The following is a 57,671-nucleotide window of genomic DNA, read 5'->3' on the forward strand; positions in this document are numbered from 1 at the left end:
CTGCTGGCTCTGCTGGCTCTGCTGGCTCTGCTGGCTCTGCTGGCTCTGCTGGCTCTGCTGGCTCTGCTGGCTCTGCTGGCTCTGCTGGCTCTGCTATCAATGATGATGTTATTGGTGAAGGTTTTTCAATAACAATTGGTTTTATTTCACTTTTACGAGCATTTATAACGTCATTAAAGAGCTGTGTAATTGAGCTCTCTAAATCTTTCACACTAAAAGGTTTACATAAGGTAACACTGTTATTCCATTGCAGTTCTTTAATAGAGATAACAATTGCTGGCAAACCTATTTTATTTTCAAGGTGGTCTTGTAATAAATCTTTGGGTTGGGGCTGATCAGCGTTATAGATTACCCAATCTGCGCGCAGAATGGAGTCCACAAGTTTGAATTTTTTGCCGCCACGCTGTGATTGAAAAAAATACTCTAAGGTATGCAGCGTGCTACCTTCAAAGCCCGCTAGTAATACATTTAAGTAACTTCCGTTGTTAGCAGCCATTTATGACTTATCCCTCTTTTGGTATGTTGCCGGCAAGCTACACCCATTGATCAAGACAGACCCTGAAACATCCAGTTTAAGTATTCCATTTGCAGTCTTATCTTCTGCAATTGTCTTTAAGGTTCCACAAAGCGAAGCGCCAAGAATAGTCTCAGCTTCTTTAATAAGCCGAAGCAGTAGAGGGTTACCTCGGTAGCGTAAGATAATAAGCAGATCTATTAATGCACCTAATACCTTCTTTTCTGACTTACACAGCATCGCCAAATAAAAGCGCTTCACGTGCGTCATTAATTCCATGGGCTGCGATGCAACTGCACGAGTTGCATACTCTAAATTCAATTTTGCTAAAGAACCTTTATAAATCAAGCTTTTTTGATCCATAGACTCAAAAGCGGCCTGAATATTTTCAGCCAAGTCGCTATCAAGCTCTGCGTTAATATCCCAATCAGATAGTGCCATCCAAATGGGAGAACTAACCTTTTTATTTTCCTGAACTAGCATAATTGAATAATTCTTAATATTAACCGTCAGATTGTTAACCGTATAAGCTACATAACAGCATAGTATAATAATGCATGTTTCAATTGAGAAATGCCTATTTTTCATAAAATTCAAAATAGTAGAGCGGATCATGCAGCAACTTAGGCACAAAGTCTAACGCTCTGAATTGTCTACAAACTTAACTTTAAGGCGTCTATAAGTTAGAATCCTCACGCAGATTAATAACGAGACTAAACTTTACGTAACATCGATCTCCGGTGTGATGAGTAAAGAACGGTGGGAATAATTGATGAGGGCTAAATCGTGCTAGAAGCTTATCGTAAACACGTAGAAGAACGCGCCGCTGAAGGCGTACCAGCAAAACCATTAGACGCTGACCAAACAGCTGCGCTGGTTGAACTACTGAAAAACCCACCTGCAGGTGAAGAAGAATTTTTGTTAAACCTGTTAACAGACCGTGTTCCAGCCGGTGTTGACCAAGCCGCTTATGTAAAAGCAGGTTTTCTTGCTGCTGTTACTAAAGGTGAAGCAAGTTCCCCTCTAGTTGATAAAGTTCAAGCAACTCAATTACTAGGTACTATGTTAGGTGGTTACAACATTCAACCACTAATTGACTGCCTAGATGACGACGCACTAGCACCTACTGCTGCTACTGCACTATCGCGGACATTACTTGTATTTGATGCATTTCATGATGTGCAAGAAAAAGCAGAAGCTGGTAATGCTCACGCTCAACAAGTTCTTGAGTCATGGGCTAATGCTGAGTGGTTTACGTCTAAACCAGAATTGGCAGAGAAGATCACAGTTACTGTTTTCAAAGTAACTGGTGAAACTAATACGGATGACCTGTCGCCTGCTCCCGATGCATTTACACGTCCTGATATCCCAGTACATGCTAATGCAATGCTGAAAATGTCACGTGATGGAATTAACCCAGATGTTGACGGTTCTGTAGGTCCACTTAAGCAAATCGAAGAAATCAAAGCTAAAGGCCACCCTGTTGCATATGTTGGTGATGTAGTAGGTACAGGTTCTTCACGTAAGTCTGCTACTAACTCCGTATTGTGGTTCTTCGGTGATGATATCCCGAACGTTCCTAACAAGCGTGCTGGCGGCTACTGCTTCGGTGGTAAAATTGCTCCTATCTTCTTTAACACAATGGAAGATGCCGGTGCTTTACCTATCGAGATGGATGTAGAAAAAATGAATATGGGTGACGTTATTGACGTTTATCCATATGAAGGTGTTGCTAAAAACGCTGAAACTGGCGAAGAACTTTGCACATTCGGCCTAAAAACTCAGGTTCTTCTTGATGAAGTGCGTGCTGGCGGCCGTATTCCTCTGATCATTGGTCGTGGTCTTACTGATAAAGCGCGCACAGCGTTAGGGCTTGCGCCTACGGACCTATTCCGCAAACCAGATCAGCCTGCAGATAGCGGCAAGAGCTATACTCATGCTCAGAAAATGGTAGGTAAAGCATGCGGCGTAGCCGGTGTTCTTCCTGGCACTTACTGTGAACCAAAAATGACGACTGTAGGCTCTCAGGATACGACTGGCCCTATGACTCGTGATGAGCTTAAAGACTTGGCTTGCCTAGGCTTCTCTGCTGATCTGACAATGCAGTCTTTCTGTCATACAGCAGCGTACCCTAAACCTGTTGATGTTCAGACTCACCATACATTGCCAGACTTCATCATGAACCGTGGTGGTGTTTCACTACGCCCTGGTGACGGTGTAATCCATTCTTGGTTAAACCGTATGCTGCTTCCTGATACTGTCGGTACAGGTGGTGACTCTCATACGCGTTTCCCAATCGGTATCTCTTTTCCAGCGGGTTCTGGTCTAGTTGCCTTTGCTGCCGCTACTGGCGTAATGCCACTAGATATGCCTGAGTCAGTATTGGTTCGTTTTAAAGGTGACAAGCTTCAACCTGGTATCACTCTACGTGACCTAGTTAACGCTATTCCTTTGTACGCAATCAAAGCTGGATTGATGACGGTTGCTAAAGCCGGTAAGAAAAACATCTTCTCTGGCCGTATCCTTGAGATTGAAGGTTTACCAGACCTTAAAGTTGAGCAGGCTTTCGAATTGTCTGACTCGGCTGCTGAGCGTTCTGCTGCTGCCTGCTCTATCAAACTAGATGAGGCGCCAATCCGAGAATATCTAAACTCCAACATCACAATGTTGAAGTGGATGATTTCTGAAGGTTACGGTGATGTACGTACAATCGAACGTCGTATCGCTGGCATGCAAGAATGGCTAGCTAACCCAGACTTGATGACAGCTGATGCTGATGCTGAATACGCTGCAGTGATCGAAATTGATCTGGCTGATGTTAAAGAGCCTATCTTGGCTTGCCCTAACGACCCTGATGATGTGAAAGTATTGTCTGAAGTTGCTGGTACAAAAATTGATGAAGTATTCATCGGTTCTTGTATGACAAACATTGGTCACTTCCGTGCTGCTGGTAAGCTTCTAGATGCTGCTGGTACTTCACTACCAACACGCATGTGGATTGCACCGCCAACGAAAATGGATGCCGCACAGCTAACTGAAGAAGGTTACTACAACATCTTCGGTAAAGCCGGTGCTCGCATGGAAATGCCGGGTTGTTCATTGTGCATGGGTAACCAAGCACGCGTAGCAGACAAATCAACCGTTGTTTCTACGTCAACGCGTAACTTCCCTAACCGTTTGGGTACAGGTGCTGATGTTTACCTGTCTTCTGCTGAATTGGCTGCTGTTGCTGCCCTTATCGGTAGGATCCCTACTGTTGCAGAGTATATGGAATATACAGCTAAGCTAGACCCAATGGCTGAAGATGTATACCGTTACTTGAACTTCGATCAAATCGAAAACTACACAGCTAAAGCGGCAACTGTTATTCCTACAGTTCAAGCTTAATTACAGCTGACAATAAAAAGCCCGTCTTATGACGGGCTTTTTTGTTTTGTTATCACACTAGACGCTAAGCGGTTTTAGATAAATATCGATCTCCCATCACCAACATGCACGGTGTAAGAAACAACGTCAGCAAAGTGGCAAAGCTTAAACCACCAGCAATTGTACTGGCCAGCTGCGTCCACATTTGCGATGAAGGCGCACCAATACCTATCTGCCGGTTGATTAAATCTAAATTCAAACCGTATGCCATCGGAATTAGTCCTGTAATGGTCGTAACCGATGTCAGCAATACAGGCCTCAATCTCTCTGACCCGGTTGCGATAGCCGCTTCTATAGCACAAACCCCTTGCTCCCTTTTTCGGTTGTAAGCATCAATAAGAATAATATTGTTATTAACCACAATACCAGCAAGCGCGATAACGCCTATGCCTCCCATAACAATGCCAAAAGGTTGGTGTGTTATAAACAAACCCAACATAACGCCAGCGGTTGAAAAAATGATTGCACTCAGCACTAATAGGCTTTGATAAACGCTATTAAACTGCGTTACCAAAATTAACAGCATTATAAAAAGAGCAACTAAAAAAGCCTTCAATAGAAACGCCATACTTTCCTGCTGATCTGCATCCTCACCTTTAAAAGTGAGCGCGACGCTTGCAGGAAAATCCAGCTCAGAAATACCTTTTTGCAACTTTTTTAACTGCGCATCCACTAATAATCCATCAAGAATATCTGACTTCAAAGTCGCTACCTGCCTACCATCGACGCGCTGAATAATATTAGTTTTGTGTGATGGAATTATTTCAACAAAATTCTTAACAGGTATCATACCCTTAGCCGTTTTTATTCTAAGGTTCTCTAATTGCTGCAGTGTTCGGTCTACCTGCGGGAACCGAGCACGAACATCAATTTCATCATAAGCATTGTTCGGTCGATATTTTGTCAAATTGATACCCGCTGTTACCATTTGAACAGCATTTCCAATTGAGGCTATATCAGCGCCATAGCGCGCAGCCTCTTGTCGGTTCACTGAGATGAGCCACTCAATGCCTGGTAAAGGTCGGTTATCTTCAACGTTGTTAAAACCCTTTATCTCTATCATCAAGTCGCGGATAAGCTCAACCGCCGCTGATAAATCTTGTTGTAGACCACTGACCTCTATCTCTATTGGCTTTCCGCCTGAAGGGCCTCCTTCCTCTTCAACGATATCCAAGTACAACCCAGGTATACCGGTCGTACGTTGTTGAATATCTCTTAATATTGTTTTTGCAGGGCTTCGCTGATGCCAATCTGTAAAACGAAACTGCACAACACCAATCAAATCCTCTTTTCCATCACTATCTGATTGCGCAAAAGAGCGAGCGTAAACAGGTCTAAGGTCATCCATTCCTATCATGCGATTTTCGACTTGTCTTAGTAGCTTATCTTTTTCGATAACTGATAAGTCCCCGCGGGCATGTACCTGAATCATGGCAGTTTCTGGTTCAGTATCTGGAAAAAACTCAATCCCAACACCATATAAACCATACAAAGCATAAACAGAAAATACACAAGTTAATGTCGCTACTAACGTTTTGCCCGGATGCTTAACTAAGGATTTTAGTAATGACATATACGCCTTTGAGCCTATGCTCAAAGATCTGTCTTGCTCCACCTTTTTAGATGTTCGTGAGCGATTAAACATGTAACCGAGCACCGGTAAGAATATTAGCGCCATACAAAGTGAAGCTAATAAACACACAACAACGGTGATGGGTAAGTACTTCATAAACTCACCTACCGTACCAGGCCAGAATGCTAACGGTATGAACACCGCTAAAGTCGTCAGTGTGGATGCAATAATCGGCCAAGCCATCTGCCGAGCAGCATAACTAAATGCTTCATACCCATTATCACCTGCTTTTAGGCGGGTATCTGCCATCTCTACAACAACAATCGCCGCATCGACTAACATACCAACGACAAGAATCAGACTAAACAATACGACGATATTCATGGTTATGTTAAGACTGAATATCAGTAAAATTCCTATTAAAAATGACCCCGGAATTGCCAAGCCTACTAACAGCGCAGAACGTAAGCCTAAAACTGCAATGATGATTATCATCACAATAACCATAGCGCTGAGTATGTTATTAAGTAAATCCCATAATAACGTGCTGACCTGAGCTGACTGATCAAGGATATAGGTAATATCTACCTGTTTAGGCATCACCTGCTTAGCCGCAGCCACTACTGCTTGGACTTGAGTGACTGTTTCAATGATATTAGCACCGGAGCGCTTAGATATTTCTAACGAAATAGCAGGTTTCCCATCCACTCTGGCAAAACCTTCTGGATCTTTAAACGTACTGCGTAACCTTGCTATATCAGCAAAGGTGACCACTGTTGAACCATTTACTTTAATCGGAAGCTGAAGAATATCATTCAGTTCGTCTATCACCCCCGGTACTTTGAAAATCATCCTACCAGCCCCTGTATCCAAAGCTCCCGCGGTGACCAATAAATTATTCCGACTTACGACATCCATCACTGTTTGGAAATCTATTTGATAACCATCTAACAAAACAGGGTCAATTTCGACCTCTAGGACTTCTTCTCTATCTCCTCCAATTTCTACTGAAAGGACATTGGGCAAGGCGACTATTTCACGCTTTAGCTGTCTTGCTATACCAATGAGTTGACGCTCATCGAAAGCAGCTGAGATACTTAACGTCATTACAGGAAAGAGAGCTGTATTAATTTCATTTACCGAAGGGCTCTCTGTTGTCGTAGGCAGCTCTCTTTTTGCTAGTTCGACTTGTGATCGCACATCTAATAGTGCTTGTTTAGCATCAAAGCCTGCCTCAAATTCTAAAATAACGGAGGCATAACCTGCTAAAGCCTTGGACTTCATCTCCTTAAGTCCTGTTATGTTTCTTAGCTCTTTTTCCATGGGCTGAATCAACAAACGCTCTGCATCTTCAGGTGATATTCCTTCATGGATCATCGAAACATAAATAAATGGAATAGGTATATCTGGGTCAGACTCTTTAGGAATCGCTATGAAAGCTGCCGTACCTGCAATCATAAGAAAAGCTAACAGTAATAAGACCGTGCGATTTCGTCCCATCAAAAAATCAATCATAACGACTGTTCCTGACCCTGTTCTGACACAGCGACTGCCTGCACAAGGTTATTGTCTAAGTATTCGCCCTTCTGATAGTACCCCTGCCCTTGAACCAGCAAATTTACATATTCAGGTAAACCAGACACCCAAACGCCTTTCGTTTCATGGCGAATAATAGAAACCGGATACGCATCAACCCTGTAGCCTTCTCCTAAGGTTTTTACATATAACTCGCCCTGGTAATCAAGATTTAATAATGCAGGAGAGATGAGGTGTACACTATGTTGTGTTAGAGGAAACTCCACATGGCTACTTAAACCTAACCAAGACTTTTGTTCTGGATTAGGCACTTGTATCTCGACAGTAAAACTTCGGGTTTCTGCGTTGGCCAAACTAGCAATATATGAGACATAACCTGTCACCTCTACGTCGGTGATCAAGCGTGCAGTAACTTTCTGCCCCTGCTGAATACTGGCTAAATGATGCTGCGGGATTTGTACGTTAATAAGTACATAGCTATCATCAATCAGCACTGCTGCTTTATCTGCACGATCAACAAAGTCACCCACCTCCAAAGGACGCTGATCTAATATTCCGGCAAAAGGCGCCTGTATTTGCGTATATAGAATATCTTCCTGTATTTGCGCTAATTCCGCTTCGGCTGTTGTGACTAAAGCTGCATGATTCAGGACTGTATTTTTTGCACGCAGGCCTTTGTTTTGCAATTTTTTATTAGCAATAAAATCACTTTTTCTTTGCTGTAGTGCTGTTTTAGCTTGCTTAAGCTTCGCTTCTCGATCATTCATCGATAATGTAATCAATAGCTGATCTACTTTAACGCGCTGGCCTCGCTCTACTGAGGTAGAAACTACCTTGCCTGACGTTTCTGCTCGTAATGTGACCATCCGGTAAGGTTCTACATGTCCCGTTAGTGTGAGCACTTTATGAATAAGCTTGGCGCTTGAAAGGCTTTTTTTCACAACAACTTTTGGGTTCGTGGCTGGAGTGCTAGATACTTCTTTATCGAAAACCTCATGACTCGATTGGACACTACCGGTTAATACCCAAACACAAACCAATATAAACAAACTGACAGCAAGTTGTTTTGATCGCTTCATCTAACACCTCAACCCATAACAAAAGACAGAAAAGGGCCTTATTGGCCCTTAGAATAAAAGTGCTATTTAAAAGGTGTAAGCAACGCCCAAAGTCGTAGCCCACGCATTGTCGCGATCAACAATAGAGGATTTTTTTATCTTGCTTCCTAACCAAGAATAACTGGTTGAGTGAAATAGATTCCATTTGTCAGAGACTGGAACTATGACGTCATAACCTACATAAGGTGTGACTGTTGCCTCACCTTTATATGCAGCACGTGCCGCTGTAGCCTCGTTTGCACGTACACCATAGTAATAATCAACATAGTCTTTACTTAGAAAGCTCAAACCTGCAGATGGAGATAAAACAGCAAAGCTACCTAGCTCTATAGCATGGCTATAACTAACTTCTGCAAAGAAGCCTTTATAAGCACCTGCAACATCATGAAGCAAAGAGGCCGATAACTCTCCTGCATCACCTACTCTATAAACAGCCGAGATACCTAGGTCAACACTCATATCGCGGTCTTTCATGCCGGCGAAGAACCTAGAATCTTTGCTTTTAAAATCCGACCCAACTGAAGTCAACGTGGCATAAAGGCTTAAAGGCGTATCATCATTTCCTAAGAAACGATAATGCGCACCTGAAGATCCAACAGAAAAGCCTTCACCTTCATACTCTACAAAGAAAAAAGGACCACTGTTATCTTTAAAGCCTTTATACGGAGTTTTAAAAGAAGCACCACCGGCACCTACTGTAAAATCTCCAGCATTAACCGTAAGCGTGGCACCTAGTAACATGACAGTGGTAGCAATAAGTGTGGTTTTATTCATTGGTATAGCCTCATGTGTATTTAAAATTCATGAGGCCTATTATTAAGGTCCAACTATCCGGACAATAGTGCAAGTATGTATAGGATTGTATTGATAACGTCTGCTAAAACAGGCTTATAGGAAGATAAAGCGCAAAACGCGCACCACCTAATGGAGACGCAGAAACCTTCACCTCTCCCTGGTGTATTTCCATGATCTCCTTGACAATAGACAACCCTAATCCATGCCCGCCGGTATTATTGGCTCGAGCCGTATCAAGTCGCTCAAAAGGCTCAAAAATACGTCCACACTCATTTTTAGGTACGCCCTGCCCGTCATCATCAACACAGATCACTAGGCGGTCATTCTCAATAAAAGAGTGGAGCTCGATTTGAGCATTAGCGTGTATATCCGCATTTCTAATCAGATTGCTAAGTGCTCGAAGAAGTAAGCGGCTATCAAACTGTATATCAACAGGCTTGCCAGGAAAAATCTGAAGGCTTTTCATACAACTGCGCTGTAATATTGGTTGTTGGTTTAGTAACCATCGAGGGAAAGACTGAGTACTAAAATCTCCTAGAATTCCAGACCTTTGCATCTTGGCATAGGTGAGCAACTCTTCAACTAGCTGGTCTAACTCTGTTAGATCCTCTTCCATTCCATGCAAAAAAGGCTGATGTTCAGGCGTTTTTATATCCTCTTCTAGCATGGTTAACTGACAGCGTAAGCGAAAGATGGGGGTTCTTAATTCATGCGCTACAGCATTTGTTAAACGTTTATGGCTGGCAATAAGCAGCTCTATGCGCTCAGCCATTTGATTGAATGAGCCATTTAACCTCCCTACTCTATGTTTAGGTGACATCGGTGCCCTAACAGAAAAATTTCCTTCTGCAATAGCCATAGCTGACATTTCTAGCATTTTAAGCTTGCGTTGTAAGAGGTAAATCCAAACGGCAAGCGTGAAAGCAGTAACAAGGAAAAAACCTAAGGTATATACTCGTTCTAGTGTCTTAACTGCCTTAGAAAAATCAGAAGAGGTATCATTAGTACTGCGGTAAATTTTGTCGTTAACACTAAGACGCATATAAATAACATCGTCATCATCAATACCGGGTTCAAGGCTTTTATTAAGTATGCTTGAGCTCGGCATGTTTTTAATTTCGGGGCGTTCAAGTATGCTAGCATCCGTAACTACAGTCAGTAATTGATTTTCCAACTTTGCGGTTCGATGCATTGATGCTTCCATTTGCTGTTCGCCTGATAGCTCATATACCTCTTCGAAAAGCTGAATGTAGCTACGCAGAGCTTCCTCTTCAAAGTCATAAAATAACTGTGTAGTAAAGACTTCAATTAGCACCAAAAACCCAATCAGCGCTGCAATAATACCCATATAGAGGGTGATGAAGAGGCGAGCCATAAGCAGTAAATCCCATTTGTACTGGTAGTGTTAACTTATTCTTACATAGACAAGGTAATGGCATCACCCACAGGAGTGTATGGAAATGTATGGATCAGCTCCATTGATCTGAAACTAGCATGTAGCCCTTGCCTCTGACCGTAATAATTCGTGAAGGCAGCGTTGAGTCATCGTTCAATTTCTTGCGAAGAATGGCAATCTTATTATCGATGGTTCGATCTACTCCATCGTAGTCAATACCACGGGTCGACTTTACCAACGTATCGCGGGACAACGTTTCATCGGCATGTGAAGCCAGCAGCCATAAAAGATCAAACTCACCGGGTGTTAGGTTTACAAACTCACCCACCAGATAGCAGCGTTGAGTCAGTTGATTGAGTGACAACTGCCCTAAATGCAACTGATGCTCTGCGGTTATCAATGGCGTAGCTTGTCTGCTCGGAGGTACTGCTGGGTTATTAATGGTTCCTGGTTGGCGACGCAACAGCATACGGATACGTGCTAACAGCACCCTAGGTTGTAAAGGCTTACAGACGAAATCATCAGCTCCCATCTCCAACGCTGCTACCTGGTCCATATCATCATCGCTCGCAGTAAGAATCAGTATTTTTCCGTTAAAAATACCTCTAACCTCACGGCATACACTCAAGCCATCCATTCCCGGTAACATAAGATCAAGGATAAGCAAATCAGGCTGTACTTGTTCCAAAAGTGCTATAGCTTCATCACCTCTATGCCCAAATGCCACCTCAAAGCCATTGCGGCTAAGGTATAAGCTAAGAAGCTGAGTCAGCTTTTCATCATCTTCGATTAGTAGAATTTTATCTAACATCTATATTGATACCTGATGACTTTTTCAAACGATACAAGATAATAGCGATATTTTTTTAACATCGCATCCAGCTTTATTAGATATAGAGAACAGTGCGAGTGTTTTAGTCCTCAAGTTCTTCGATTTACTATACAATATCGTTCGTTTAAATTTCGTTGGATTTTGCTATGAAGACACCCACAGTAGACACCCCTATTTCTGAAGACGCTGAAACTAACCAGACAAAAAATGGATTTTTAGCGCTGGTATCTAAGTTGACGTTTGATGAAAACTTACCTATTCGCTTCATGTATAAAACAGTACCAGAGCATCTTAACGATACCGGATGGCGCCTATATACGGGATATGAAACACAAGAGTACGCCGCTAACGAATTGGCTAACATGCTACCGGTTCCTTTGCAGAAACTGTCGTCTATGGACCCTTCGTTAACTGATTTACTTACTTATAATGCTGGAACTGTTTGGGAACGCCCGCCAGAAAGCGAAGGTTGGCAGCGTGTGTACGACTTTAAAATTCCATCTGCTAACGTGGACGTTGATATTACAAACGATCCTGATCGTTTTAATATCTCTGATGAATCAGATAAATAAGGTAATGCTAGTGCTGAATGAATAGTGTTCAGTAAGAATAGAAAATTAGCCAGCGTTGAAGACCTGGCTAATTTTTCAAAGAGCAATCACAGTAAAAGATCATCTCTAATCGGATGAAAAACAGATGCGGCCTCAACTAAAGAGTTAGCCGTTAGCGATGGAACACCATAGACCTCTGCTGTGACGTTATAATCTTTTCGTACTTTATCTAACAGCAGGTCAAAGTCTCCGTCACCAGAAAGCAAAACAACTGTATCAACCTCTTTAGCAACATCCATTACATCAATAGCAATGCCAACATCCCAATCGCCCTTAGCTGAACCATCGCTTCGCTGAATAAAGGGCTTCAGTTTTACCGTAAAACCCATATGTTTAAGTGCGCTCTGAAATTTATGCTGCTTATCATCAGCACGATGAATCGCATAAGCCGTAGCCGACACTATTTCACCTTGCTCACTGATACGCTGCCACAACTTACGGTAATTAAACTGACGATCATACGCTTGCCGTGTTGTGTAATAGATATTTTGAACATCGACAAAAATTGCAATTTTTTTCAAATCAATAGCCTACCTAGTTGATACATCCCATTTCACTAACAATACAGACAGTTTTGACAATGAGCCGAGCTTAGCCGCCGCTAACAATATTAGCAACGACATGAGCGTCCCTTTACGGTAGACGAACATAACAACTGTATCGTTTTATATTTTTACTGAGTGTCATTTTTTTTTACATTAATTTTAAATTCATATTCGGTTTTTAAAAAAAAAATAACCAAAAATTATTATTAGCAACCTAACTACTTGTTATTTAAGAAATTAAACAAATGTATGAAAAAACATGGCATATAAAATGCTTTTGTAACGTTATTAAGACTGAATAACTTAAGACACTGATCTTCTTAAGTTTTTAATAGAAAAAGCTAAACACAGGGAGAAACATGTATGTTTCAAATTATAAACGTCAAGCGTAGCGTACTTGCGATTGCAATAAGCGCTGGTATGGCCTCTTCAGGATCTGCATATGCAGGTGCTGTTATTTTTGATCAAGGGAACAACGCCGCTACAGCTAATGTAGCACTGGGTGTTAATAATTTCGGGCACCTTAATTTCACACCAAGCTCAGATGAATTTGGTTGGGATGATGGTTTTGAAACAGCCAATGCAGGTCCTACAGGTCTTGCTTATAAATTCCCTGGTGGGGCTTTCAATGATGGAACCTCCCCGGGCTGTGAATGCGAGGGTTGGGGAGTTGCAGTAGGAACTGGTGCTGGTCGCATTTCAGCTTATGCCAGTGTAGATAACGGTGGTTCTGGCGGGATAGCTAGCGGTACCTTTGGCGCTACACCTAATAGCGCAACATCTGTAGTTCAAATGGCAGGCGCAGATGTTTCAATCACACATGCTTACGGTGTTTCGCTTGCTCCAGGGGTTTTTCAGGGCAACGTGACCATTACAAATAATGAAGCATTTACACTTACCGATTTAGTGTATCGACGTGCTATGGATTGGGATATCCCACCTACAGAGTTTAATGAATATGTAACTATTCAGGGCGTTGAAGCTAATTCAGAAGCCAACGGTGGTAACGTACGCTTTTCTGGTGACGATGGGTTCTTTGATGTAGATCCACTAAATGTACCCGGCACATTTGGCGGAGGAACAATCACCGCCCCAGCAAATACTGACTTTGTTGATAATGGCGCAGCAGATCATGGTGCTCTATTTGACTTTGCATTTGGTGACCTTGCTGCAGGTGAAAGCTTTAGCTTTAATATTTTTTATGGCGCCCACGGTAGCGAAGCTGAAGCTCTAGCAGCTGTCGATATTTTAGGTTCGCAAGTTTACTCTCTTGGTCAGTCTAACCCAGATGGAGACAGTGAATTAGGCGATGGCGGATTCGGTGACGGTGATGAGAGTGAATTCGTAGGAGGCTCTAGCGGAGCAGGTAACCCAGACGGTACTCCTGCAACATTCCTATTCGCCTTTGGTGGTGTGGGTGGCGTAGAAATTGGAACAAATCAAGACAATCCAATTTTACCATTCGTTCCAGCTCCAGGCGCGTTTACCTTTACTGCCCCCACTCCTCGTCGCTGGTTTGATCCACCGTTTGTTGATGGTTTTGTTTACGAGCTAGTGGGTGGTGGTGAGTTTACAGAGGTTGGCGCTCCTATCGGATTTGTTGACATGTGTATTGTTGTTAATGGAATTGAAGTAGAGTGCGACTTTGACGGTGGCGAGCTTTATAGCTTTGGACCTGGTGTAACCAGCTTCTCCATTACGGGAATATCTCCACTTGATGCTGCAGACCCTGCTTTCTCAACGGCCTTCCCTACTTTCCTAGATTGGGATGGAACAGCTGCCACTCTATTAATGACATCAATTGAGGTGACTTCAACTCCTCCTTCTGGTGTGCCATTACCAGGCACTTTGTGGCTACTTGGGCTTGGTTTAGGTGGATTACTGACTGCTCGTCGAGTTAAAAAAAGCGTGTAATGCCTTTTTGTACCATATAAAAAAGCGGGGCTAACATGCCCCGCTTTTTTTATGAAAAAAAACTAAAATATACGCTAATAATTACTATAATTAGTTTCACTGATTTAAACAGTAAAATCATTATTAATGGAGTAACTAATGACTACATTCCGTATTGCTGCATTGGCATCTATTTATTTAGCTTTAACATCAACAAATATCACAGCAGCGGCCCTAGACAACAATCAGTTTTCAATCAAAGGTGTTGGTAACTTCGTCTGTAGTCGATTTGTAAATGATATGAAAGAAACGGGATCAACTAGCGCGTTTATGTACGGCGGCTGGGCTTACGGGTATTTAACAGGTGAAAACCGCTATTCCAAAGAGACATTTGATCTTGCACCATGGGAAAACTTAGAAACGTTAACAAACTATTTACACACTTATTGTACTAAAAACCCATCACATACTTATGGTGTAGCTGTCTTAACCATGGTTGATGCGCTCAGAGCTGATAGGCTTACAAAACCCTCTCCGCCGATCGACTTAGAAACGGAACACGGTAAAGTACGAGTTTATCTTGCTACAGTAATTCGAGCGCAGAAAAAGCTCTATGATGAGGATTACTTCAAAGGGAAACCTGATGGAGCATATGGCCCACAAACTCGTGCTGCCATTGAGAAGTATCAATCAAGTAAAAATCTAAAGGTTAATGGACTGCTAGATCAAGCGACACTATATTCATTATTTCGTACTAAAAACTGATCACAACAAAGTAGTACTTACAGTTAGCCAGAATCAATGGATCTGGCCAACTGTAATCAATGTGTATTCTCACACGCTAACTACTTTTCATCCTTCTTTTCTTCGCTAGCCTTTTTACGCTTTTCAGCATCAGCTTGCTCTTGCTGCTTAATTTCTTCTGCACTCTGACCACCGCAAGAACCACAACATGTACTCATCACTATTACCTAATTATTTATGTAAGATAACCCACATAATAACCAACTGAAGAACTCGGTTAATTGACATAAATCAGCTTCTGTCACATTTCTTAAAACAACGTCTTTTATACTTCCTACTTCACTATCTCAGAGGCTAGGACTATCTAGATCTAACAACGAGCTATTGACGCCGAATTGAACAATACAATGAATATCTACACGAGAACGTCACTATGATTATTGAATCAGATTTTCACTCTCGCTTGCACACAGATTATGACGCCTTTTTAAATAAGCAAAAACAGCGTTTTCCTAGTAACGAAACACTCAAAGTCGATATTCACTGCCATGATAAAAATAGTGATGTACCTGATGAGCTATGGGGGCGGTTATTACGCTTACCTGAAACTTGGCTTAAAACAAAAGATCTGATTAAAACTCTTGAACGAAACGGCACAGATCTTATTACAGTAACTAACCATAATAATGCACGCTCTTGCTGGCAGCTCCTTGATATGGGGTATGATGTATTAGTAGGTGCAGAGTTTACGTGTCACTTTCCTGATTCGCAGCTCAGTATCCATGTACTGACATATGGGTTTACGCCAAGCCAAGAACGAGAGCTTAATAGTTTACGTCATAATATTTTAGACTTTACCCGATACACTTTAGAAAACGATATTCCTACCGTATTACCTCACCCATTGTTTTTCTATACGCATAAACAGCGCCCTGATATCTCAATACTTGAAAAATTCGCAGTTATGTTCCAACGCTTTGAAGTACTTAATGGGCAACGGGGCTATTGGCAAAACCAGCTGACACGTCATTGGGTTGAGAGCCTTACTCCCGACAAAATCAATGCTTATGCGCATACACACAATTTAAACCCGTATGATTTTTGTTCTGACCCTTACAACAAGTCATTAACTGGCGGTTCTGATGATCACAATGGGATTTTTGCAGGGCGCACTGGAACCTTGGCGCACATTCCTGACTTAGCCAATAGACTAAAAAGCACAAGGCGCTCTGAGTTAGTACTCGAAGCAATACGTGATGGAAGAACAGCACCATATGGCGAAGTGGGCAAAGAAGAAAAGTTAACTGTAACTTTCCTCGACTATTTTTCACAAGTCGCCATTCACATGGAAGACCCTGGATTGTTGCGCCTATTACTTCATAAAGGGTCATTACAAGACAAGGTGCTATGCCTTGGCGTGAGTAACGCCATGCAAGAACTCAAACGACACAAATACACTCTCACCTTTCTTAAAACATTCCATGAAGCGCTTTCTGGAACTAAGCCCTCTCTATTAACCAGTATTGGTGTTACCAAAGAGTTTCGCCCGACCTTAAAAGTTGTTAAAGAAATCGCTCGTACCCAACGCAAAGACCCAGATAACTTCCTGAACACTATTCGCACAGGTATTCCTGAAATTTATAACGTAGTCACGAGTATCTTTTTCTCGCGCTTAAACCAGCACTTAACATTAGCTAAAAAAGACAATCGACCGGGGTTCGGTGATTTTGAGTTAAATACGGATGAGCTTATTCGTAAGTTTGAAATACCCACCCAGTTACGGGCACTGTTTGCAGGAGATAAAGCACAAGAGCTAACAGCTGGTAGCGACCACATGACATCCTTAAATCTTGCAAAAATACTGGATCAACTAACCTTTCCGGCACTTGCATCACTGGTAATTGCAGGAGCGTCCTTTGTGGCAAGTCAGGTCATTTACAGTAATAGGCCCTTTCTAAATGAACTGGCTGATCACTTAGATAAAGGACAGCACCCACAAAAAATACTGTGGTTAACGGACACTTTTAGTGACAACAATGGCGTATCTTCTGCCTTACAAAGTACATTATCAGAAATCCAGAAACACAATTATCCAATAGACATTCTGACATGCCATCCCACTCTTACATCTGAAGAACACCTTATTGTTGTTGAACCGGTACAACAATTCCAAATCTCAAGCTTAGGTGAGCAAGAGTTTAATGTCCCCGATATAATCAAGGTTCAGCGTATTTTTGAGCAAGGAAGTTATGACAGAATTATTTGTTCAACAGAGATGCTAATGGGCGCAATCGCCCTCTATCTTAAAAAAGCATTCTCGGTACCCGCATTCTTTTTTATGCATACCGACTGGATGGAGTTCGTCCAACAAACCATGAATTTAAATGGCCATGAAACAGATAGAATACGCCGTTTACTCCGCGCTTTTTACCTGCAGTTTGAAGGCATCTATACACTAAACAATGATCACCGAGACTGGTTAACCAGCTCTGAAATGGGGATAGATACAGAAAAAGTTTTCCTTACTCAACATTGGGTTGCAGATATTTACCGCAACCAAGAAACGCCATACGACAAAGGGATTCATAATGAAAACCTCTGTAGTAAAAACTCCTTGCATAATAACCAATTGAACCCGATTTTTTTGTACGTAGGGCGCCTCAGTGATGAGAAAGGTGTATTTGACTTACCCAGCATATTTTCGGCTGTAAAGTCGAAGATTCCACATGCAGAATTATGGATTGCAGGTACAGGACCCGCAGCAAAGCAGTTACAGATAGTCCTACCTGAAGCAAGTTTTTTAGACTGGGTTGATAAGACTGATTTGCCTGCATTGTATCAGCGTGCAGATTTGCTGCTACTACCATCACGTTTTGATACTTTTGGTTGTGTTGTATTAGAAGCCCTGAGTTGTGGCTTACCTGTTGCTGCTTACCACTGCAAAGGCCCAAAAGATATTATCGAAGATAAGGTAAGTGGCTACCTTGTAGAGAATTCACATGAAATGGCTGCAACGATGATTGAACATTGCCGTCACCCAGATAAGCAGATAAAAATGCAAGATGCAGCACTGCTGCGCAGCCAACAATTCAAGCCAGAAATAATTATGGCTGAATTACTCAAAAATGCTCAAATATCAGATTTCCAAGATGATGCTTGCCACTGCCAATAAGGTTACTTCCAGCAACTCAATGAGGGCACCAGCGGTATCACCCGTGGTGCCTTTTAAGCGCGTTAGCATCATTCTTCGTACGACCCAAAACACAACGACGATTACCAACAACGACGCAAAACTAAACCATGCTAACAGTACCGTTCCTAAGAACCCCAATACATAAATACCTTGCCGCGGCATTACTGCTACCATGGAAGAGGCTATTCCCTGCGCTCGTACATAAGGCGTGCAGGCAAGTAAGATTATAGCCCCCAGTCGGGCAAACACCGGAGCAAGTAATATGGGAAGCAGCGTGGCTGTTCCGAGTAATGTTATGAGTGCTGACCACTTCAGTAGAAGTAATAGTATTAAGGACAGAACGCCTATCGCCCCAGAACAAGGGTCTTTCATAATGCGTAACGTACACTCAGGGTCACCTAAACCACCCATCCAACCGTCTGCACTGTCAGCTAATCCATCCAGGTGTAAGCCTCCCGTAAGCACCACCCAGCTGATCAACACAAGTGATGCTTGCAAATGAAGTGATTGCTCGTTAAGTAACCAACTTAGCACATACAAAATGCCACCAATTACAGCACCCACGAGTGGATAGTAGAGTAGTGAAAGCGCCTGTACGCGAGAGTCAGGATAGGAACGTAATCTAATAGGAAGCTGCGTCAAAAACTGTATTGCTACGCACAGAGCCTGCCACTGCTCAGAGAAAAAAATCTTCATACACGCTGCCACGCAAGTCGATGTAATTCGCCGTGTTTAGCCTCAACACCAAACATTCTAGATGCAGGTCGTCCCTCATTCAAACACGTCAATGCTTTGATCACACCACCATGTGTAATTAAAAGTACCTTGCTATGTTCACTGGCTATTTTGGTATTTACAAAAACTTGTAAGCGTTTAAAAAATTCAGTTATTAGCTCCCCTTGAGGAGGAGGAAACTGCTCTGGATCACGCCAAAAGTCAGCTAACTCATCAGGCCAATGCGACATGATATCTACTGCCGTCATACCATCCCACAGACCAAAATCGTATTCTTGAATGAATGGATCGGTGGTTAGTAATTCAGTACCTGACTCTTGTGATCCAACCCAACGCTCAGCAAACGCCTGGCAACGAACTAATGGAGAAGTAATGATGGCATCATAATCATCCACATTGATATTCTGCATAGTAGCGTGCATTTGCTGCCACCCATGATCCGTTAGCTCTGCATCGGTGCGTCCAAGATAGCATTGGCCTTGTACTGTCTCTCCGTGTCGTAATGCATCAATAATCAACGGTTGCTTGCTATTACAGTGCTGCTTCATCTTACAGCGCTACTTCGACAGATGTTACTGTCGAAGAAGACACCGCCGCTTCTTCAAATGTAGACATTTCATGATGCAAAGAACAAGCAAGCCTTATAAGTGGAACAGCAATAGCAGCACCGCTACCTTCCCCTAAGCGCAACTCAAGATTCAATAACGGCACCTGAGCTGCAAAACCTTCTAGCAATAAGGCATAGGCGGGTTCAGCTGAATTATGAGATAAGATGAGCCAATCAGACACCTCAGGATTAATACGAGACGCCATCAAGGCTGCCACTGTACAGATGAAACCATCAACAACAGCAGGCACGCCTTCTTGCGCACAAGTAAGATAAGCTCCTGTAAGCGCAGCAATTTCAAAACCACCTAATAACTGCAGTGCAATTAGTGGATCTGTCCAACTATTAGCCAGAGCTTTTTCATGTGTTTGCAGTGCTTTTGCGATAATCACTGCCTTATGAGAGACACCTTTAGCATCTAATCCAGTACCAGGTCCTGCTAGTTTGTCAGGGGCTGTATTAAGCAGCACAGCAGCAATGGCAGTCGCCGATGTTGTATTGGCAATGCCCATCTCTCCCGCAATAAATAGATCAAGTTTATGACCTTGTTTTAGCTGCTTCTCTGACGACGTTAACACGGCTTGTCGTCCAGTATTTATAGCTTGTGCAAGCTGCTCTTCAGTCATAGCGGAATGATGTAGAAAGCTAGCAGTCTGAGGAGCAATCGTGCAATTGACAACATTAGCCAAACCCTCAGTGGGTGACACAGTGCCCAGATTGTACACGGTCATAGGCGCATTTAAAAAACGTGCCGCTACACAGATAGCGGCACCGCCATGAGAAAAGTTTTTAACCATTTCGGCAGTAACTGACTGAGGAAATACCGACACCCCCTCTTCTGCAATACCGTGATCTGCTGCAAAGATGGCAATAGAAACATGGTCAGCCGTCGGAAATAACACGCCTTGCATTGCCGCTAAACGAATAGCAATGCTTTCCAATTTACCTAAAGATCCAGCAGGCTTAGTGAGCTGTTTTTGATGCTCCATAGCTGCATACATCGTCATACTATCTAATGGTTTTATAGGCGAGTGTAGCCATGCAACGGATGAAGAATCACTATTCATATACGGTCTGCCTTTAAATTAAATGCACTATGATTTGTGTTGATGATTACTAGATATAGGTTTAATAATGACAGGGATACCTGCAACCATTAAAACAACTTGGTCCGCCAATGCTGCAATTTCCTGATGCAACCAGCCGGCTTCGTCACAATAACGGCGCGTCAACTTGCCCATAGGTACGACTCCCATACCCGTTTCATTACTCACTAATATGATGTCACCTTTTGCATTACTTAAAGCATCAATTAACTGTTGCTTGCAATCGTCTATGCTTTTGTTCTCACATAGCAAATTTGTAACCCATAACGTCAAACAATCTATTAATAAACAATTAGTTGAAGAGCTTTTATTATTAATAACATCACTTATCTCTATTGGCTCTTCAAAGGTACTCCACTGACTCGGACGCTGGTGTTTATGCTGCTGTATACGCTCTTGCATCTCATCGTCATAGGCTTGTGCCGTTGCTATATAAATGACATCTGAACCGCTATTTTTAGCTAAACTTTCTGCGTAACTACTTTTTCCTGAACGTGCACCGCCAATAATAAAATGAATCACTCAGCACTCTCCTGAACAAAAGAGTCATTTAATAAATGATGAATAGTATCCATATCCAGATGCTCTTCAATTGAGTCAGCTAACCTATCCAGATCAATATCTTTACGTTGGTTATAGTCAAAAGAAGCAACCGTTTTTAGACCTGCCCATTGCAGCACTTGATTCACAACCTCTGAGGATTCAAATAAACCATGAAGGTAAGTTCCAGCAATGTGACCATCACAAGAAACAGCGCCTTCAGGCTTACCATCAGAGAAATGTATCAATGGAGTAGACAGCGCCTCACCGGTTGAAATTCCGCAATGAATCTCATAGCCAGCAACAGCAACAGCCTCTTTAGCATCAAGACAAAAAGTACCGGCTTGATTAGATAAGTGCTTTTCAGGATTAAGGCAAGTATCCATTGCAAGTAAATCTAACCCTTGTGAGCAACCCGCCTCACCTTCGATAGCATGAGGGTCATCGATAGTATGACCCAGCATTTGAAAGCCACCACACACACCTAATACTTTGCCGCCATAGCGAAGATGCTTACTGATTTGTAGATTCCAACCTTGCTTTCGCAACCACTCCAAATCACTGCGCACGGACTTTGAACCGGGTAAAATGATAAGATCAGCCGCTGGCATTGGCTGATCAGGCCCAACGTAAGTTAACTTAACGGATGGGTGCAAGCGCAATGGGTCAAAATCAGTATGATTGCTAATATGAGGTAGCACAGGAACAACCACATGCAATGCTTGTTCTGAATACTCAGGCTGCTGTAATGCAACTGCATCTTCTGCCTCAAGATGGAACCCATGCAAATAAGGAAGGACACCCAGCACAGGCTTACCCGTGTAATCCTCCAACCAATCAAGCCCTGACTGCAGTAATGCGATATCACCTCTAAAGCGGTTAATAATAAAACCTTTTACCCTGGCTTGTTCAGGTGCTGATAACAGCGCTAAGGTGCCGACAAGATGCGCGAATACACCGCCCTTGTCGATATCAGCAATAATAATGACCGGGCAATCCTCACGCTCAGCAAAGCCCATATTGGCAATGTCATTTTCACGTAAATTAATTTCAGCAGGTGAACCTGCACCTTCTACGATAACATAGTCGTATACAGCACGAAGGCGCTGATGAGATAACTCAACTGCATTCCAAGCCACCTGCTTATAATCATGATAAACCGTCGCTTCCATGTTACTCAGAGGTTTGCCATGAATAATCACCTGTGCACCAGTGTCGCTATTAGGCTTTAACAAAACAGGGTTCATATCAATGTGCGGCGTTAAGCCACACGCGTATGCCTGCACAGCCTGAGCACGACCAATCTCTCCACCATCGGCTGTTACCGCACTATTTAACGCCATATTCTGAGGTTTAAAAGGTGCTACCGATAAGCCTTTCCGCCACAACACACGGCATAGACCTGCCACTAAGGTACTTTTACCGGCATCAGAAGTTGTCCCCTGAACCATCAATGTGCCAATGCTTTTCATGTCTTTAACTCACTTAACGCCTTTTCAAGCTGCCGCCATGCCATATCGTTTTTAGGAAGACCTAAACGAAATGCCTGTAAATGTTCAAAATTACGAATAAGAATACCGTGCTCTGCAAAGTACTGATAAGCACAAAAAGCAGCTTGCCTCTGGACAGTCGATAATTGCACAGTACAAAAGAGAGGTGTTGATACAAATTCAAAGTCATACTTAGCTAGCAGAGTACAAAGCTGCTGGCTGTCTTTTGCTAAACGCTGTCGCATCAATGAATGCCAATTATCATCTTGTAGCGCAACAGCTCCCGCCCAGCGAGCCACACTGGATACAGACCACGTTGTTAGTTGTGCCGCTAAAGCAGATAACAAAGTAGATTCTGCCCACACAAACCCTAAACGAATACCCGCTAAACCAAAAAATTTACCAACAGAGCGCAATACAATTAGCCCATGTAGGGGGGCTGGAGTAATCATTGATAACTCAGCACTGTTAGGCATCGCATCAATGAAGGCTTCATCAAGAACCAACCAACCACTTTTTTTCTGAAGTAGGTCTAACCAGCGCTTTAAGTGTGTTTGCGATAAAAGCTCTGTTGTCGGATTATTCGGACGAATAACAACCACTACATCTAAGCGAGCAATCTTAGCGTCTAGTTCGTCAATACTAAGCTCTTGAACATCATGCCCTTGGCGTTTCCATTGGTAAGCATATTCAGCATACGCAGGTGATAAGATCCCCACACGTGAATGAGGCCTCAGCTTTGGCAGAGCCTCAATAGCAGCCTGGCTGCCAACAACGGCAAGCAGATGTGTTGATCCATAATAGCCAGCTGCCAGGCTTAAAAGGTTGTCATCTGCGTCGGGTAACTTTTGCCACACGTCTTGAGGGACTAGTGGTAACGGATAACTGTGCGGGTTAATGCCGGTAGATAGATCAATCCAGCTATCAATAGGAATATCAAACTGCTGTGCTGCATGATGTAAACGCCCACCATGAAACGGTGGATTTGGGTTACTAGTGAGAGTAACTTCACTCATAGTTTACCCCCAATATTAATAAAGAAAAACCATACAAACTCTGCAATGCCGATCAAACAGATCCACAGTATTAAGCTATGTGAAACTAATCGCATAGCACGCTGTAGATCTACTGCTTTGGGAAGTTCTCCAGTACCTAGCACTGGCTTATCATGCCAAACACCGTGATAACGTGTAGGGCCACCCAGCAATACTCCTAAGCCACCGGCCCCAGCTGCAATGACTGGCCCGCCATTAGGACTAGCATGCGCGGATGCTTGGTTTTTCCAGCACATCAGAGCTTTCCTAGTATTAGATAAAATGGCATAGCTCAACGCTGTACAGCGTGCGGGTAAATAATTAAGAAGATCATCTAACTTTGCAGCGACATAGCCAAAATGGCAATAACGTTCAGTGCGATAGCCCCACATAGCATCTAAGGTGTTCACTAAACGATAAAATATAGCACCTGCACCACCGGCAATAACAAACCAAAAAATGGCACCAAAAATCGCATCGCTGCCATTTTCCAGAACTGATTCAATTGCAGAAACTTCAATATTAAGTGCTTCAGGGTCGCGGCTAACTATCATCGCTGTGTGGTGGCGAGCACTGGCATCGTCTTGACGAAATAAAGCGTCTGCAATCGGTTGAATGTGATCCCATAAGCTACGATGCCCTAATGCAAGGTACAAAAGAAGCGCGTTTAGCAGACTATTTAAGACGAATGACTCCCACTCACTAGACAACCAGTAATGCAAAAGAAGCGGAAGAGGCAAACATACAAGAGCAACGGCTAAAGCTCCTAACAATCGAAGCTTTATTAATGATGATTTTATTATCGATGCATCTACTAACAGCTCAGTTGAAAGCCCTTCTAAAAGCTCATTTGAGTTTACCTCAAGCGAGCGAAGCTTTTGTGAGTGAGCTTTTTGTAAGTTGAATATGCATTCCACTTTTTTCGCGATCCAACCAAAACCAACGAGAGGATGCCAACGCTTAGGCTCCCCTACTAACCAATCGATTAACACACCGAGTAAGATGGTTGCGCTGATCATTCAGGCTTAAAAAGAGCAATACAAGCATCCACTGCTGATGGGAAATAATGATGAATATAACTAGCGTATAAATTTCCTTTTCTATACACAGCTTCAGATGTACGAGCGTAATTAGGGCATAAACCCTGATAATCTGCTATTTCATCAGTTTCAAAAGAGGAATGGTGGTAAGTATGTCCCCGCAGTATACCCTCGGGTAATGCAACACTTTGCATAGCCAGAGCGGTTAAGCGAGGCTGCATTGTTACCTTCCCTTTAAGCAGACCCAGCATGGGTTCAGTATTGCCGTTAAGATCAGTGAGGGACTGTGCAAGATAGATCATACCACCACACTCAGCAACCAGAGGCTTATTTGCATCTACATGCGCTTTAATGGCTTTTTTCATTGCATCATTAGCAGCAAGTTTTTGTGTAAATAACTCAGGGTAGCCCCCAGGTAAATAGACACTATCCACATCGGGCAAAACCTGATCCTGCAATGGTGAGAAGAACACCACCTGTGCGCCCAATTGCCTTAACAATGTGATATTCGCTGGGTAGATAAACGAAAATGCTTCATCTCTTGCGATACCAATACGAATACCGGCTAAAGCAGGGCTTAACTCACTTGGTAAAACGTCATTATTTTCGGTGTCTGTAGGCAGTGGGTTTGCTTCAAAGCATACCGCAGGTGGCAACTCACTTGCCCCTGTTGTTGAGATCATTTGTGCTGCTGTATTTAGACGATCATCAAGATCATTAATTTCACTGCTTTGCAGTAGACCTAAGTGTCTGCTTGGAAGCTCAACATCTTTAGATCGTTTGATACCACCATACCAGCGAATAGACTCAGGCAAGCTATCACGCAATATCTCAGCATGACGATCGCTACCAAGACGGTTCGCTAATACACCAGAAAACGGTAAGTCACCTTGAAATGTCGCCAAACCATGAGCAATAGCGGCAAAGGTTTGTGCCATTGCCGAACCATCGATGACAGCTAATACAGGTACACCAAACAAGCGAGCTAAATCAGCACCTGAAGGCTTACCATCAAACAAGCCCATGACACCTTCAATTAATATCAGATCGGCACGTTTTGCTGCATCGTGTAACAAAGCGCGGCTTCGCTTTTCGCCTACCATCCATAAATCGAGTGCATTGACAGGCTCGCCGGAGGCAATTTCTAAAATCATAGGATCAAGAAAATCAGGCCCCGTTTTAAAAACTACGACTTTACGTCCAGCATTACTGTGCAATCGCGCTAATGCCGCCGTGACTGTGGTCTTTCCTTGGCCTGACGCGGGTGCGCTGATAAATAACGCAGGGCATGATATTGCATCACTCACAGTTCAACACCTTTTTGCGCCTTAATACCTGCCTGATAAGCATGCTTTACAACCTGCATCTCAGTTACGGTATCAGCAATATCTATTAACTCTTGCGGTGCACCACGGCCTGTAATAACCACATGCTGATTCACAGGGCGGCTTTCAACTGCCTTAATAACCGCTTGTAAATCAACATATTTGTATTTAAGCGCAATGTTCAGCTCATCAAGTACAACTAAGGCAATGTTCTCATCATTGAGAAGCTCTTCAGACTGCTTCCATGCTTTAGTTGCGGCTGCAATATCACGTTCTTTATCTTGTGTTTCCCAGGTGAAGCCTTCACCCATTACGTAATACTGTACTTCTGGGAAGCGCCTAAAAAACGCTTCTTCGCCTGTACTGAAAGCACCTTTAATAAATTGCACAACACCAACCTGCATATCATGGCCTAACGCGCGTGCAACCATACCAAAGGCAGAGCTACTCTTGCCTTTACCATTACCAGTATGAACAAGACATACCCCGCGGTCTTGATCAGCACGAGCAATAGACTGGTCTATTATCTCTTTTTTGCGTTTCATACGTGCGAGGTAACGCGCTTCTCGCTGCTGCTCATCCGTTAGCTCAGATGATTCTGATAAGTGTTTATCACTCATAGTGTTTCAGCTCCAGAGTGACGAGTTCTATTAAACCAGCCCAGGAACAAGTAAGCAGTAATGGCACAACCTACATAGAAAAATACTGATTCAAAATGCGCAGGTGAGTACTTAATTAAGCGGTTAATCATTTCACCCATATTCGGGTCTGTATATCGACCAGAATAAAAGTAGAAACTACCACTGGATATAATCTGGCAAACAGCAGTCCCCAGTATCAAACTACTAAACAGAGTTAGTAAACTGCTCCACTGTTCTTGGTGGCGTTTGGCATACCAGCGCCCTGCCCACCACATAGAAGCGTAAGCCGGAACCAACATAATGTAAGTGGGGGTTACGCAAAACGAACTAACGCCACCAAAAGTGATCGCCGCAAAATCAAGAAGAAACGCCTCCAAAATCAGCAACGGAAAAGACCATAACGGTTTAAGAAAAATACCTGCCAGAAAAAACACAGCCCAAGAAGCACTCGGCAAATGATCGATGGATGCGAAATGATGACCACGGGTCACCGCCATCAGCAAAATCAAAAATGCACCGATCATCAATTGTGATCGTGGTTGAATATTCATCATGATAGATATCTCTTAAGTAAGTTGAACTAATGATGTTAAGTCTATGTAATTAAATACATTTATCAACACGAATTATTAAGGTTGATAAGCCAGTGTAAACAAGGCAGTTGAACCCGCCTGGTTATAACCACTAATTGTTTGGTACTGCTTATCGAGTAAGTTGCTTAGCTTGGCGCGTACTTGCCATGCCGGTGCTAACTGGTACGCGGCACGCAGATCAACAGTACCAAAGCCTTCTAAAGAGCTTGTATTACTATCGCTGGTATAACGACGACCTTCAGCATGTAATGTTGCACCTAAAGTCAGTGCGCCAAAATCACGATCAAGATTAATATTTATAATCCTGTCAGCACGACGCTGTAGACGATTTCCTTTATTAGCACCTGAACGGACTTCAGGGTCAAGAAATGAAAGATTACCGCTCAGCAACCATTGCTGCCATTGATAATCAGCACTGAGTTCTAATCCGCGGATACGTGCTGAATTGATATTGCTAGGCAACCATCTAAAAGGATATAAAACACTCGGTGTAGGAGCCCACGCAATCATATCTTTAAAGGTTGTTTGATAAAGCGAAGCTTGCCACTTCACGCCCTGATGCTTTCCTCTCAAGCTCAACTCAAAGGTGTCTGATTCTTCTGGTACAAGGTCAGCATTCCCTTGGTTCCCTCTAGCATCCAAAGGATAATATAAATCATTAAACGAAGGCGCTTTGAAAGCAGTACCATAAGAGGCCACAAGTTTAAGGCTATCATTGAACGGAATTCCCCAAGCTACCCCGCCTGTCGTGTGAGAACCAAATTGCTCGTTCTCATCTCTACGAATACTGAACTGCAAATCAGACACACCTAACGCTAATTGATATTGAGCAAAGCCCGCCCAGTTATAACGCTCTTTTTCATCAAAAGTGTTACTGGATACAATTTGATCATTTAGATAATCCACACCAAAGATGAGCTGATTTTCATCACCTATCAGCACATCGTTTTGAATAGTGAAAGAGTCGCGCACTGTCTCAAAGCGACTTTTAAATGTGTTACCTGAAAAGGATTTTTTCTTGTTCCAGCTTCGCCCTCCAGACACGTTAACAAGCCACATATCAGATACAGCAATAGTGCTACGTGCACCCATTACTTTAGTTAGAGTGTCATCACGGTCAGTACTAAATCCATCGTATTTATTTTCAGAATCGGTGATAGAAAAGAAACCTTCAAGCTCATGCCCGCCATCAAAGCGCTGCCCCAGTCTTAGCTGTAAGCCTTGGTTGTGATAACCATCACCATCGATATCGCCCGTAGTTTTTGAATCAAATCCATCAGTCGTAATGCCTGATGCAGTGACATTGAACCAACGGTTTTGATCACCACCCTGAAAACCGACTTCAGCTAAAGATGTACCGTCTGAGCCTGCTGAAAGAGTAAAAGAAGGGGTTAGCTTACCTGCACCACGACGTGTGAAAATTTGGATAACGCCACCGGCAGCATCCGAACCATACAAAGATGAACGTGGTCCACGAACAATTTCAATACGCTCAACCTGGCTCAGGTTAAGTTCTTCAACACTTACTTGCCCTAGCGTAGCTGAACCAACACGGATACCATCGATCAAAATCAATGAGTTTTTTGTCGATGTGCCTCGCAGGTAAATACTACTCGATTTACCAATGCCGCCACTGTTGGTGATCATTACACCTGGCGTTTTTTGTAATATGTCAGCCACAGTAATGGCTTGTGAACGCACAATATCTTTACGTGTGATCAAGGTGACTGAAGCCAGCGTTTCATCAACAGACTGAGCAGTACGAGAAGCTGTTACCAGTACTTCGTTAAGATTGGTTGTTTGGGCTGCAACCAAAGAGGAATAACAGCACGCCGTTGCTAAAACGGTGTTGGAAAATTTTTTCATGGGTCAGATGGTGTCCTGTACGTGCCCGCCGCACGCCAATAAAATTAATGGCACTAGCGAACAGGAATGAACAGAAACACAATAACCGAAAGGCATGAACTAGCTAACATGCTAGAACTAAAACTGTAGGGATGTGCTGCCGCTGCATTAGCCCTCCGCTATGCCGACTGAATAGTGTTTGAGGCCGGTCTCCGGACTTACGAGAGGATAGTCACCCCAACATTACGCCTTCCCATGTATGACACAGTGGCTTTTGTAATGTCTTAACTCGATTACCGTTGCGGGGGCAGTGTAGGCTTTGCCTGTTAAAAACAGTACGCACCAACTTCCCGTTTAAAATCCTGCTTTGCAACAAGACTACCAAAAACTGTGTGCATTCTAGGGAGATGAACCGGCGGGGTCAACATCAAAAGTCATGAATAAATTTAACGATAAACCACGCTCTATTCATCTATGATTTTTATCAAGGCTGATAAAAAAACAAGCGCGTAAAACGCGCTTGAGTGAAGGGTAACATTGTAATTTTTTGAAACGAGCTGTTAATCAAGATGGTGTCTGGGTAACTGCCTCCATTCGACCAAACCGCTGCTGTAAACCCAGCGCAATAAGAAGGGATAAAATGACGCTAACAACAACGCAAGCCGCTGCAGGAAGGTCGTAGAGCCAAGCAGCGGTTAACCCCACAACAAAGCCCATAGATCCAACTAAGTACGACCAAGCTTTTGACCTGTTGTGCACAATAGACGCCAGAGCTGGCGCTATCAGGCAAACAAACACCAGATAGATTCCCGCTTTAACAACAGAAAGGGTGATTGTGACCGCAAAAACGAGATAGAAAAAGCGCTCTAATTTTTCCGGCCAGATATGGGCAAGTAACTGCACACCTACTGCAACCAGAGCGAGTAGCGTAAGGTCTTGCCAGCTCAACCAGAGAATATCTCCACTTAACGTACGAGTTAACAGTTGGCCACCCTTTGGCTGCCCCGCCACCAATAATACTAATGCTGAAGCAGCAGTGACGTATATTAAGCCTATAAATGCCTCACGCCACTCGGGAAAGCTTCTATTAATCCAGGCGACTAACCCAACTCCTAACAAAGCAAACAATACTGCAATACCCTGTATAAGCCATTGGTTATTATCGTGCCAATGCACCTGACTGACTAGCACTGTTCCTAATGCAGCCACTTGAGCAATCGCTAGATCTATAAAAACGATCCCTCGTTTTAGCACTTGATAACCCAGCGGAATGTGGCTTGCCAAAATCAATAAACCGGCTACCAATACGGGCAACCCTATTTCGAGCATCTGCACTACTGAACTTCCTGTAGCTGAATAAGAAGGTAATCAAATAGACGTTGGAGGTTATTAATATCCCCTTTCAGATCCACTGTTGCAGGTAGGTTTAGGTGTTTAACCCCTGTTTTATCAGACATCCAGCGCGCTGCTCGATCGTTCTGATACCAATTGGTAATAATAGCAACGGGTTGTTCTTGACGAGCATCGTCAATCAAGGATTGTGCATGCGCCATCGTTGGTGGCACACCCGGTTCTGGCTCCAAATCGGCAATAGCATCCATGCCTGCCCACTTAATCAGATAACTAAAGCTGGTATGTTGCACAACCACAGGCTGACCTATTAACGTCATTGCTTGCTGTTGCCACTGTTCCATCGATTTCTGCCAGTGCTTTTGCCATTGTTCAAACGCCTGCTGATATAACTGCTGAGAATCAGAGTCAATGCGCTGTAAACGCTGACTAATCACCAAGGCCAATTTCAATACCCGGTCAGGATCTAGATGAAAATGAGGGTTACCTTCTGGATGAACATGCTTGGTACTAAAGAATTCAGTTTCATGTTGATCTATCGTCTTAATATATTGAGACAGGTAAAGCATGCCATCGGCACCATCAATAACCTTTCGGTTAGCTGCACGCTTTTGTAATGCGGGAAGCCAACCAGATTCCAGCCCCGCCCCGCTACAGATAACTAAATCAGCTTTCGCTAACTTTGAGATCAAGCTGGGACGTGCTTCAATATAGTGCGGGTCCTGATAGACATGAGTAGCACTAAAGACTTTGGCTCCGGGCGCTAACTCCTCACTGAGTGCAGCCCATTCTGGTTCGCAGGTGAAAATGGTTAAAGCTTGCGCGGTATTAACCAGCGCAAGCAAACTTAGGGCAAATAACTTAGAAGCTATGCGCAGCATGTGCACCGAATCCAATTTGGTAATGCAGTGTGATAGCGTTGTCAGCCCCTTCCATATGATTAGCATCCTGATGTTTATACTCCAGGCGTAGCCTTTGTGTATGAGTAGGCATCCAGCTCAACATGACGCTTGTTTCAGTTAAATGGCTTGCTTCCCATTCATGCTCCCCTTCATGCTCGTGCTCTTCTGCCAAGTTTACACGACCGTGTCGAATACCAGTCGACCACTTTTCATCAAACTGATAAACCCCTGACAAGTACCAGCCATCGTAATGGTCAAATTCTGCACCATATACGTCATCAACATGGGCATATTCAGCCGCTAGCTTAACTTGCTTTTGGCGATTATTTCCTTGGGGAGCCCACTTCCAAACTAGGTCTGCCAAGTAAAGCGTTTTCCCTTGGTAGTCAGCACCATGAACGTGTCCTTCATGTTCGTGTTCCTCATGCTCATCGCCCTCTTCATCCTCATGATGACCCGATTCTTGAGTTCTATTACGTAGGTAGCTTAATCCCATCTGCCAGCGAGCGTTATTACCAATATCGTCACCAAACTCAGTCGATAGCGTCCAAGTACCAATGCTTGATACTGAATTTTCTTCACCCAACTCATCACCCGTAAAAGCACCTGCACTCAAGCGCCAATATCGATCTGTAGGTGCCAGCCAACTCACACCGATACCATCATCAAAGTAATGTCCACCTAAAAAGGCTCTGTATAGCAAAGGTCTTTCGCTGAAGTTGTCGGAATGGCTGTGAGTAGAATTAAGGTAACCGATGTCTGCCAAAAAGCGCCCAGCTGTAACATTAAAACCGCCTGGTAGCGCTGTAGATTGAAGGTAAGCTTCTTCCAGCTGAAGATCACTCTCCTCCTCATTCCATTCACCGACCAAAGCCATGTGTGCTGTTGCAAGATCAGCAACATCCTGCGATAGGCTTAATTCGCTATGACTCGAGCCAAAACCTTCAGTACGCCCCCCTAGAGCCGTAGTTTCTGATTTGTGATAAGCATCCAAAATTACACCTACCTCAAGTGCATGAACACTACTTGCCTGCGAGCAAAGCATAGCCGAAGCCAATACCATCGCTTTTCTTTTCATTACCAAACCTCTAAACTCAAATGTTATGTTATAACATTATAATTAGTTTTTAATTTTATTGAAATAGGTGATTGTTTTAGGTGTGACAGAACAAGTAGAAAGTAATGTTAATTTAAAGAGTCACCAGAGTAATAATAACTACACTACAGGGGGCTCCCCTGTAGTGATGACAACTATCTATGAAGAAATAATACACTTAGTCATATTTCAGCGGTCGTTGCCTGATGAAGTCACCAATTATTGCCAAAGACTACCCAAGCTTTAACCTACGCTCGGTTATCAGCTATAAGACGCCAATGCAGTCGATCAAATCCTCATTACCGGACTTGGCAGGACAGCACTCATTTATAGAAGATCTTATTTTATTATTAGAAATGTATAGCTGCTTGTTTGACCTTGATGAGGTTGGTTTAAGGTCACAAGTGCTTGATCGTGCGATGTTCCCCCGCTTCCATACAGATAAACTAGGTTGTCATCTGGTCACCACTTATCATGGGCAAGGAACGGAATGGCTCCAAAATTGCGATACAGAGCGCAGTAAGCTCGGTGCAGGTAACAAGGGGTTAAGTGACAAGAAGTCGGGATTATTCACTCATGCGGCCAGCATTCAGCAAGTAAGCGAGGGTGATATTGTGCTGTTAAAAGGCGATGACTGGTTTGCCAATGACGGATTAGGGGCGGTTCACCGATCCCCAGCCGTTGTTCCAAGCGAGAAGCATGTTGTTATAACGATGTATTTTGCCTGAGCAGAGTCCGACCTACATCTCTCAGTAATAGTCACACGTTTATTATAAGGTAGTAATTTTCAGTTTGGGGCTAAATAGGGCCTCGACTCTAAAACCGCCAGATTTAATCTAGCACTGATATTTCCCAGTGCTAGATTAAGTCCGAGCCACTGCATTTAAGAAGTGGCTTTTAGGGCATTAGTTATCCACTTGATCGCGAATCAATTTTTTATTGATCTTACCAACACTGGTTTTAGGTATTTCTTCAACAATGCTGACTCGCTCAGGAATAGCCCACTTAGCAATCTGGCCACTCGCCACATATTGCTGTAGGTGCTGCTTAATATCATCTGCATCAATCGAACTATCATCAGCAGGAACAATCATCGCAAATGGCCGCTCACCCCAGCGTTCATCTGGCACGCCGACCACTGCCACCTGATTTACCGACTCATTCTGGCTAATCAAGTTTTCCAGCTCTAGAGAAGAGATCCACTCACCGCCGGTTTTAATCACATCTTTAATGCGATCTTTAATCTCTAACGTACCATCGGGTGAGATCGATGCGACATCACCGGTATGTAACCAACCGTTCTCCCAAAGCTCATCACTTTTTTCGGGCTCTTTGTAATAGCCTTGTGTCAACCACGGCGCACGTACCACCACTTCGCCCATAGCCTCTCCGTCATGGATAACGGGCTTACCTGCTGGGTCAACAATGCGTAGATCAACCAAACCAACCGGCATACCCGTTTTAATCCTCTCTGACATTTGCTCTTCCATCGGCTGAGCAAGGTCATCATGATGTAAGTAGGTAGCCGTTAATAATGGGCAGGTTTCAGACATACCATACGCGGTATAAAATTGAATGCCGCGTTCAGCCATATGCTTAGCCATACCTAAAGTGGGTGCGCTACCACCGGTAAGCATCTTCCAGCCTGTTAAGTCGGTAGTTTTAGCCGCATCACTATCAAGAATCATCTGCAACACTGTGGGCACACCATGCGAGAAAGTCACTTTCTCTTTGGCAAACAACTCAACCAGCTTATTTGGCTCGTAACGGCCTGGGTAAACCTGCTTAATACCTAACATGGTTGCCGTATAAGGAACGCCCCATGCATGCACATGAAACATCGGCGTCATCGGCATATAGACATCGTTTGAGCGTAACAAAGGCTGGCCTTCGTAGCAGCCTAACGTTGCTGCCATATTCAATGTATGCAGCACTAATTGACGGTGTGAAAAGTAAACGCCTTTCGGGTTGCCGGTAGTTCCGGTGGTATAAAAGGTAGTCGCTATTGAATTCTCATCAAAATCTGGGAAATCATACTGATCAGATGCGTTAGCCACTAGGGCCTCATACTCACCCAAGGTATTTAAACTCGTTTGTGCAGCACTTGCATTATCTGATAACTGCACGTAACCACGCACACTTGGGATTTGCTCGCCAAACTGCTCAGCTAGAATCAGAAAGTCATCATGTACCAGCACATAGTTATCTTCAGCATGGTCCATCGTGTAGATAATCTGATCAAGACTCAAACGTACATTCACATGATGCAGTACAGCGCCAATCATAGGCACTGCAAAATAAGCTTCTAAATAACGGTGACTATCCCAATCCATCACCGCCACCGTATCGCCTGCCTGCACCCCTGCTTCTGTTAAGACATTGGCCAACTTACAGATACGCTGGTTGAGCGTTTTATAGTCGTAACGTAAAACATCACTATAGACAATTTCGTGATTAGGTTCGTAACGCTGACCAGACAGCAGCAAACTTTTAATCAGTAACGGAGATGGGTGAGCATTCTGCGAGGGAGCGAGTATTTTAGTTTTCATTATCCAGACCTGTTGTTTTTATTCTGTCCTTATAAAAGCGACGTGCTTTACTAACTAAGCACATCGTTCAACAAAGAATAAGTAGATATACTTATTTTGGTTGTATTACAGCCACTCTCACAATAACAAAACAGCTCAAAGTTGTAACATTTTTGTTCAGCTTTTGGCCAGCACCCGCGAACCTTGGCTATGCGCACTCGATTAATAGACTAATAGACAACATAAAAGGAAATCCCGTCGGAATAATATGCACGCCAGTTGGGCAGTTAATGAGTGCTGCTAACCCAAGTATCATCCCCTCGCCTCCTGCACCATAATCACCTATTGAGATCGCATCGTTATGTGATAACGTCCTTATTTAAAAGATCTCCTTCTAGTCAATATACAATATCCTCATAAATAGTAATCAAGCAGACGCTAGACAAATTGGGACCAAATCTGATTATCAACTATTAACCAGCCAGACACTCCTAGCAAACAGCTCGCATAGAAATAATTTAAAGACCTCTCATAGCATTTGCTGCTTGAAACTCTACCTAATAGCTCACCTGCTTTCACCCAAAGAAGATGGATTGAAATATTTAGAACTGCCAACTAATACAATAATCCCCCACTCACCAAAAACTACCTGAGCCTGTTCTGTAAAAAAGTGACGTTTGATCGTCACTAAGCACTCAGAACAACACAACATTTAAACGCCTTAAAGAAAGCCTCTACTTAACGACCCTTTAAAAATAAATAACACAAAGAAGACAAAACTCTTCTTAATATCATTACTTATAACGACAGCCTGCCTGTGCGAGAAATAAGAAACTGCGAAAACAGCTTTTCGACAACCTCAATAGAGGAGTTAAGTCGATGATCCCCAGCAATTAAATGTAATGAGCAGTTCATTTTTTTTGCAAATTTAATGGAGCTTTCTGATGAAATAACATCATCAGACCAACCATGAACAACTTCTATGTAAGCTTTACTCTCATAGCTTTGCTTTTTGTAACCTGACACAAATAAAGCGGGCGCTAATAAAAACACCCCTTTTGTATCGACTTGTTCTGCAGCAACCACAGAAACGTATCCTCCCATGCTTGAGCCCACTAGCAAGAATTCATCTTCTTCATCTTTCAATACGCTTATGAGACGCTCAACCCTAAGATCAGGGTCTAATATATCTGAGTAGTCGATACTCTCAACACTGCAATCATGTTCTTTAGCAATGCTGGCGAGTCTATTGATTTTACTGCCCCAAGGGCCACTCTCTTTCCCATGTGAAAAATATACTTTCATATCACGCCGTCTTTTTAATTTGTACGCCTTCAATTTCCATTACAGAATTAGCATCTGCACGTTCGATAATTTTGAGCAAAGCGGATTGAAGAACCTCATTTTCCCTAGCATCCGTTTCACTCGCAAACCGTTGCTCTTGGACTTCTTCGTTTTCGCTCTGGGCAAACTGAACAACCACCTCAGTTGCACAATCCGCACTATCACCAAAGTACGATAGTGTGATTTTGGGATAGCCTTTAAAGCCCTTCTTGACCTGCTTCGCAATGCGTTTTTTAGCTTTATCAACATTCATAGGAAATCCTTATAAGCACTGTAAGTGAGAACATAGATACAGAGGTCTGTGAGTAAATTGTGCGGTAGCAACGCCTTGCGTATGTTCGCTAAGAGTGAAATCATGAAATAAAGCCCCCTTTACAAGAGGGTTACCATTCATAGCGATTTACGCCGTTATTAGATGTTAACTACCAACGAATGACAAGGGCCTACTTAACGACTATAGCTGTACCATTGCACGCGAAAGGCATAAATAATAGCGAGCCATGTACTAGTACGTGTACATAGTCACTTTTGCTGGCAAATATCGTTTACCTTATTGATGAGGCTAATCAATAGAAATTATTCGTTGCTGTTCGCACCTCCGAATTTTTTTATTTTAATACTGTAACTCTTTTATAGAAATAACAAAAAGAAATATACGCTGTAGATAAAACACAACAACGCTGAATGATTAATTCAGGTTGTTTAAATAACTTAAGTTATAAGTAACAGAGATGACCTGTTATTAGAAATTATTACGATTAATTGAAATGCTTTATGACTCAGACAAGAAAAATAATCACACTAACACCTCCTTCCATTAAACTCTTAGAAACAAAAAATTAACAAGCAATAAATGGCTACGAAAGCGTATCGATAAAATTATTAGACATGACTGTTTTCAGTACTACATTTCCTTTGTAATTTAGATATCTTAATCTAGTAATTATTTTAATTAAAGGACTGAGACTAACACCTTTCCTAGAAAATAAAATCTAGAAATCACTATCATCTAGATATGTGTCAAGTTTAAGTGACTATTTATTATTATACTTATCAAACATTACTTCGTTGCAAGTATAATATAGGGATATGCTAATTATGAGTCAAAGGAAGTTGATTTATGAGATGTCTAAGGGATGTTGCTCCTACAGCGGAGCAGCTAAGTATTGTTTCTCGTAACAAGCCTGGTATAGAAGTAATTCGTGGCGCTGCGGGTAGTGGAAAAACCACAACAGCTTTGTTACGGTTAAGGTCTTTGATAGGTGTTTTTTTAAATAGGCGTAGGAGGCAAACACAGCCTCAACCCGTCAAAATTTTAGTTCTAACGTATAATAGAACTCTTAGATGTTATATTCAAGAGCTAGTTGACCATCAGGTCAATGAGGGAGAGAAAGTACACATTACAGTATCAACCTTTGCTAAGTGGGCATATAAGCTACTACTTCCCCTATCCATTTGTAACGATCAATCAAGAACGGCTGCTCTCAAAGGCTTTGCAATTTGAGCATCAATAGCCCTTGACACAGCATTTATTGCTGATGAAGTAGAGTATTTACTTGGTAGGTTCCCTTTAAATAATTTAGATGATTATATTACAGCGCGAAGAGATGGTAGGGGTATTACTCCCCGAGTAGAAAGAGGGCTTAGAGAACAGATTATTGAAAAGGTAGTAAAGCCTTATATCAATTGGTTGGCAGACACTAACCAGCTAGACTGGAACCAAGTTTCCATGCGGGTTATATCCGAGGTAGAACCACAAAACTATGACATTATTATTTGTGATGAAGTTCAAGATTTTACAGCAAACCAAATCCGCGCTGTAAAAAATCACGTAGCTGAGATTAGCTCTTTGACCTTTATAGTCGACACTGCACAAAGAATATACGCACGAGGCTTTACTTGGGCTGAAACAGGCATAACGATAATGCCTAACAATTCATTCAGGCTAGGCAGAAATTATAGAAATACCAAACAAATAGCGGCTTTTGCTTCATCATTAGTTGAAGGAATACCAACAGATTCTGATTTTACGATTCCAGATTTCAACTCTGCTGCAAATGAAGGTAGTCAACCTATTTTAATTGAAGGTCGTTTTAATAATCAGGTTGAATATGCGATCAACTTTATTAAGCATGATGTTGATCTTAGCTGTGAGTCCGTTGCGTTTTTGCACCCTAAAGGTAGAGGGTGGTTTAAACATCTTGAAATAAAGCTGAAAGCTTCAAATCTTAATTATATTGATATAACTCGATTAGAAGACTGGCCTGAAGGGGAAGAAAATATTGCACTTAGTACACTCCATTCATCAAAAGGCTTGGAATTTGATCATGTAATAATTCTAGGATTAAGTAACGAATGTATGCCTGCCATATTGGAAGACCATTCAGATCAGAGGCTTATACAATCAAGAAAATTGCTAGCTATGGGTGTGGGACGAGCTAAGAAAACCGTGATAATAGGCTATAAACCTGACGATAAGTCCGAGATCATAGCCCTTTTCAATCCAGCCACTTATCAGGTACATACACTATGACAATTAGTGAAGTTGTATCCTCCAGAAACATCAAAGAAGTTGTTCATTTCTCGACGAATAAAGGACTGATTGGTATTCTTGCTACTCGTCATCTTAAAGCAAGAAACCTTCTAAACAACGACCAATATTTAGAGTTCATACTAAAGAAAAATTCAAAATATAGATCAGACCCAAACTGGGTAAACTATATCAGCTTGTCAATTACCAAGATGAACACAATTTTTTTTAGTTATTGCAGTGAATGGCACGATGATATCAAGTGGTGTGCTATATGTTTTTCACCTTCTATACTGGAAGATGAAGGAGTTATTTTTACCACAACTAACAATATTTACAAATCAAGTGTTAAACGAGCTGAAGGCTCGGAGGGGCTCTCAGCCATGTTTGGCTCACCCATTAGAAGTAGGTACACCTCTGTTATAGATAGATCTAGGTCAGATCCAGAAAACATGCCTACTGATATACAAGCAGAAGTATTATATCCTGAACAAATTTCAATTGATTATATTGAAAGGATTATAGTGCGAACAGATGATGATGCGGATGACATTTGTGGCATAACAAGTAGTTTTGGGCATAGTCATATTCAAGTAGAAGTCGACCCCACATTTTTTAAGTGAGTAAAATTAGGTGTCTATTAAAGAAAGCATTGTAAGATCTGCGATTTGGTCAGCCTATGGTGATGCTTTAGGCTTTATTACTGAACTGACAGATAAAAAAGGTCTGAAACATAGAGCAGGCTCGTTAGAAATCAGAGAACTAACAAATTGGACTCGAAAAATAGGCGGGTTAAGTGGAACCTTTGTAGATTTTCCTGCAGGAATATATTCCGATGACACTCAATTACGCTTAGCGACCTCTAGAGCTATTAACGCAGATGGGTACTTTGACGTTGAAGCTTTTGCGAAGATAGAACTCCCAGTATGGCTATCGTACTGTTTAGGGGCAGGTCGAGGAACAAAAGCCGCTGCTTCAAATTTAATAAGAAACGACATTAATTGGTTTTCAAATTTTTATAGAGATAAAAACCTAGATTACTTTCAATCAGGAGGCAATGGTGCCGTCATGCGAATTCAGCCGCATGTATGGGGGAATTTAAACTCAGATGTCGAAGGTGTGCTATTAGATGTTTTTAGAAATAGTATTTGCACTCATGGACACCCCAGAGGAATTTTAGGTGCCTGTTTTCATGCTCTTTTTCTTCTTCATGTATTTAACCACAAGGTAGTTCCGAGCATTGATGATTGGTATAAAATTGCTAAAAATTTAATAATTGTTCCTGATATTATTGAAGATGATATGCAGATTGCTACATTTTGGAAACCTACATGGGAATCCCAAACTGGGAAAACTTTTAAAGAGGCCGTTAAAGAGACAATTATAGAAATTCTAGATGATATAAGACTTTTAGAGACGTCTTACAACCAGAGTTGTACTCCATATCATCAGTACATTTCAGCTTTAGATCTATTAGGTGGATATGACCCAAAACAGAGAGGCTCGGGAACTAAAACGGCCTTACTAGCATCATTTTTATCATTACTATTCATAGATACCCCTCAAGAAGCAATGCTCACTGCAGTTAATCAGCTAGGGAGCGATACGGACACTATCGCAACTATTGCCGGAGCAATTTTAGGAGCGCTATCTGAAAACCTTCCTAACGAAAAGCTTATTGATCAAAAGTATATAGAAAAAGAAGCTATGAGAATTGGAGATTTGAATAGTGGAACAACAGACTCAGAATTTTCTTATCCTGACCTTTTTGGCTGGCAAGCCCCTAAACGCCTCTCAGATGCTTTAGATGGTTTAAATGATAAATATATGATTAAGGGGCTTGGGGTTTCAAGGTCGATCGGAAAACCTCTTATTATTGGGAAAAAAGAAAGTTTGCGCTGGTTATGGATACAAACTTCGTATGGTCAAACGTGTTTAATTAGAATTAAAGAAAAATTACCAGAAATTAATGGCAGTATCGTCAATCCAAAATACGTTTACCTTAAAGATACCCCTATCAAAGATAACCCAAAAGATACAAACAGCCTTCAAGATACACAGCAAGACCTCCTAACAAGTCAAAACCCTAATAAGTGTGTTGAAAACAATCAGCCGGTGGACATTGAAACGTTAACTATGAGAACCATTAACTTAGGTCTAAAAGCACGCGATATAGGTAACGATATTAGGAAAATGTTAGATGATGGAAGAACAATCGAAGAACTTGTTGCATATACTGCAATCATATCCAAGGCTGATAAAAACAATGAAAAAGGGTAACTGATTTTTTTTTGTTATCTTTCAAGGACCTCTTTTCTGGGATCTTTGATAATTAACGTTCGATGCTATAATTCTTAGAAAAGCATAGCATCGAACTAATAGTTATAGTGATTCGTATTCTTATCGCTTTCCCTTATATAAATCTATAATAAAAATATCGAAACTCGATGTATAGAACGTCAAAGGTTGATAGCTGTATTATTAATAGATCCCTCTTCTTTTTGCCTTTCTATACAACATAATGAACAGAAAATTACGTACCCCATACAAAGATGCCCTCACCACTAAGTAATGAAGGCTCATTCCATACCCTTTTCTCAGTGACTAACCAGCCTGCTCTGCCAAGATCATCTGGGCGCCTTTCTCAGCGATCATCATTGAAGGTGCGGATGTATTCCCGCTTATTAACGTTGGCATCACGGATGCATCCATTACTCGCAGGTTACGCACCCCTTTAACTTTAAGTGTTGCAGGGTCAACTACTGCCATCTCATCAATACCCATTTTGCAGGTACCTACGGGGTGATACACAGTTGTTGTTGTGTTGCGTAGGTATTCGAGTATTTGCTCGTCTGTTTGCACATCTTTACCGGGAGCCATCTCTTCACCACGTAGATGATCAAACTCTGGTGACGCTAGAATTTCGCGGGCTTTTTTTACCCCTTCTATTAATACCTTTTGGTCGCGCTCATCAGCGAAGAAGTTATGATCGATCAACACATTTCGTGTGGTTCCATCATTGGCTAATTTTACGCTGCCAGCGCTTCGTGGGCGCAGCACACAGGTAAATACCGAATAACCATGGCCAAGCTCAAACTTTTTACCACGATGGCTACGAAACAAAGGAGTAAAGTGAAACTGCACATCTGGGTCTGCATCAGCAGAACCTGGTTCAGCAGCGTTTGCTAATTTTGTTTTTGCAAAACCACCTGCTTCTACGTAATTGGTGGTCCACCAACCTTTGCGCGCTAACCAGTACTTAAACGGTGCAGGGATAATATGCGGTAACAATGTCCCTAAGGAGATACCAATCGTTTGGGATTTTGATGAGCGAACCGTCACCATGCTATCAACATGGTCTTGCAGGTTTTCACCCACCCCAGGAAGGTGCAGTTTGCACTCTATGCCTAGCTCATTTAATGCCGCTTTATCACCAATGCCAGACGCCAATAAAATCCGTGGTGAAAGAATAGTGCCTGCACAAAGAACAACTTCTTTGTTACAGCGTAGTTGTTGCGGGGCACCGTTTTCTTCTACCTCTAAACCTATTACTGTATCGTCACCAATTTGTAACGCCACGACTTCGGTGTGAGTCATTACTGTGAGGTTTGGCCGTGATAATACTGGCTTCACAAATGCACTATAGCTACTCACACGTTCGCCGTTGTTTTGCTTTACATCATATATACCCAAACCCAGCTGCGTTTCGCTATTAAAGTCGGTGTTTTCGGGTAATCCTGCGGCGGCGCCTGCTTTAACAAAAACCTTACACGCAGGGTTGGGGTCCTGTGGCTTAGTTACACTCAACTCACCGTTATAACCGTGATACTCAGCCTTTTGAGCATTTTGATTGGCTTCCATTTTCTTGAAAATAGGTAAAACATCAGCGTATGCCCAACCTTCACAGCCTAGCTTAGCCCAGCCGTTATAATCATTCTGATTACCGCGAATGTACACCATGCTATTTATCGCACTTGAACCACCAAGTGCTTTACCCCGGTTAACCATCATGGTGCGGTTATATAGGTGGCGCTGTGGAGTCCCTTCAAAGGTGTAGTCGTATGTTTTATTCCCATAGAGGCCAAAGATGCCGGCCGGGATCGATACCAAAGGACTTTTTCCACTGCCGCCCGCTTCGATCAAACAAACAGTAATCGATGGATCAGCACTGAGCCGGTTTGCTACGACGCAACCAGATGAGCCGGCACCAACAATGATGTAATCATAGGATTTCATTGCTTATCTTCCTCACATCAGCGCAATCATTAATCGGTGGATGTTTTAAAGTGAAAGCTTTTTGGGCGTGTTAGTGCATCAAAGCCCATCGCCGATAACGAGCAACCACGCCCGGTATCCTTAACACCGGTCCACGCTAATGCTGGGTCTAAATAATCACAACGATTCATAAATACTGTGCCGGTTTCTAACTGCGGCGCTATACGCTCTGCTGCGCTTAGGTCTTCTGTCCAGATACCTGCCGTTAGGCCAAAGTCAGAGTCATTCATCAACGCTATGGCTTCGTCGTCACTGGATACTTTAATCACACCTACCACCGGGCCAAAGCTTTCATCCATCATGATAGACATCTCGTGTGTTACATCAGATAACACTTGTGGTGCCATATACGCAGAACCCGGCTGATCCAGCGTAAACTTACTGGTATCTACGTGGGTTTTAGCTCCGGCTGTTATCGCATCAGCCACTTGGTTGCGCACAAAATCAGCGGCTGCAGGTTTAATCATGGGGCCAAGGTTCGTGGTTGTTTCTAGAGGGTTGCCCAACACATAAGCTTGTCCTGCTGCGGCTAAACCTTTGACAAACTCATCATGAATGCTCTCGTGAACATAGATACGCTCTATGCTGCAGCATGACTGTCCACTGTTAAAGAAAGCACCATCTGCTAAATTCTCAATCGTATAGGGGAGGTTACAATCTGCCCGTACATAAGCAGGGTCTTTTCCACCTAACTCCAAACCCAGTGGAATAAATTGCCCTGCTGCTGCCTGCTCCATTGCTTTACCACCACCAACGGAGCCGGTGAAGCACACCATGTCGACATTACCAGAGCCAATCAACTCACTGGTAGTGGAGTGATCCAATACAATATGTTGGAACACGCCTTCAGGCAGGCCTGCTTGGTCAAAGGCATCTTGTATACGCTCAGCCACCAATAAGGTATTAGCTGCATGTTTTAGCACAACAGCATTACCCGCTAATAAGGCAGGAATCACAGAGTTTAGTGCTGTCATAAAGGGGAAGTTCCATGGTGCAATCGTCATAATCACACCCAATGGCTCGTGGCTTATTTTGCGTACAAACCCCGGCTTTTCACCAGGATCTAGTGGTTGCAACGAGGCTTCAGCAATGGAGATCATATGACGGGCACGCTCTTCCAAGCCGCCAACTTCACCAGCCCCCTGGCTTATAGGCCGCCCCATTTGCCATGCTAACTCTTGCGCTATGCGCTCTTTCATATTCACCATGGCATCGACTGCTGCACTACAAAACTTACAACGCTGTGCAACAGTTAACTGCGCCCAACTATGCTGTGCTGCTTTACTGCGAGCAAATAGTGCAGCAACTTGTTCTGCATCGGCTATAGGGCGCTCTGCATACACACTGCCATCAACTGGCGAAATACATTGGATTTTACTCATGGCTTTGTCTCATTTTATTGTGCTCTATACTCAGTGTATTTTTTCTGGCGCTGTTTTTATAGTGGCGTGTTTATAACGGCGTTGCTCAGCATTGTTTTTATTGCGGGCATTACTAAGCGCGCTCAAAACCACGTGCTACTTCCCAATCGGTTACGCGCTTGTCATGCTCTTTCTGTTCCCAGCGTGCGGCATGTACATAATGGTCGACAACATCATCACCAAAGGCTTCACGTAGCATGGTTGAAGCATCCATTTTTTCTGTCGCGGCCCTAAGCGTATTTGGTACCTGCCTGGCATTTTCACCTGCGTAAGCATCACCGACAAACTCAGGCTCTAGTGCTAGCTTTTGCTCAATGCCTGCTATGCCTGATGCCAGCTGCCCCGCCAGTGCAAGATACGGATTTAAATCAGCGCCGCCAATGCGACACTCAATACGAATCGCCTTTGTTCCTTCGCCACAAAGTCTGAAACCTGCTGTACGGTTATCTAAACTCCACACGGCTTTTGTCGGGGCAAACGTACCTTCTTGGAAACGCTTATATGAGTTTATATACGGCGCTAACAGACAAGTCACATCATCCGCATGTGCCAACAAACCTGCCAGATAGTGGCACATCAGTTCAGACATGCCATGAGGACGGCTTTCATCCAAAAACAACGGTTTTCCGTCTAGGCTCCACATAGATTGATGCACATGGGAAGAGCTGCCAGCAGCATCGTTGTGCCACTTGGCCATAAAGGTTATGGCTTTACCGTGTGCCCAGGCGATCTCTTTACAGCCATTTTTAACAATAGAGTGTTGATCTGCGGTTGTGAGCGCTTTGTCGTATTTTATGTTGATCTCTTCCTGACCAGCAGATGCCTCACCTTTAGAGCATTCCACGGCAATACCAGCACCGTATATACCATTACGCATAGCCCGGATAACCGATTCTTCCTTGGTCGTTTGGAAGATGTGATAATCCTCGTTGTAAGCACTTGCTAGCTTCATATCACGATAGCCAGACTCGCACGCTTGAGCGTAACTCTGATCAAATAGGAAAAACTCTAGTTCGGTCGCCATCATAGGCTGGATACCCATCGCACTTAACCGCTCGATTTGCTTACGCAATATAGCGCGTGGCGAGTGAGAAATTGGGTTGTGATGGTGATCTAACACATCGCATAATACTAATGCGGTACCTTCTAACCATGGCACGCGGCGAAGTGTGCTCATGTCTGGTTTCATCACATAATCACCGTACCCAGCTTCCCAGCTTGTAGACTTGTAACCTTCTACAGTTTCCATCTCTAGATCAGTTGCCAGCAGGTAATTACAGGAATGCGTTTCTTCTACTGCATGATTAATAAAGTAATCAGCATGAAAGCGCTTTCCCATCAGGCGCCCTTGCATATCAACCATACAGGCTAATACCGTATCGATGCTTCCTGTCGCAAATTCTTGTTTTAATTCTTCCAGCGTCAGCATAGCGTTCATCAGGTTTCCTCTTAAAATCGGCTAAATTCTTATTGGGTTATGAGCTAAGTAAGGCTATTCAACGTATCAGCTACTAATTTTGCCCACTCTTGCTGCCCTACATCATCAACAATCAAATCATTACGCACTTCTAGCATTATATTCGGTATTTGCTGCTCATCACCGTGACGAGTCACCATATGTAACACCGGGTCTGATGGCCCATAAGGCTCATTCATGCGAATGTCAAAGCGACTTCGTTTACTGGCGCTCTGGTAAAAATCATGAGCAAAACTATTATTTTCATGGCAAATAACACCTAGCTGTACTGCTCTGTTTTGCCCCATAAATACAGGAGTAAAACTATGAATAGTAACCAGTATGGTTGCTCGACCTGCCGCCTTACGTATTGCTATTTGTGCTGCAATTTCTTGATGAAACGGCTCATAGATACGTTCTATCCGGTAATTGCGTTGTTCTGCTGTGAGGTCTTTATTGCCCGGAATCTCGGTGACTTCACTTAAAGGTGGCACAGCACTCGCTTCACAAGGCGGGCGATTACAGTCATACAGCAAGCGTGAATAACGCTGTAAAACCAAACTCGCATCCAGCTGGCTACTTAACTTTTTCGCCATGTCGGCTGCGCCAATATCCCATCCTATATGACTGAGCCGTTCGGCTTGGCTTAACCCTAAATTGGAAAAGCTATCTGGGATGTAATGACTGGCATGCTCACACACCAGCAATACATCTGATTTTCCCAAAGGATTAACTAATTCTGCCGACGACTGTTCTAAACCTTGCATCATCACAGTAGTCATACTCCTACTATTATTCTGAACGTCCTTATTTCGTACCGAAAACTAGCTCAGGCAACCATAACGATATCTGTGGGAAGGCCATGAACAACATCAGTGCAAATACCATGATGGCAACAAATGGCGTTATCGATTTATAGATATCTATTAAGCCTATTTCCTTGGGAGCCATAGCTCGCATGAGAAAGAGGTTGTAGCCAAATGGCGGTGTCATATAAGCAATCTGACAAGTCACGGTATAGAGCACGCCGTACCAAATCGGGTTGAATTCCAGCGCTATGATCAGCGGGATATACAGTGGCGCAACTATTACTAACATCGCAGTATCATCCAAAAACATACCCATAATGATGTATGACAACTGCATCATCACTAGTATTTGCCAAGGACTTAGGCCCCACTCATCCATGAACAACGCTTCAATTGCATTAACTGCTCCCAGACCATCAAACACGGCACCAAAACACAGCGCGGCCATAATGATCCACATAAACATACAGCTAACACCTAAGGTTTTACGTAGCGTTACATGAATCAAACTAAAGTTCAGACGACCCTTAACCAGCGCAGCCAACATAGCGACAAATGCACCAACGGCTGAACACTCAACTAGGCTGGTGTAGCCCATCAAGAACAAGCCAATCACTGAAAAGATTACAAATAGCGGTAAGACACCTGCGCCCAACAACATGTACTTTTCTTTACGGGTAATGAGGTCACGCTCTGCTTTAGGCAACGGCGGACCAAGCTCAGGCTGCAGATGGCAACGAATCACAATATAAGCAATAAACATCACGGCTAAAATCAAACCAGGAACAGCCCCTGCTAACCACAACTGGCTAACGGGTTGTCTGGCAATCATGCCGTACAGGACTAAAACGATACTGGGAGGTACGAGAATACCAAGCGAGCTACCCGCCTGAATAACACCGGTCACCATCCGTTTGTCGTAACCACGCTTGAGCATTTCTGGTAACGCAATGCTGGTACCGATCGCCATACCCGCGACACTCAAACCATTCATGGCTGAGATAGCAACCATCAACACAATCGTACCTATGCCTAAGCCTCCTTTCAGAGAGCCCATCCACACATGTAGCATGCGATAAAGGTCTCCGGCCACACCGGACTCTGAAAGCATATAGCCCATAAAAACGAACAGCGGTAGTGTTAATAACGGATACCAGTTCATCAGCTTCATCGTGGCGTTAAATGCCATTTCTGAACCACCGTCACCCCACAATGCCAGCGAAGCAACCACAGCAACAAAACCAACCGCACCAAAGACACGTTGCCCTGTTAATAGCATGAGCATTAATGATGAAAACATCAGTAACGCGATCATTTCATAACTCATACGGATGTTTCCTCAGGGTGCTGTTCAACATCAAAGGGCTTACCTATTGCATCAGCTACGTTCTGAGCAAAGGTGGCCAACACCTGCAATAACATTAAGGAAATACCCGTCGTCATAATGATTTTTATAGGCGCCAGTGGCGGAGCCCATGAGGAATAGTTTTTCTGCCCATACTCAACAGCGTAAATTGTGCTCGATAGTGCCCCAAACAACAGCATGCCTAAATAAGTCAGTAAACAAAGTACCGTAAAAGCATCAGTAATCGCCTGTCGTTTTGCAGACCAGTTACCGTAAAAAACATCCATGCGTACGTGGGCATCCATCTGCATGGAATAACCACCGCCCAGAAGATAGTAAGCAGCCATAGTAAACTGCGCCATTTCGATCACCCACATCTGCGGTGACCCCACGCCTTTGGAGATAGATGAGAACAACAAAATGCCCATCAACACTAGCACCAAGTACATGGCAAATATGCCAACCGTACGATTAAATTTATAGATAAACCGTACGTAGGCTTGAATCGCGTTATACACAATTACGTACCTAGAATAGAACTGAGAAGCCCTCTTCTGCCGGTCGGCAAAAGAGGATCTAAAACAAACAACACAGAAGGTTTAGGTTTAGCTATAGCGGTACGGACGACCCGCTTTATTCATTACGTCGTTATACTTCTTGAAGATCTCGACAACCTTCTTGGTACGCGGGCTTGTTTCAGCAATTTCATCCCAGAACTTGTGCGCTTCAGCTTCAACCGTGTCCCACTCTGCATCAGGAATAGTTGTAAGCTTCATCTTAGTACCTTCGGTACGCAATGTAGCTTCACCACCCCAATACCAGTGCTGACGGTAATAGTGTGAGCTGTCCATGCACAAACGCCACAGTTGTTGTAGATGCTCGGGGAGTTCATTCCATGAATCATTATTGGCGAAGAAAGAACCACTCCACGCGCCTGAAATGTTATTCGTTAAGAAGTAGTTGGTTGCATCGGCCCAACCTACGGTGTAATCCTCAGTAATACCCGACCAAGCGATACCATCAAGCTCACCTGTTTGCAGTGCAACTTCAATATCTTCCCATGGCAATGTCACTGGAATAACACCAAAGCGATTAAGGAAACGGCCCGCCGTAGGGAAAGTAAAGACGCGCTTACCTTTAAGATCAGCAAGGCTATTGATGGGATCTTTTGTTGCAAAATGGCATGGATCCCATGCACCTGCGCTCAACCATTTAACACCGACTTCGTCATATGCTTCTTCCCAGATCTCTTTTAAGCCGTATTGCTCAAACAGAACAGGAACATCAAGGCTATAACGGGTAGCGAACGGGAAGTACCCACCAAATACAGAAATATCTACTGGCGCGCCCATCGAGTCATCATCACTCTGTACGGCATCGATTGTGCCATTTTGCAAAGCACGAAATAGCTCAGGAGTAGGCACTAGCTGATCTGCGTAATAGAGTTCGATTTCCATCTCGCCATTAGCGGCAATGTTAAATGCATCTACTGCTGGCTTGATAACATGAGCACCTAGCGCTGCACCTGCATACGTTTGTAAACGCCATTTAATCGGAGCTTTTTTGGCATGAACATAAGGTGCAGTTGCACCCAGTGTCGCAGCAGCTGCTCCACCGACAACGGCTTTCTTCATAAAATCGCGTTTATTCTTATTCATTTTCAGTCCTCAGCAACATGAGATTATTTTTTTTGTATTGCGAACTTCACGATGTTTTCTAATCTTTCGTTTCGAAGGCTTGTTGGATTACAACTAAATGTTGGCTCAACACTGAAACAACCGATGTAAACATTTATACATTACATTTTTTACTTGTCAATTTTTTTATGTAATGTACATTACAAACCTATTACAGAGTTATTGATAACTGGGCGTACTACTTATGAGCGATATTTCAACAAAGCCAGACAACAGCCATACCATTGCTGAACTTATCCGATCCCAGTTAAATAGGTTCAGCCCAGCAGAGATAAAAATTGTTAACCACCTACTCGCCAATTACCCGATGGCTGGCATGGTGTCTATTACTGAGCTCTCAGAAAACTGCGGTGTATCAACACCTACCGTAATGCGCACGCTCAAAAAAATTGGCTACTCAAGCTTTACGACGTTCCAAAAAGAGTTAAAAGACGAACTACAGCAAACGCTTTCTGACCCCATCACCAAGCACGACAAATGGGCGGCAGATGCACCAGAAAGCCATGTACTTAATAGAGTGGCTGACACCGTCACGACTAATTTACGGCACAGCCTGAATCAAGTTAGCCATGAGCAGTTTGACGCCATTATTGATTTGCTAGCAGAGCAAGATAAAGCTCTGCATATTGTTGGAGGGCGTATCACCAGCGCCTTTGCGCGCTATATGAATACGCATTTAGAAGTCATACGTGAAAATGTTTACATCTTTCCTGAAGCTGTTGCCTTGTGGCCACACCACTTGCTAAAAATCAAACCAAACGATGTTCTTATCGTGTTTGATGTACGCCGTTATGAGCAAGATCTAATTACCATTAGCCGCCTAGCTAACGCACGAGGCGCGAAGATAATCCTCTTTACTGACCAGTGGCTCTCCCCCATTGCCAGCGAAGCAATCCACACGTTACCCATCCGCATTGAAGGTAAATCTGGTTGGGATTCAGGTGTTGTTACCTTGTTTTTTGCAGAAGCTATTGTAGTCGCGCTAGAAGAAAAGCTTTGGACGCAAACAGCCGAACGTATGCGTGAACTAGAAGATATGTTCGACCTAACAGAGCGCTTTAAAAAGCGTATAGAGTAATGAATAAAACGAGATTAACTACCATTCAATGCGAATTTTAGTACCTACATTGACCAGCTTTAGAAACTCATCTATTTCAGCATTAGTTAGCGCTATACAACCATTTGTCCAATTAAATTGCTGAGTAATAAAAGAAGCCCAACCAAGCCAATTACGTTGCCCATGCACCATAATAAAACCTCCTGCTGAAAATCCTTTTTCAGTCGCTCTGTTTGTATCCACTTGGTTCGGATAGCTAATATGCATAGCACGGTAGAATGATGAGTCTTCTTTTTTATAATCTAATGTATAAACACCTTCCGGCGTTTTCTGATCGCCTTCCTGTTGTTTATGACCTTTGGGATTTGCTCCAAAGGCCACTTGATACTCCCTGACAACTTTACCACCTGAGATCAAGAACATCTTTTGTGCAGATTTATCAACCTTTACTAAATCGACGTCTGCCATTGCATAATGGGTAATCAACAGCGATAGAAAAATTAAGTATTTCAAGGCATATTTCCTTACAGCGATTCAGTAGTTATTATTCGCGCTCGAATAAGCGGACTAGTTCTTACCCCCCCTAACAGAGTCTCTTTTCTTCAGCATTGCCATCAATCCCGCCAGAGTAATAAGCACCATACCAACCCAGGTATTCCAACCTAGGCTCTCGGCCCAAATCCACCAGCCAAACAATGCAGCAAAAGCAACCGATCCATAAGTAAATGGCCCTAGTTGCCCCGCAGGTGCATAACTATAGCCTTTGCTTAATAAAAGCTGTGCCACAGTGGATGTAGAGGCCAGCAGTAGCAACCAACTAAATTGTAAGGTTGTTGGCATTTGCCATACCAGTAGTGCTGGTATGGCGGATAACAATGCACTGAAAAAAGCAAAGTAGAACACAATGCGTTGCGGGCTTTCAGTGCCCACCATACGTCGAATAGTCACTTTAGCTAACGCGCCTAGCATAGCTCCAACTACTGCGATGATAACAGCAAAATTCAAGCTGCCCTCGTGTGGATTAAGAACAATGTAAACCCCCACAAAACCGACCAGTATTGCAAGCTTGGCACGCCCGCTGATATTTTCACCTAGCCAATAAAGCGCTATCAAAGGCATAAAAAACGGTGCGGTTTGTTTAAGCAGTGCTGCTTGAGCTAAGGGCAAGTGCCCCCAAGAATAATACAAACAGCTCATCGCGGTGACACCAACGGCCGCCCGCATAAAATGGAAACGCAGCAAGTTTGTACGAATCGCTTTGGTGCCATTTTTAAGCAACCAAGGCATCAGTAACATTAAGCCAAATAGGTTACGTATAAATACGATGATTTCGGTAGGTAGTTCACCGCTAATTTGCTTTATGACCATGCCTGAAAAAACCAAAAACAGCTCAGACAGTAGAATCAGTAAAGCACCTTTATAAATGGAATTATCAGTAAAATTATTAGTCATAACGAGAAGAGCACCCTTGCGGGTGCTCAAATAGCCTTTCCTTAAGTCAATTTATTACAGCGCGATCACTTCAAACTGATCGTCCAATCCTTTGGCTTTTTCTACACTGGTCACTGCAGCAATACTGGCCAACTCTGGCTTAAGGTATTTTGCGGCAACACGTTTAAGGTCATCCGTTTTCACATTTAAAATGCGCTGACGGAATGCTTTGCGATGTTCCGGTGTACGCCCAAAGAGTGAACTATGGTATGCGCCTTTGGCTTCACCTGCTGGCGAGCCTGGTTTATCAATAGAGCTAACCACACCCAGAATTGCCTCTTCAAGCTTGGCTTCATCATGGTCATTTCCCAATAACCAAGTAACCGACTCGTCGAAATCATCCAGCGTTTCTGTTAAGCGAGGATCACGGTAAGAGAAGAAACGAAACACGGCTTCGCCACTGTCTTGACCTGCTCCCGAGCCATAGGCACCACCTTGTTCGCGTATCGCACGATGCAAGAATCCATTTCGTAAGAAGTCACCCAATATAGTCAATGCAGCTGAATCTTCATGATCAACAGGTACGGTAGGATAGGCTTTAGCACAAAAGCTAACCTGAGTACTGGTCGTCCAAAGTTGCTTAACAATTTCACGCGTCGGTGTAAGAGCCAAGCTAGAAGTGGTCGCTCCTTGTGATGCTCCCCATTGCTGGTTCATAGAAGCGGCTAGGGAGTCTTTCTGCTCCGGCTCGCCTATCAATAAGAAACGACGCGGCGCTTGTTTAATTTTCTCATGCATAGCAACCAATTTTGCAGACAAAGCCTGTAGTGCAGCAGAGTCATCTAGCTGCTTATCCAGTGCTTTAACAAAACGAATGCTTTCTAGCCCACGTGACTTTTGGTCTACGCATGCAACTGGGCTTAGCTGTGCGGCGGCAGCCATAATTGCAAGGCTATGACCTTGCCCTGTGATGCTTTGCTCTTTTCGGCTACGCTGTTGAGAAACTATCTCACGTAAGCGAGTAGTTTCATCAAAACGCGCTTCATTTAATGTTTCATGCAGCAATTTGGTCAGCGCTTCTTGGTTATGCAGTAACGACTTACCCGATACGACAAAGTAACCGCTAACGTTTTGCTCGTCATCCGTTGCGCCACGCATTGTGGTATACGCACTTACACCACCTGAAACTTGCACATGATATTGCTGGTTCTCTTGATAGCTTCTATCTGCACAACCAAGCTCTGTCATGCAGTGGCTAAACAGCGGCATGATTTGTAATTCAGCATCACTGAGCTCAGGTAGGTCAATAATAACCTGCTGATAAACCAAACCGTTTGTGCCTTGGCCATACCAATCAAACGTTTGCCCTGCCAGGGTTTGTTGCTCACTCATAGGTATGTGCATCTGTGCAGGCACATCTTGCAGCGTCACTTTAGGTAAGATCGATTCATCATCTAGTTGCATCTGGCGTGCTTCAAGTGCAGCCGCCTGGTCAATCACAAACTGTGTTTGCTCTTGTGATAAACCCGCTTTGATGACTGCAAGCTTAGCTTTTTCATCTTTGTCTTTACGCTCTGTCATTTTATTATCAGGGCGTAAGGTCAAACGTACACGGTGCGTATTATCTAAGAGTAGTTCGCGAATCATTGAAGGAATAAAGTCAGTATCCTTAATGAGTTCTCGTAACTCATCCAGTACAGGATCAAGGTTCAATAACGCTATCGGGTCACCGCGATGAATGGCAGATGACACAGATGCCATGATAAGACTCAAACCATAAGGATAACCATCACCACTGATTTCACGTTGGCCAAGTTCTAACTGATGCAGTTGTGCTTCAACCATAGATTGTGGCACACCCTCTTTTGCAACACGTTGTAACGTTTCTAAAATAAGTTGTTCAAATGCTTCTGCACTTTCAGGTTCACTGCCTTCCAACCCACACATGAACGACATCTGGCGGTTTGAGTCTTCTAAGCCACACAATGGTGAAGGCGCACTGCCAAGCTCTGATGATTCCAACGCATAACGCAAAGGAGAAGCACTGTTGTCTAATAACACACGAGATAACAAGTGCGCTTTAAGTTGCTCTTTAAGGTCAATTGACTGCCCAAGCAACCATGACATTACATGGTGAGTTTTTCCTGACACGTCGTCTTCATCAAGCGCATAGGCTTCTTCCACCTTTACCGGTGAGAAGATGTGCTTTTCGTCTGGCACTTCGATATTAATATCCAGCTTCTCAAAATTACTGAGTGCTTGCTCTTCAAAACGTGCTTGTAGTTCTTTTGCCGGTATATTACCAAAGGTCATAAAGACGGCATTGCTCGGATGATAATGCGTACGGTAAAACGCCAATAGCTCATCGTAAGAAAGGTCCGTAATACTGTCCGGATCTCCACCACTGTTAAAATGGTAAGTCACGGTTGGAAATAGATACTTAGTCGCGGTTTGCCATAAAGTAGACACAGGCGAACTCATCGCACCTTTCATTTCATTAAGTACAACACCTTTATATACCAGTGGGGACTCTGGGTTATTCGGTTCTTCAAACTCAACACGATGCCCTTCTTGTGCAAAATCCAACGGATCAAGGCGAGAGTAGAAAGTAGCATCCAGATAGACATCAAGTAGATTAAAGAAGTCTTTACGATTTTGGCTGGCAAATGGGTACGCGGTCCAATCGGAGCTAGTAAACGCGTTCATGAAGGTATTAAGAGAACGGCGCGTCATCATAAAGAAAGGATCTCGCACCGGGTAATGTTCACTACCACAAAGCGCTGTATGCTCCAAAATATGCGCGACACCTTTTGAATCCATCGGCACAGTTCTGAAAGCAACCAAAAATACATTTTCATCTTGGTCCGCTGCAATATGAAAGTGCATGGCACCCGTAACTTTATGCCTGTATTCCTCTACATGGACATTAAGCGATTCTATTTTTTCTGAACGGATAAATTCAAAGCTGGTATGAGCATTTGCTGCAGGCATAGAAATTCACTTTCCTTATATTCATCAATCTGTAACAGGCACTAAGCACACTATTGTGCCATGCATTAGGGAATTGTAACGGCAAAAGTGGACTTTGCGTATTAGATTTAACCAAACACCACCTGCTACATACATATTTTCTTAATAATAGACTAGAAACTGTTGCTTAAAATACACATCAGTTTCTTTTAATGAACACGAGACTCATTGATAAACGTCTAAAATACAATTAATTAGTATTTACATGAGTAACGTCAAAATTTTTTATTGCACTGCACAAAAATGATTGACAGATAAATATTCAATCACTAATATTAACCCATATGTTGCATCGCAACAAAAGAACACTGCTGCTAACCGAGGATTAAAAAATGTACGAAGATATGATGAAAGACGTTCAGAACAAAATGAAGCCTGTAACTGATATGGCTGAAATCAACAAATCTACTGCTGAGAAATTGATCTCTCTTCAGACTGCATACGTTACTGATCTGTTCAACGCTGGTGTAGCTCAGATGAAAGCTTTGAGCGAAACTAAAGAGCCTAAAGCAGCTATCGAACTTCAGGTTAAATACTTTAAAGACCTAGAAGCTAAGCTGACTAACGTTGCTGAGCAAGAGATCGCTACTTTGACTGCAGCTAAAGAACAGCTGACTGACATCGTAGAAAAAGGTGTTTCTGACATGTCTGAAGTTCCAGCTATGGCTGACGTAACTAAATTCATCCAGACTGCTCAAGAAAAAATGACTGAAGTTCCAGCTATGGCTGAAATCACTAAGTTCATGCAGTCTGCTCAGGAAAAAATGACTGAAGTTCCAGCAATGGCTGAAATGACTAAGTTTATGCAAACAGCTCAAGAGCAAATGACTGAAGCGGCTAAAGCTTTCACTCCAGAAGTGGCTGCTGCACCTGCTGCTAAAGCACCTGCTAAAACTACTCGTAAAGCTGCTACTGCATCTTAATTAAACATACTTAGGCGGTCTGTGGGCCTCCTAAACTGTGTTTGAAAAAGCCGCTTTTTAAAGCGGCTTTTTTGTGTCTGAAATAATCAATTTAATTACTTATTTTGCTAACGTAGGGAGATCTCCTTCCAAGCCCATAGCGAATGCCATTACTTTTCTCTTTAGCGGAAATGCTTTTCCCGCAACACTAAGCCCTACATTTCTTAGAAGCTTCAGCGGTAATACATCATTACTAAACACGCGGTAAAACAGATCCATCGCTTGCATCATGACAAAGTTATGGCGACGTCTATGTTTTTCGTAATCTGACAACACAGCTAGTGATGATATCTCCTCACCTGCTGCTTCGGCATTAATAAGCACTTCAGCTAAAGCCGCCGCATCTAACAAACCAATGTTAACACCTTGGCCTGCCAACGGATGGATCATATGAGCCGCATCACCCACAAGCGCAACACCCTCTTTTACGTACTGCTGTGCATGCTGGCGACGCAGAGGAAAGCTACCTCGACCAAGCAAGCTATCAATCGAGCCTAACGCTTCGGGGAATTCATTTACCAGTTCTGCCATGAATTGCTCTTCAGAGCAGCTCATTAAACGCTTTACTTCAGCCGGCGTGTTGTACCATACCAGCGATGCTCTTTGCCCGCTCAGTGGTAAAAAGGCTAATGGACCGGTCGGGGTAAATTGCTGCCAAGTGATATCTTGTTGTGGGTATGTCGTCGTCACTGAAGCAACCAATGCTTGCTGCTCATAATCCCACTTTTGCACACCGATACCTACGGTTTGCCGCACACGCGACTCACCGCCATCAGCTGCAACAATGAGCCGTGCAACTAGTTGGCGACCATCATCGAGTTCGATAATGCTTGAGCCTGGCGAGTAATCAATTCGTTTTGTTTTAGCAGGCGTTATTAGCTCTACATTATTCAGCGCTTTCATCTGGTCTATCAATGCTAATTGAATAATACGATTTTCAACGATATGACCTAAATGGTCATACTGCAGATTAAGAGAATCAAACAAGGTAGCAGCATGCTCTTCACTCGCTTCCCATACCTTCATGCGCCGGTAAGGACAGCTACGCCTATCAAGAATTCCTTGCCAACTTCCAATAGATTTGAGGATGTTTTCTGAAGCGATGCTTAATGCAGATACACGTAGATCATGCTCTTGTGCGGACTCAAACGGAGCAGGAAGTTGATTTTCAATTACAGCAACTTTTAGGGATGTATTACCCAAAGCACAAGCTAATGTACCACCCACCATACCACCACCGACAATGACGACATCATAACAAGATTGCATCTTGGCTCTCTTTAACAAAAATTTTCGCCATTATAAC

At 43.1% G+C, this 57,671-nt stretch carries 48 protein-coding genes and 1 riboswitch; of the genes, 12 read left to right on the forward strand and 36 right to left on the reverse strand.

What is annotated here, in order from left to right:
• Together G511_RS23930 and G511_RS0114235 are read right to left on the reverse strand one after the other, a co-directional pair.
• On the reverse strand, window positions 1-496 hold a 496-nt coding region (locus tag G511_RS23930), incomplete at its 3' end, for a hypothetical protein (RefSeq protein ID WP_211224917.1).
• Window positions 497-997 carry a hypothetical protein gene (locus G511_RS0114235; RefSeq protein ID WP_028470217.1) on the reverse strand — a complete coding sequence of 167 codons (501 nt, stop codon included), beginning with the start codon at window positions 995-997 and terminating at the stop codon, window positions 497-499.
• A gap of 303 nt (window positions 998-1,300) precedes the next feature.
• On the opposite strand from G511_RS0114235, the gene acnB reads away from it, so the two are divergent.
• Entirely contained in the window at window positions 1,301-3,901 is a 2,601-nt protein-coding gene (gene acnB / locus G511_RS0114240; protein ID WP_028470218.1) for a bifunctional aconitate hydratase 2/2-methylisocitrate dehydratase, read from the forward strand.
• 64 nt (window positions 3,902-3,965) lie between these two features.
• Here the strand turns inward: acnB and G511_RS0114245 are convergent, their stop codons facing one another.
• The 5 genes from G511_RS0114245 to G511_RS0114265 all read right to left on the reverse strand — a co-directional run bounded on the left by G511_RS0114245 (window position 3,966) and on the right by G511_RS0114265 (window position 11,169).
• Entirely contained in the window at window positions 3,966-7,028 is a 3,063-nt protein-coding gene (locus G511_RS0114245) for an efflux RND transporter permease subunit (protein ID WP_028470219.1), read from the reverse strand.
• Entirely contained in the window at window positions 7,025-8,128 is a 1,104-nt protein-coding gene (locus G511_RS0114250) for an efflux RND transporter periplasmic adaptor subunit (protein WP_028470220.1), read from the reverse strand. Before G511_RS0114250 ends, G511_RS0114245 begins: the two co-directional genes overlap by 4 nt.
• 66 nt (window positions 8,129-8,194) lie before the next feature.
• The gene (locus G511_RS23020; protein WP_051222085.1) at window positions 8,195-8,941 is read right to left on the reverse strand and encodes a MipA/OmpV family protein; all 747 of its coding nucleotides are present in this window, start codon (window positions 8,939-8,941) and stop codon (window positions 8,195-8,197) included.
• A 103-nt stretch (window positions 8,942-9,044) separates the two neighbouring features.
• Window positions 9,045-10,337, reverse strand: a complete 1,293-nt coding sequence (locus G511_RS0114260; protein WP_028470221.1) for an ATP-binding protein — start codon at window positions 10,335-10,337, stop codon at window positions 9,045-9,047.
• A 94-nt stretch (window positions 10,338-10,431) separates the two neighbouring features.
• Complete coding sequence (locus G511_RS0114265) at window positions 10,432-11,169, reverse strand: response regulator (protein WP_028470222.1); 738 nt, start codon at window positions 11,167-11,169, stop codon at window positions 10,432-10,434.
• 167 nt (window positions 11,170-11,336) lie between these two features.
• Between G511_RS0114265 and G511_RS0114270 the strand changes: the two genes are divergently transcribed.
• On the forward strand, window positions 11,337-11,762 hold the full coding sequence (locus G511_RS0114270; protein ID WP_028470223.1) for an immunity protein Imm33 domain-containing protein: 426 nt from the start codon (window positions 11,337-11,339) through the stop codon (window positions 11,760-11,762).
• A gap of 86 nt (window positions 11,763-11,848) precedes the next feature.
• On the opposite strand, the gene G511_RS0114275 is transcribed toward G511_RS0114270, so the two are convergent.
• Window positions 11,849-12,322, reverse strand: a complete 474-nt coding sequence (locus tag G511_RS0114275) for a LabA-like NYN domain-containing protein (RefSeq protein ID WP_028470224.1) — start codon at window positions 12,320-12,322, stop codon at window positions 11,849-11,851.
• A gap of 387 nt (window positions 12,323-12,709) precedes the next feature.
• Here G511_RS0114275 and G511_RS0114280 point away from each other — a divergent pair, with 387 nt between their 5' ends.
• The 3 genes from G511_RS0114280 (at window position 12,710) to G511_RS23025 (ending at window position 18,155) form a co-directional block, all read left to right on the forward strand.
• Window positions 12,710-14,260 (forward strand): hypothetical protein, encoded by a 1,551-nt coding sequence (locus G511_RS0114280; RefSeq protein ID WP_028470225.1) that lies wholly within the window; start codon window positions 12,710-12,712, stop codon window positions 14,258-14,260.
• A gap of 138 nt (window positions 14,261-14,398) precedes the next feature.
• Complete coding sequence (locus G511_RS0114285; RefSeq protein ID WP_028470226.1) at window positions 14,399-15,004, forward strand: peptidoglycan-binding protein; 606 nt, start codon at window positions 14,399-14,401, stop codon at window positions 15,002-15,004.
• Window positions 15,005-15,416: 412 nt separating this feature from the next.
• On the forward strand, window positions 15,417-18,155 hold the full coding sequence (locus G511_RS23025; RefSeq protein ID WP_036552144.1) for a glycosyltransferase: 2,739 nt from the start codon (window positions 15,417-15,419) through the stop codon (window positions 18,153-18,155).
• Here G511_RS23025 and G511_RS0114300 read toward each other — a convergent pair.
• The 14 genes from G511_RS0114300 to G511_RS0114365 form a co-directional block, all read right to left on the reverse strand.
• Window positions 18,120-18,872, reverse strand: coding sequence for an adenosylcobinamide-GDP ribazoletransferase (locus G511_RS0114300; RefSeq protein WP_036552146.1), 753 nt, complete (start codon window positions 18,870-18,872; stop codon window positions 18,120-18,122). The two genes, G511_RS23025 and G511_RS0114300, sit on opposite strands and share 36 nt — an antisense overlap.
• Complete coding sequence (locus G511_RS23030; protein WP_036552147.1) at window positions 18,869-19,459, reverse strand: histidine phosphatase family protein; 591 nt, start codon at window positions 19,457-19,459, stop codon at window positions 18,869-18,871. The genes G511_RS0114300 and G511_RS23030 overlap by 4 nt, the downstream gene beginning before the upstream one ends.
• A gap of 1 nt (window position 19,460) precedes the next feature.
• Complete coding sequence (cobT, locus tag G511_RS0114310; protein ID WP_084629121.1) at window positions 19,461-20,585, reverse strand: nicotinate-nucleotide--dimethylbenzimidazole phosphoribosyltransferase; 1,125 nt, start codon at window positions 20,583-20,585, stop codon at window positions 19,461-19,463.
• A gap of 27 nt (window positions 20,586-20,612) precedes the next feature.
• Complete coding sequence (gene cobU / locus G511_RS0114315) at window positions 20,613-21,146, reverse strand: bifunctional adenosylcobinamide kinase/adenosylcobinamide-phosphate guanylyltransferase (protein WP_028470229.1); 534 nt, start codon at window positions 21,144-21,146, stop codon at window positions 20,613-20,615.
• The gene (locus G511_RS0114320; RefSeq protein ID WP_245574060.1) at window positions 21,143-22,636 is read right to left on the reverse strand and encodes a cobyric acid synthase; all 1,494 of its coding nucleotides are present in this window, start codon (window positions 22,634-22,636) and stop codon (window positions 21,143-21,145) included. Before G511_RS0114320 ends, cobU begins: the two co-directional genes overlap by 4 nt.
• Complete coding sequence (cobD, locus tag G511_RS23035; RefSeq protein ID WP_051222087.1) at window positions 22,633-23,670, reverse strand: threonine-phosphate decarboxylase CobD; 1,038 nt, start codon at window positions 23,668-23,670, stop codon at window positions 22,633-22,635. Before cobD ends, G511_RS0114320 begins: the two co-directional genes overlap by 4 nt.
• Entirely contained in the window at window positions 23,667-24,707 is a 1,041-nt protein-coding gene (locus G511_RS0114330) for a CobD/CbiB family cobalamin biosynthesis protein (RefSeq protein ID WP_028470231.1), read from the reverse strand. The genes cobD and G511_RS0114330 overlap by 4 nt, the downstream gene beginning before the upstream one ends.
• Window positions 24,704-26,035, reverse strand: a complete 1,332-nt coding sequence (locus G511_RS0114335; protein WP_028470232.1) for a cobyrinic acid a,c-diamide synthase CobB — start codon at window positions 26,033-26,035, stop codon at window positions 24,704-24,706. Before G511_RS0114335 ends, G511_RS0114330 begins: the two co-directional genes overlap by 4 nt.
• Complete coding sequence (cobO, locus tag G511_RS0114340; protein ID WP_028470233.1) at window positions 26,032-26,673, reverse strand: cob(I)yrinic acid a,c-diamide adenosyltransferase; 642 nt, start codon at window positions 26,671-26,673, stop codon at window positions 26,032-26,034. The genes G511_RS0114335 and cobO overlap by 4 nt, the downstream gene beginning before the upstream one ends.
• Window positions 26,670-27,248, reverse strand: coding sequence for a hypothetical protein (locus tag G511_RS0114345; RefSeq protein ID WP_028470234.1), 579 nt, complete (start codon window positions 27,246-27,248; stop codon window positions 26,670-26,672). Before G511_RS0114345 ends, cobO begins: the two co-directional genes overlap by 4 nt.
• A gap of 75 nt (window positions 27,249-27,323) precedes the next feature.
• A complete protein-coding gene (locus G511_RS0114350; protein ID WP_028470235.1) occupies window positions 27,324-29,153 on the reverse strand; it encodes a TonB-dependent receptor domain-containing protein in 1,830 nt (609 codons plus the stop codon).
• A gap of 165 nt (window positions 29,154-29,318) precedes the next feature.
• A riboswitch (cobalamin riboswitch) is annotated at window positions 29,319-29,533 on the reverse strand.
• 163 nt (window positions 29,534-29,696) lie between these two features.
• Complete coding sequence (locus G511_RS0114355) at window positions 29,697-30,461, reverse strand: metal ABC transporter permease (protein ID WP_036552164.1); 765 nt, start codon at window positions 30,459-30,461, stop codon at window positions 29,697-29,699.
• Between the two features lie 5 nt (window positions 30,462-30,466).
• The gene (locus tag G511_RS0114360) at window positions 30,467-31,363 is read right to left on the reverse strand and encodes a metal ABC transporter substrate-binding protein (RefSeq protein WP_028470237.1); all 897 of its coding nucleotides are present in this window, start codon (window positions 31,361-31,363) and stop codon (window positions 30,467-30,469) included.
• Window positions 31,344-32,462: an outer membrane beta-barrel protein gene (locus G511_RS0114365; RefSeq protein WP_028470238.1), complete on the reverse strand. Its 1,119-nt coding sequence runs from the start codon at window positions 32,460-32,462 to the stop codon at window positions 31,344-31,346. Before G511_RS0114365 ends, G511_RS0114360 begins: the two co-directional genes overlap by 20 nt.
• Before the next feature lie 224 nt (window positions 32,463-32,686).
• Between G511_RS0114365 and G511_RS23935 the strand changes: the two genes are divergently transcribed.
• On the forward strand, window positions 32,687-33,208 hold the full coding sequence (locus tag G511_RS23935) for a DUF1826 domain-containing protein (RefSeq protein ID WP_156905227.1): 522 nt from the start codon (window positions 32,687-32,689) through the stop codon (window positions 33,206-33,208).
• A gap of 177 nt (window positions 33,209-33,385) precedes the next feature.
• Here G511_RS23935 and G511_RS0114375 read toward each other — a convergent pair whose 3' ends face one another.
• From G511_RS0114375 to G511_RS0114385, 3 genes are all read right to left on the reverse strand, one after another.
• Window positions 33,386-35,029, reverse strand: coding sequence for a fatty acid--CoA ligase (locus tag G511_RS0114375; protein ID WP_211224918.1), 1,644 nt, complete (start codon window positions 35,027-35,029; stop codon window positions 33,386-33,388).
• 777 nt (window positions 35,030-35,806) lie between these two features.
• Window positions 35,807-36,313, reverse strand: a complete 507-nt coding sequence (locus G511_RS0114380; RefSeq protein ID WP_036552148.1) for a YqiA/YcfP family alpha/beta fold hydrolase — start codon at window positions 36,311-36,313, stop codon at window positions 35,807-35,809.
• A 1-nt stretch (window position 36,314) separates the two neighbouring features.
• A complete protein-coding gene (locus G511_RS0114385; RefSeq protein ID WP_028470241.1) occupies window positions 36,315-36,605 on the reverse strand; it encodes a hypothetical protein in 291 nt (96 codons plus the stop codon).
• Window positions 36,606-37,472: 867 nt separating this feature from the next.
• Here G511_RS0114385 and G511_RS23940 point away from each other — a divergent pair.
• From G511_RS23940 to G511_RS23050, 4 genes are all read left to right on the forward strand, one after another.
• Complete coding sequence (locus G511_RS23940) at window positions 37,473-37,856, forward strand: hypothetical protein (RefSeq protein ID WP_051222089.1); 384 nt, start codon at window positions 37,473-37,475, stop codon at window positions 37,854-37,856.
• A 150-nt stretch (window positions 37,857-38,006) separates the two neighbouring features.
• Window positions 38,007-38,885 (forward strand): 3'-5' exonuclease, encoded by an 879-nt coding sequence (locus G511_RS23945; RefSeq protein WP_342664798.1) that lies wholly within the window; start codon window positions 38,007-38,009, stop codon window positions 38,883-38,885.
• Window positions 38,882-39,505 (forward strand): DarT ssDNA thymidine ADP-ribosyltransferase family protein, encoded by a 624-nt coding sequence (locus tag G511_RS0114395; RefSeq protein ID WP_028470242.1) that lies wholly within the window; start codon window positions 38,882-38,884, stop codon window positions 39,503-39,505. Before G511_RS23945 ends, G511_RS0114395 begins: the two co-directional genes overlap by 4 nt.
• Before the next feature lie 10 nt (window positions 39,506-39,515).
• Window positions 39,516-41,162, forward strand: coding sequence for an ADP-ribosylglycohydrolase family protein (locus tag G511_RS23050; protein WP_036552149.1), 1,647 nt, complete (start codon window positions 39,516-39,518; stop codon window positions 41,160-41,162).
• Window positions 41,163-41,486: 324 nt separating this feature from the next.
• Here G511_RS23050 and G511_RS0114405 read toward each other — a convergent pair whose 3' ends face one another.
• The 7 genes from G511_RS0114405 to G511_RS0114435 form a co-directional block, all read right to left on the reverse strand.
• Window positions 41,487-43,118: a GMC family oxidoreductase gene (locus tag G511_RS0114405; protein ID WP_028470243.1), complete on the reverse strand. Its 1,632-nt coding sequence runs from the start codon at window positions 43,116-43,118 to the stop codon at window positions 41,487-41,489.
• A gap of 29 nt (window positions 43,119-43,147) precedes the next feature.
• Complete coding sequence (locus G511_RS0114410) at window positions 43,148-44,539, reverse strand: aldehyde dehydrogenase family protein (RefSeq protein ID WP_028470244.1); 1,392 nt, start codon at window positions 44,537-44,539, stop codon at window positions 43,148-43,150.
• 112 nt (window positions 44,540-44,651) lie between these two features.
• On the reverse strand, window positions 44,652-46,016 hold the full coding sequence (locus G511_RS0114415; RefSeq protein WP_028470245.1) for a glutamine synthetase family protein: 1,365 nt from the start codon (window positions 46,014-46,016) through the stop codon (window positions 44,652-44,654).
• Between the two features lie 44 nt (window positions 46,017-46,060).
• Entirely contained in the window at window positions 46,061-46,804 is a 744-nt protein-coding gene (locus G511_RS0114420; protein ID WP_245574065.1) for an N-formylglutamate amidohydrolase, read from the reverse strand.
• A 37-nt stretch (window positions 46,805-46,841) separates the two neighbouring features.
• Window positions 46,842-48,170, reverse strand: a complete 1,329-nt coding sequence (locus tag G511_RS0114425) for a TRAP transporter large permease (protein ID WP_028470247.1) — start codon at window positions 48,168-48,170, stop codon at window positions 46,842-46,844.
• Window positions 48,167-48,706: a TRAP transporter small permease subunit gene (locus G511_RS0114430; protein WP_028470248.1), complete on the reverse strand. Its 540-nt coding sequence runs from the start codon at window positions 48,704-48,706 to the stop codon at window positions 48,167-48,169. The genes G511_RS0114425 and G511_RS0114430 overlap by 4 nt, the downstream gene beginning before the upstream one ends.
• Window positions 48,707-48,793: 87 nt before the next feature.
• Window positions 48,794-49,846 carry a TRAP transporter substrate-binding protein gene (locus G511_RS0114435; RefSeq protein WP_028470249.1) on the reverse strand — a complete coding sequence of 351 codons (1,053 nt, stop codon included), beginning with the start codon at window positions 49,844-49,846 and terminating at the stop codon, window positions 48,794-48,796.
• 223 nt (window positions 49,847-50,069) lie between these two features.
• Between G511_RS0114435 and G511_RS0114440 the strand changes: the two genes are divergently transcribed.
• Window positions 50,070-50,963 carry a MurR/RpiR family transcriptional regulator gene (locus G511_RS0114440; protein ID WP_036552154.1) on the forward strand — a complete coding sequence of 298 codons (894 nt, stop codon included), beginning with the start codon at window positions 50,070-50,072 and terminating at the stop codon, window positions 50,961-50,963.
• A gap of 18 nt (window positions 50,964-50,981) precedes the next feature.
• Here G511_RS0114440 and G511_RS0114445 read toward each other — a convergent pair whose 3' ends face one another.
• Genes G511_RS0114445 through G511_RS0114455 form a run of 3 tightly spaced genes read right to left on the reverse strand, consistent with a single transcriptional unit; the run spans window position 50,982 to window position 55,364 of the window.
• Window positions 50,982-51,455 carry a L,D-transpeptidase family protein gene (locus G511_RS0114445; protein WP_028470251.1) on the reverse strand — a complete coding sequence of 158 codons (474 nt, stop codon included), beginning with the start codon at window positions 51,453-51,455 and terminating at the stop codon, window positions 50,982-50,984.
• Window positions 51,456-51,509: 54 nt separating this feature from the next.
• On the reverse strand, window positions 51,510-52,424 hold the full coding sequence (locus G511_RS0114450; RefSeq protein WP_245574063.1) for a DMT family transporter: 915 nt from the start codon (window positions 52,422-52,424) through the stop codon (window positions 51,510-51,512).
• A gap of 24 nt (window positions 52,425-52,448) precedes the next feature.
• A complete protein-coding gene (locus tag G511_RS0114455) occupies window positions 52,449-55,364 on the reverse strand; it encodes an insulinase family protein (RefSeq protein ID WP_028470253.1) in 2,916 nt (971 codons plus the stop codon).
• 371 nt (window positions 55,365-55,735) lie between these two features.
• On the opposite strand from G511_RS0114455, the gene G511_RS0114460 reads away from it, so the two are divergent.
• A complete protein-coding gene (locus tag G511_RS0114460; protein ID WP_028470254.1) occupies window positions 55,736-56,326 on the forward strand; it encodes a phasin family protein in 591 nt (196 codons plus the stop codon).
• A 99-nt stretch (window positions 56,327-56,425) separates the two neighbouring features.
• Here G511_RS0114460 and G511_RS0114465 read toward each other — a convergent pair whose 3' ends face one another.
• A complete protein-coding gene (locus tag G511_RS0114465; protein WP_028470255.1) occupies window positions 56,426-57,634 on the reverse strand; it encodes an FAD-dependent monooxygenase in 1,209 nt (402 codons plus the stop codon).
• Window positions 57,635-57,671 lie beyond the last annotated feature (37 nt).

Source organism: Neptunomonas japonica DSM 18939 (assembly GCF_000422765.1).
Classification (GTDB): domain Bacteria; phylum Pseudomonadota; class Gammaproteobacteria; order Pseudomonadales; family Balneatricaceae; genus Neptunomonas; species Neptunomonas japonica.

Excerpts from the sequence above, each read along its gene's own strand:
- cobD (WP_051222087.1), bottom strand. The coding sequence starts at position 23,670 with ATGAGTGAAGTTACTCTCACTAGTAACCCAAATCCACCGTTTCATGGT.
- G511_RS0114280 (WP_028470225.1), top strand. The coding sequence starts at position 12,710 with ATGTTTCAAATTATAAACGTCAAGCGTAGCGTACTTGCGATTGCAATA.
- G511_RS0114265 (WP_028470222.1), bottom strand. The coding sequence starts at position 11,169 with ATGTTAGATAAAATTCTACTAATCGAAGATGATGAAAAGCTGACTCAG.
- G511_RS23030 (WP_036552147.1), bottom strand. The coding sequence starts at position 19,459 with ATGAAGCAGCACTGTAATAGCAAGCAACCGTTGATTATTGATGCATTA.
- G511_RS0114235 (WP_028470217.1), bottom strand. The coding sequence starts at position 997 with ATGCTAGTTCAGGAAAATAAAAAGGTTAGTTCTCCCATTTGGATGGCA.
- G511_RS0114285 (WP_028470226.1), top strand. The coding sequence starts at position 14,399 with ATGACTACATTCCGTATTGCTGCATTGGCATCTATTTATTTAGCTTTA.
- G511_RS0114250 (WP_028470220.1), bottom strand. The coding sequence starts at position 8,128 with ATGAAGCGATCAAAACAACTTGCTGTCAGTTTGTTTATATTGGTTTGT.
- G511_RS0114330 (WP_028470231.1), bottom strand. The coding sequence starts at position 24,707 with ATGATCAGCGCAACCATCTTACTCGGTGTGTTAATCGATTGGTTAGTA.
- cobT (WP_084629121.1), bottom strand. The coding sequence starts at position 20,585 with ATGAATAGTGATTCTTCATCCGTTGCATGGCTACACTCGCCTATAAAA.
- G511_RS0114395 (WP_028470242.1), top strand. The coding sequence starts at position 38,882 with ATGACAATTAGTGAAGTTGTATCCTCCAGAAACATCAAAGAAGTTGTT.
- G511_RS0114270 (WP_028470223.1), top strand. The coding sequence starts at position 11,337 with ATGAAGACACCCACAGTAGACACCCCTATTTCTGAAGACGCTGAAACT.
- G511_RS23940 (WP_051222089.1), top strand. The coding sequence starts at position 37,473 with ATGAGATGTCTAAGGGATGTTGCTCCTACAGCGGAGCAGCTAAGTATT.
- G511_RS0114420 (WP_245574065.1), bottom strand. The coding sequence starts at position 46,804 with ATGATGCAAGGTTTAGAACAGTCGTCGGCAGAATTAGTTAATCCTTTG.
- G511_RS0114465 (WP_028470255.1), bottom strand. The coding sequence starts at position 57,634 with ATGCAATCTTGTTATGATGTCGTCATTGTCGGTGGTGGTATGGTGGGT.
- G511_RS0114320 (WP_245574060.1), bottom strand. The coding sequence starts at position 22,636 with ATGAAAAGCATTGGCACATTGATGGTTCAGGGGACAACTTCTGATGCC.
- G511_RS0114405 (WP_028470243.1), bottom strand. The coding sequence starts at position 43,118 with ATGAAATCCTATGATTACATCATTGTTGGTGCCGGCTCATCTGGTTGC.
- G511_RS0114425 (WP_028470247.1), bottom strand. The coding sequence starts at position 48,170 with ATGAGTTATGAAATGATCGCGTTACTGATGTTTTCATCATTAATGCTC.
- G511_RS0114300 (WP_036552146.1), bottom strand. The coding sequence starts at position 18,872 with ATGAAGATTTTTTTCTCTGAGCAGTGGCAGGCTCTGTGCGTAGCAATA.
- G511_RS0114385 (WP_028470241.1), bottom strand. The coding sequence starts at position 36,605 with ATGAATGTTGATAAAGCTAAAAAACGCATTGCGAAGCAGGTCAAGAAG.
- G511_RS23025 (WP_036552144.1), top strand. The coding sequence starts at position 15,417 with ATGATTATTGAATCAGATTTTCACTCTCGCTTGCACACAGATTATGAC.
- G511_RS0114380 (WP_036552148.1), bottom strand. The coding sequence starts at position 36,313 with ATGAAAGTATATTTTTCACATGGGAAAGAGAGTGGCCCTTGGGGCAGT.
- G511_RS0114365 (WP_028470238.1), bottom strand. The coding sequence starts at position 32,462 with ATGAAAAGAAAAGCGATGGTATTGGCTTCGGCTATGCTTTGCTCGCAG.
- G511_RS23020 (WP_051222085.1), bottom strand. The coding sequence starts at position 8,941 with ATGAATAAAACCACACTTATTGCTACCACTGTCATGTTACTAGGTGCC.
- G511_RS0114355 (WP_036552164.1), bottom strand. The coding sequence starts at position 30,461 with ATGCTCGAAATAGGGTTGCCCGTATTGGTAGCCGGTTTATTGATTTTG.
- G511_RS0114415 (WP_028470245.1), bottom strand. The coding sequence starts at position 46,016 with ATGAACGCTATGCTGACGCTGGAAGAATTAAAACAAGAATTTGCGACA.
- G511_RS0114375 (WP_211224918.1), bottom strand. The coding sequence starts at position 35,029 with ATGAAAACTAAAATACTCGCTCCCTCGCAGAATGCTCACCCATCTCCG.
- G511_RS0114410 (WP_028470244.1), bottom strand. The coding sequence starts at position 44,539 with ATGAGTAAAATCCAATGTATTTCGCCAGTTGATGGCAGTGTGTATGCA.
- G511_RS0114440 (WP_036552154.1), top strand. The coding sequence starts at position 50,070 with ATGAGCGATATTTCAACAAAGCCAGACAACAGCCATACCATTGCTGAA.
- G511_RS0114350 (WP_028470235.1), bottom strand. The coding sequence starts at position 29,153 with ATGAAAAAATTTTCCAACACCGTTTTAGCAACGGCGTGCTGTTATTCC.
- G511_RS0114360 (WP_028470237.1), bottom strand. The coding sequence starts at position 31,363 with ATGCTGCGCATAGCTTCTAAGTTATTTGCCCTAAGTTTGCTTGCGCTG.
- G511_RS0114435 (WP_028470249.1), bottom strand. The coding sequence starts at position 49,846 with ATGAATAAGAATAAACGCGATTTTATGAAGAAAGCCGTTGTCGGTGGA.
- G511_RS0114245 (WP_028470219.1), bottom strand. The coding sequence starts at position 7,028 with ATGATTGATTTTTTGATGGGACGAAATCGCACGGTCTTATTACTGTTA.
- G511_RS23935 (WP_156905227.1), top strand. The coding sequence starts at position 32,687 with ATGAAGTCACCAATTATTGCCAAAGACTACCCAAGCTTTAACCTACGC.
- G511_RS0114460 (WP_028470254.1), top strand. The coding sequence starts at position 55,736 with ATGTACGAAGATATGATGAAAGACGTTCAGAACAAAATGAAGCCTGTA.
- G511_RS0114455 (WP_028470253.1), bottom strand. The coding sequence starts at position 55,364 with ATGCCTGCAGCAAATGCTCATACCAGCTTTGAATTTATCCGTTCAGAA.
- G511_RS0114260 (WP_028470221.1), bottom strand. The coding sequence starts at position 10,337 with ATGGCTCGCCTCTTCATCACCCTCTATATGGGTATTATTGCAGCGCTG.
- G511_RS0114345 (WP_028470234.1), bottom strand. The coding sequence starts at position 27,248 with ATGATGAATATTCAACCACGATCACAATTGATGATCGGTGCATTTTTG.
- cobO (WP_028470233.1), bottom strand. The coding sequence starts at position 26,673 with ATGAGTGATAAACACTTATCAGAATCATCTGAGCTAACGGATGAGCAG.